The 57,671-nt window shown below is 39.4% G+C and carries 48 protein-coding genes (2 of these 48 running past the window's edge); 39 read left to right on the top strand and 9 right to left on the bottom strand.

From position 1 onward, the window contains the following. A protein-coding gene (locus IGJ45_RS13155) for a hypothetical protein (RefSeq protein WP_409531219.1) crosses the window boundary here: on the top strand, window positions 1–1,213 show its 3' portion. The gene continues 194 nt to the left of window position 1, outside the view; 1,213 of the gene's 1,407 nt are visible here — the last part of the coding sequence; its start codon lies off the left edge, out of view; it ends in the stop codon at window positions 1,211–1,213. Window positions 1,214–1,286: 73 nt separating this feature from the next. Here IGJ45_RS13155 and IGJ45_RS13150 read toward each other — a convergent pair whose 3' ends face one another. After that, a complete protein-coding gene (locus IGJ45_RS13150) occupies window positions 1,287–2,780 on the bottom strand; it encodes a helix-turn-helix domain-containing protein (RefSeq protein ID WP_409531220.1) in 1,494 nt (497 codons plus the stop codon). A 725-nt stretch (window positions 2,781–3,505) separates the two neighbouring features. Here IGJ45_RS13150 and IGJ45_RS13145 point away from each other — a divergent pair. Genes IGJ45_RS13145 through IGJ45_RS13135 form a run of 3 tightly spaced genes read left to right on the top strand, consistent with a single transcriptional unit; the run spans window position 3,506 to window position 5,805 of the window. Beyond that, window positions 3,506–4,813: a DUF3440 domain-containing protein gene (locus tag IGJ45_RS13145; RefSeq protein ID WP_113849295.1), complete on the top strand. Its 1,308-nt coding sequence runs from the start codon at window positions 3,506–3,508 to the stop codon at window positions 4,811–4,813. Between the two features lie 30 nt (window positions 4,814–4,843). Further along, window positions 4,844–5,263 (top strand): hypothetical protein, encoded by a 420-nt coding sequence (locus IGJ45_RS13140; RefSeq protein WP_103300188.1) that lies wholly within the window; start codon window positions 4,844–4,846, stop codon window positions 5,261–5,263. Further along, window positions 5,263–5,805: an IbrB-like domain-containing protein gene (locus IGJ45_RS13135; protein WP_005470480.1), complete on the top strand. Its 543-nt coding sequence runs from the start codon at window positions 5,263–5,265 to the stop codon at window positions 5,803–5,805. The genes IGJ45_RS13140 and IGJ45_RS13135 overlap by 1 nt, the downstream gene beginning before the upstream one ends. Before the next feature lie 135 nt (window positions 5,806–5,940). On the opposite strand, the gene IGJ45_RS13130 is transcribed toward IGJ45_RS13135, so the two are convergent. Continuing rightward, on the bottom strand, window positions 5,941–6,510 hold the full coding sequence (locus IGJ45_RS13130) for a recombinase family protein (RefSeq protein ID WP_279281886.1): 570 nt from the start codon (window positions 6,508–6,510) through the stop codon (window positions 5,941–5,943). Between the two features lie 463 nt (window positions 6,511–6,973). Here IGJ45_RS13130 and IGJ45_RS13125 point away from each other — a divergent pair, with 463 nt between their 5' ends. The 6 genes from IGJ45_RS13125 (at window position 6,974) to IGJ45_RS13100 (ending at window position 13,246) form a co-directional block, all read left to right on the top strand. Continuing rightward, a complete protein-coding gene (locus IGJ45_RS13125; protein ID WP_409531221.1) occupies window positions 6,974–9,973 on the top strand; it encodes a BspA family leucine-rich repeat surface protein in 3,000 nt (999 codons plus the stop codon). Between the two features lie 62 nt (window positions 9,974–10,035). Next, window positions 10,036–10,545, top strand: coding sequence for a hypothetical protein (locus IGJ45_RS13120; RefSeq protein ID WP_103300190.1), 510 nt, complete (start codon window positions 10,036–10,038; stop codon window positions 10,543–10,545). A gap of 27 nt (window positions 10,546–10,572) precedes the next feature. Next, window positions 10,573–11,127, top strand: a complete 555-nt coding sequence (locus IGJ45_RS13115) for a hypothetical protein (protein ID WP_279281884.1) — start codon at window positions 10,573–10,575, stop codon at window positions 11,125–11,127. A 43-nt stretch (window positions 11,128–11,170) separates the two neighbouring features. Next, complete coding sequence (locus tag IGJ45_RS13110) at window positions 11,171–11,521, top strand: LPXTG cell wall anchor domain-containing protein (protein ID WP_156247734.1); 351 nt, start codon at window positions 11,171–11,173, stop codon at window positions 11,519–11,521. A 187-nt stretch (window positions 11,522–11,708) separates the two neighbouring features. Continuing rightward, window positions 11,709–12,260, top strand: a complete 552-nt coding sequence (locus IGJ45_RS13105; protein ID WP_171917301.1) for a hypothetical protein — start codon at window positions 11,709–11,711, stop codon at window positions 12,258–12,260. A gap of 200 nt (window positions 12,261–12,460) precedes the next feature. Next, window positions 12,461–13,246 carry a MerR family transcriptional regulator gene (locus tag IGJ45_RS13100; RefSeq protein ID WP_279281883.1) on the top strand — a complete coding sequence of 262 codons (786 nt, stop codon included), beginning with the start codon at window positions 12,461–12,463 and terminating at the stop codon, window positions 13,244–13,246. A 333-nt stretch (window positions 13,247–13,579) separates the two neighbouring features. On the opposite strand, the gene IGJ45_RS13095 is transcribed toward IGJ45_RS13100, so the two are convergent. Then, window positions 13,580–14,305 carry a LysR family transcriptional regulator gene (locus IGJ45_RS13095; protein WP_103300193.1) on the bottom strand — a complete coding sequence of 242 codons (726 nt, stop codon included), beginning with the start codon at window positions 14,303–14,305 and terminating at the stop codon, window positions 13,580–13,582. Window positions 14,306–14,414: 109 nt separating this feature from the next. Between IGJ45_RS13095 and IGJ45_RS13090 the strand changes: the two genes are divergently transcribed. Then, window positions 14,415–14,945, top strand: coding sequence for a DUF4865 family protein (locus tag IGJ45_RS13090; RefSeq protein ID WP_081131978.1), 531 nt, complete (start codon window positions 14,415–14,417; stop codon window positions 14,943–14,945). Window positions 14,946–15,051: 106 nt separating this feature from the next. Here IGJ45_RS13090 and IGJ45_RS13085 read toward each other — a convergent pair whose 3' ends face one another. Further along, a complete protein-coding gene (locus IGJ45_RS13085) occupies window positions 15,052–15,984 on the bottom strand; it encodes a helix-turn-helix transcriptional regulator (RefSeq protein ID WP_279281882.1) in 933 nt (310 codons plus the stop codon). 100 nt (window positions 15,985–16,084) lie between these two features. Here IGJ45_RS13085 and IGJ45_RS13080 point away from each other — a divergent pair, with 100 nt between their 5' ends. The 11 genes from IGJ45_RS13080 (at window position 16,085) to IGJ45_RS13030 (ending at window position 32,021) form a co-directional block, all read left to right on the top strand. After that, the gene (locus tag IGJ45_RS13080; RefSeq protein WP_113849304.1) at window positions 16,085–16,723 is read left to right on the top strand and encodes a DJ-1/PfpI family protein; all 639 of its coding nucleotides are present in this window, start codon (window positions 16,085–16,087) and stop codon (window positions 16,721–16,723) included. Between the two features lie 279 nt (window positions 16,724–17,002). Next, window positions 17,003–17,872 carry an AraC family transcriptional regulator gene (locus tag IGJ45_RS13075; RefSeq protein WP_081131975.1) on the top strand — a complete coding sequence of 290 codons (870 nt, stop codon included), beginning with the start codon at window positions 17,003–17,005 and terminating at the stop codon, window positions 17,870–17,872. 2 nt (window positions 17,873–17,874) lie between these two features. Beyond that, window positions 17,875–18,978: a glycoside hydrolase family 88/105 protein gene (locus tag IGJ45_RS13070; RefSeq protein ID WP_409531223.1), complete on the top strand. Its 1,104-nt coding sequence runs from the start codon at window positions 17,875–17,877 to the stop codon at window positions 18,976–18,978. Continuing rightward, complete coding sequence (locus IGJ45_RS13065; protein WP_409531224.1) at window positions 18,975–19,829, top strand: GRP family sugar transporter; 855 nt, start codon at window positions 18,975–18,977, stop codon at window positions 19,827–19,829. Before IGJ45_RS13070 ends, IGJ45_RS13065 begins: the two co-directional genes overlap by 4 nt. 20 nt (window positions 19,830–19,849) lie before the next feature. Next, window positions 19,850–21,103, top strand: coding sequence for an ABC transporter substrate-binding protein (locus IGJ45_RS13060; protein WP_081131972.1), 1,254 nt, complete (start codon window positions 19,850–19,852; stop codon window positions 21,101–21,103). A gap of 67 nt (window positions 21,104–21,170) precedes the next feature. After that, window positions 21,171–23,603, top strand: coding sequence for a hypothetical protein (locus IGJ45_RS13055; protein WP_156247730.1), 2,433 nt, complete (start codon window positions 21,171–21,173; stop codon window positions 23,601–23,603). Next, a complete protein-coding gene (locus tag IGJ45_RS13050) occupies window positions 23,600–24,469 on the top strand; it encodes a carbohydrate ABC transporter permease (protein WP_103300198.1) in 870 nt (289 codons plus the stop codon). Before IGJ45_RS13055 ends, IGJ45_RS13050 begins: the two co-directional genes overlap by 4 nt. Continuing rightward, window positions 24,462–25,301 (top strand): carbohydrate ABC transporter permease, encoded by an 840-nt coding sequence (locus tag IGJ45_RS13045; protein WP_081131969.1) that lies wholly within the window; start codon window positions 24,462–24,464, stop codon window positions 25,299–25,301. The genes IGJ45_RS13050 and IGJ45_RS13045 overlap by 8 nt, the downstream gene beginning before the upstream one ends. Before the next feature lie 25 nt (window positions 25,302–25,326). Then, window positions 25,327–28,308, top strand: a complete 2,982-nt coding sequence (locus tag IGJ45_RS13040) for a glycoside hydrolase family 2 TIM barrel-domain containing protein (protein ID WP_409531225.1) — start codon at window positions 25,327–25,329, stop codon at window positions 28,306–28,308. A gap of 4 nt (window positions 28,309–28,312) precedes the next feature. Then, the gene (gene arfA / locus IGJ45_RS13035) at window positions 28,313–29,839 is read left to right on the top strand and encodes an arabinosylfuranosidase ArfA (protein WP_185079660.1); all 1,527 of its coding nucleotides are present in this window, start codon (window positions 28,313–28,315) and stop codon (window positions 29,837–29,839) included. Window positions 29,840–29,900: 61 nt separating this feature from the next. After that, window positions 29,901–32,021, top strand: a complete 2,121-nt coding sequence (locus tag IGJ45_RS13030) for a glycoside hydrolase family 95 protein (RefSeq protein WP_162787465.1) — start codon at window positions 29,901–29,903, stop codon at window positions 32,019–32,021. Window positions 32,022–32,356: 335 nt separating this feature from the next. Here the strand turns inward: IGJ45_RS13030 and IGJ45_RS13025 are convergent, their stop codons facing one another. Then, a complete protein-coding gene (locus IGJ45_RS13025) occupies window positions 32,357–34,969 on the bottom strand; it encodes an HAD-IC family P-type ATPase (RefSeq protein WP_113849309.1) in 2,613 nt (870 codons plus the stop codon). 245 nt (window positions 34,970–35,214) lie between these two features. Between IGJ45_RS13025 and IGJ45_RS13020 the strand changes: the two genes are divergently transcribed. Continuing rightward, window positions 35,215–35,862 (top strand): HAD family hydrolase, encoded by a 648-nt coding sequence (locus tag IGJ45_RS13020; RefSeq protein WP_219645132.1) that lies wholly within the window; start codon window positions 35,215–35,217, stop codon window positions 35,860–35,862. Between the two features lie 344 nt (window positions 35,863–36,206). Then, window positions 36,207–37,544 (top strand): amino acid permease, encoded by a 1,338-nt coding sequence (locus IGJ45_RS13015; protein ID WP_103300204.1) that lies wholly within the window; start codon window positions 36,207–36,209, stop codon window positions 37,542–37,544. A gap of 94 nt (window positions 37,545–37,638) precedes the next feature. On the opposite strand, the gene IGJ45_RS13010 is transcribed toward IGJ45_RS13015, so the two are convergent. Next, window positions 37,639–37,998 carry a hypothetical protein gene (locus IGJ45_RS13010; protein WP_081131963.1) on the bottom strand — a complete coding sequence of 120 codons (360 nt, stop codon included), beginning with the start codon at window positions 37,996–37,998 and terminating at the stop codon, window positions 37,639–37,641. 639 nt (window positions 37,999–38,637) lie between these two features. Further along, a complete protein-coding gene (locus tag IGJ45_RS13005; protein WP_311828140.1) occupies window positions 38,638–40,158 on the bottom strand; it encodes a helix-turn-helix domain-containing protein in 1,521 nt (506 codons plus the stop codon). A 254-nt stretch (window positions 40,159–40,412) separates the two neighbouring features. Between IGJ45_RS13005 and IGJ45_RS13000 the strand changes: the two genes are divergently transcribed. The 13 genes from IGJ45_RS13000 to IGJ45_RS12940 all read left to right on the top strand — a co-directional run bounded on the left by IGJ45_RS13000 (window position 40,413) and on the right by IGJ45_RS12940 (window position 54,427). Beyond that, window positions 40,413–42,896 carry a VWA domain-containing protein gene (locus IGJ45_RS13000; RefSeq protein WP_438768772.1) on the top strand — a complete coding sequence of 828 codons (2,484 nt, stop codon included), beginning with the start codon at window positions 40,413–40,415 and terminating at the stop codon, window positions 42,894–42,896. Between the two features lie 165 nt (window positions 42,897–43,061). Continuing rightward, window positions 43,062–43,433, top strand: a complete 372-nt coding sequence (locus IGJ45_RS12995) for a GntR family transcriptional regulator (RefSeq protein WP_003125548.1) — start codon at window positions 43,062–43,064, stop codon at window positions 43,431–43,433. A gap of 3 nt (window positions 43,434–43,436) precedes the next feature. Next, on the top strand, window positions 43,437–44,285 hold the full coding sequence (locus IGJ45_RS12990) for an ABC transporter ATP-binding protein (protein WP_003125549.1): 849 nt from the start codon (window positions 43,437–43,439) through the stop codon (window positions 44,283–44,285). Beyond that, on the top strand, window positions 44,285–44,941 hold the full coding sequence (locus tag IGJ45_RS12985; protein WP_171917291.1) for an ABC-2 transporter permease: 657 nt from the start codon (window positions 44,285–44,287) through the stop codon (window positions 44,939–44,941). Before IGJ45_RS12990 ends, IGJ45_RS12985 begins: the two co-directional genes overlap by 1 nt. A gap of 337 nt (window positions 44,942–45,278) precedes the next feature. Next, complete coding sequence (locus IGJ45_RS12980; RefSeq protein WP_003125551.1) at window positions 45,279–45,731, top strand: MarR family winged helix-turn-helix transcriptional regulator; 453 nt, start codon at window positions 45,279–45,281, stop codon at window positions 45,729–45,731. Window positions 45,732–45,915: 184 nt separating this feature from the next. Beyond that, the gene (locus IGJ45_RS12975; protein ID WP_349703659.1) at window positions 45,916–46,626 is read left to right on the top strand and encodes a B3/B4 domain-containing protein; all 711 of its coding nucleotides are present in this window, start codon (window positions 45,916–45,918) and stop codon (window positions 46,624–46,626) included. Window positions 46,627–46,983: 357 nt separating this feature from the next. Further along, window positions 46,984–49,758, top strand: a complete 2,775-nt coding sequence (locus IGJ45_RS12970) for a sigma 54-interacting transcriptional regulator (protein WP_257602125.1) — start codon at window positions 46,984–46,986, stop codon at window positions 49,756–49,758. An 83-nt stretch (window positions 49,759–49,841) separates the two neighbouring features. Then, window positions 49,842–50,261 carry a PTS sugar transporter subunit IIA gene (locus tag IGJ45_RS12965; protein WP_349703658.1) on the top strand — a complete coding sequence of 140 codons (420 nt, stop codon included), beginning with the start codon at window positions 49,842–49,844 and terminating at the stop codon, window positions 50,259–50,261. 10 nt (window positions 50,262–50,271) lie between these two features. After that, window positions 50,272–50,742, top strand: a complete 471-nt coding sequence (locus IGJ45_RS12960; protein ID WP_029486434.1) for a PTS sugar transporter subunit IIB — start codon at window positions 50,272–50,274, stop codon at window positions 50,740–50,742. A 17-nt stretch (window positions 50,743–50,759) separates the two neighbouring features. Further along, window positions 50,760–51,545 (top strand): PTS mannose/fructose/sorbose/N-acetylgalactosamine transporter subunit IIC, encoded by a 786-nt coding sequence (locus tag IGJ45_RS12955; protein ID WP_219645136.1) that lies wholly within the window; start codon window positions 50,760–50,762, stop codon window positions 51,543–51,545. Further along, window positions 51,529–52,350: a PTS system mannose/fructose/sorbose family transporter subunit IID gene (locus IGJ45_RS12950; protein WP_034706995.1), complete on the top strand. Its 822-nt coding sequence runs from the start codon at window positions 51,529–51,531 to the stop codon at window positions 52,348–52,350. The genes IGJ45_RS12955 and IGJ45_RS12950 overlap by 17 nt, the downstream gene beginning before the upstream one ends. Window positions 52,351–52,362: 12 nt before the next feature. Next, window positions 52,363–53,412: an SIS domain-containing protein gene (locus IGJ45_RS12945; RefSeq protein ID WP_349703657.1), complete on the top strand. Its 1,050-nt coding sequence runs from the start codon at window positions 52,363–52,365 to the stop codon at window positions 53,410–53,412. Window positions 53,413–53,422: 10 nt separating this feature from the next. After that, entirely contained in the window at window positions 53,423–54,427 is a 1,005-nt protein-coding gene (locus IGJ45_RS12940) for an SIS domain-containing protein (protein ID WP_060813774.1), read from the top strand. A gap of 513 nt (window positions 54,428–54,940) precedes the next feature. Here the strand turns inward: IGJ45_RS12940 and IGJ45_RS12935 are convergent. Beyond that, window positions 54,941–55,267 carry a YbjQ family protein gene (locus tag IGJ45_RS12935; RefSeq protein ID WP_029486440.1) on the bottom strand — a complete coding sequence of 109 codons (327 nt, stop codon included), beginning with the start codon at window positions 55,265–55,267 and terminating at the stop codon, window positions 54,941–54,943. 16 nt (window positions 55,268–55,283) lie between these two features. After that, on the bottom strand, window positions 55,284–56,015 hold the full coding sequence (locus tag IGJ45_RS12930; protein ID WP_349703656.1) for a MerR family transcriptional regulator: 732 nt from the start codon (window positions 56,013–56,015) through the stop codon (window positions 55,284–55,286). Window positions 56,016–56,257: 242 nt separating this feature from the next. Here IGJ45_RS12930 and IGJ45_RS12925 point away from each other — a divergent pair, with 242 nt between their 5' ends. Further along, on the top strand, window positions 56,258–57,298 hold the full coding sequence (locus IGJ45_RS12925) for a DUF1002 domain-containing protein (RefSeq protein ID WP_113849319.1): 1,041 nt from the start codon (window positions 56,258–56,260) through the stop codon (window positions 57,296–57,298). Between the two features lie 102 nt (window positions 57,299–57,400). Further along, window positions 57,401–57,671 carry the 5' portion of a YccF domain-containing protein gene (locus IGJ45_RS12920; RefSeq protein WP_003125563.1) on the top strand. The gene runs 101 nt beyond the window's last position, so 271 of the gene's 372 nt are visible here — the first part of the coding sequence; the start codon lies at window positions 57,401–57,403; its stop codon lies beyond the right edge, outside the window.

The following is a 57,671-nucleotide window of genomic DNA, read 5'->3' as shown; positions in this document are numbered from 1 at the left end:
GTTAGGATTAGATAGTTATACGCTGTTGATTGGTGCTTTACTGATGGGCGGAGTTGGGGCCTTTTCTGGGGTTCTAGGTGCTTATTATTTTCCATTTTTCTACGTATCCGGTAGTTTGCTAGGATTGAGCGCCTCATGGCTAGTGCCGACAAATCGTACGGTCAATCTCCATGAAAAGAACCTAGGATTTACCAATATGACTCGTAAAAAACTGCCTTTTGCATTGCTCTTATTACTTTTATTGTTACTCGTGATGGATTGGTCGGGCTCATCAAAGCTGATTGCTGCATTTGGCTTGTATACGATGTTTTACATCATGGCTTATCATACAGTCACCCACTATCCAAGATATAGCATCGACTTTAAACAAATGAATTCGAAACTGATTGCTTTGAAGGAATCAATCCTTTTTCTTTTATTCTTCCTGCTGCTCTTTTTGCTTCGAAATGCGCGTTTATTGGTAAATATCCAACTGCTGGATTGGGCGATTTATGGATTTTTTGCCCTTTTCTTAGGAGCAGTATTTTATCTAGGCCGGGGGAAGAAACGTTGGAAATTACCCCTGTGGTTAAATTTGCTGACACTTTTAAATGGGATGCTGGGAAATTTTGTTTTTCTTTTTGGTGCGCTTTACTTGGGTAGTCTTTATGGAGCTGCATCATTAACACGTTACTTATATCTCCCCTATCTCGCAGGAATGATCTTGTCGATGTTCCTAGGTAAAAGGGTTTTGCGGTTATTTACTCTCGATGCTATTCCTATTCTGCTTAGTGGATTGACGCTTTCATTAGTGATCCTTTTAGTTCCTCATGGTTTTATCTTTGGCTTGTTCTTACTGAGTTTTTGGCAGTCACTGACTAGTAATTGGTTGAATGGACGTTATGCAATCGAACCGTCGTTACATCCTGATCAGCGGCTGATCGCCAAATTCACTACCCAAAACAAAGGAAGCGTGTTGCATCAGTTTGTGATGATGACTTTTCTGATCGTAATGACGAAACTTCTGGATCGACCACTGAATGTTTTGCTGAACTTGGCAGGAAAAGGCCATCTTTCCAGGGCTAATATGCAAGTTTTAGATGATACAAAGTTGCTGAATTGCGGCCTCTTACTCGTAGGCATCACTGTAGTTTATTATTTATGGAAAAAATCAGAAAATGGCAATCAAGCAGTAGAGGATCGAGCAATAGAGCAGGATTCTTCTCTTGATTGAATAATTAACATCCCACTAAGCGAAAGGCTTAGTGGGATTTCGTCTGTTCTCAGCTAAGAAAGGAGGTTGACAACTAGTGACAAACAAAAAAGTCCTGAGAAATCTGAGGATTGATTGTGCGAAGCAAATGATTCCAGTCATCCATATCGGGAATCGATTGGAATAATACATAATCCATATCGATAGTAAGATAAGAGATATACTCGGCATAGTTCGTCACGAAGATCTCTATCTCACGGTCAATGAAGAAATCCTGATCCATCTGTTCGATCGTTGGGAAATAGAGCGTGTGATAACCATTTAAATAGCGTATAGCTTTTGCTTTCATACTTCTGCTGATATACGAAGAACCTTCAAACAAAAAGGCAATACGCTTTGGATTACTTACATAAGTGTCGCGAACTGCTTCAATTGTTAAGACTAAACTAGCTGCAATATCTGCTAAGTATCGCGAGTGGATGCCTATTTTCCTAGCTTTTGTTTTCAAAAATAAATGGGTCTTCTCATACCTTTCAGGATAAGTGTTTTGAGCATAACGATTCACTTCTGTTATATTCTTGTTCATGATTGGCGCTAGTTGATCGAGATACTTGATCGAAGTTAGGAAAGACTCGATCAATGTACTTGCCGGATAAGCTGGATCTGCTAAAAGAGGATCGTATTCGATCAAATAGTTCTGAGCCTCTATTTTGATTTCTGACCAAACGTTGAACTTTTGACAAAAAATTTGTTCCTTTGACGGAAAGTCGATTGTACGTTTGCAGATCGAATAAAGATAGAGGACCAACAATTCTTTATCGGGAATGTCGAAGCCATAGCGTGCAAAGATTTTTGGTTTCAAAGATAAGAAGAAGCGATAAGCAGCGTCATTTTGCCAGTCAATCTCCGATGGTACAGTGACTGGCAAGTATTTCTTATGTCGGCTTCGCTGGATCATGATATAGAATTGATAATAAAAGTCTGTTGGCAATATGTCTGTGCCAACTGATGGATGATAACGATTTGCTTTGATATGGTTGATTAACTCGCTCATTTCGATCGAAGGCTCTAGCGTGAAGGGGGCTAGGTCATCCGCCTCATAATAGAAATCTTTTAGAAATTTCCTGATGTTGACTTCTTCTCCTACAAGATCAACAGGACTATAAGAGAATGTCAAATCATATTCCTTTAACGTATTCGCTACTCGGATCAATTGCCGTTTCATGGTACTTTCTGAGAAATAAAATTCTTCTCCCCATTCTTCATAAGAACGTAAATTTCCTAACAAGATACTTTCCATGATTATAAATAGCGGCTCATGCATAACCAGCTGATTTTTGAGTGCAGTATAAGATTTGGCATCAAGGATTTTGAAATGATAACCGGTATGTGCCGCTGTAATTTCAATACTAGGAGCAAAATAGTCGCGCATATTTTTTATGTCTAAAAGAATCGTCCGATCTTTAAACCCAGACATCTCTGCCAATTCTCGAAGTGTGCTTTCCGGGTTGCCTTCGAAGTAAGCCAATATTTGCAAGAAGCGGATTGTTCGTTTATTCGATAAAAAATTTAAGTGTAGTCTCCTCATGTTTCTTCCCTTCAATTGCTGTTTTTTCTTTTTAATCGATTTAAATAATAAATGATTTGATGAAAAAAAGCTTTTGGAAAGATTGCGATTGTTTGCTTGTCTCTTCTCGTGAAGGCTTATATGACAACATGAAAGCAATATTTTCAGCAATTTATGCAGGGGCAGGTGCAATTATTGATTGTTCATAGGCGGGGCTTGAATGAGAAAGTATAGATACCGTTTCTTGTAATAAAAAGATATCGCCAGTGATGAAGAAGGCTATAAAGTTACGGAACTTGAACCGAAGGAGACGCTGGATTTCTACTACTTCCTGCATGAAACATGAGGCAGCTAGTTTGAGAGAAGACACCAACTACTTTCTTTTTAAATAGCCAATCAGTCATTTGATTTTATTAAGGAAAACTTCCTGCGTAAGTGATAATTTTCAACCAATAATCAAATAGATCAGTGGCAAAAAAGAGTCTTGATGTAAGCCGAGGAAGTTGGAAACTTTGCTTAGATTGGCGCTATTTCAATCAATACGTCTTCCTTCGGAAAGATAGACCAAATCATTGGCATCCCTCCTGCAGTGACAGCAAGTAAATAATGGAAAAATTTCCCAATGGTTTTCGACTAAAAAGATTCTGCCAATCATAGAGAAACTTGTAAGCAACCCCAATTCACTTTATAATGAAAGTGAATACATGCACAAATTCAATCAAAAATAAGTAAAAGAAGCGGGGTTTATGAAGAAATATTGCGATATCAATGTGTTGGCAGCTGCTGAGGAACGTCTGACGTATATATTCAATACCTTTTCTCATGTTTATTTCTCTTTTAGCGGTGGGAAAGACAGCGGAGCAATGGTCCAATTAGCTGACCAAATTGCCCAAAAAAGTGGAAAAAAATTTGACTTGTTGATTTTAGACATCGAAGCCAATTATCGCTCAACTCGGAACTTTATGGAATCGATCAAACGACTGAAAAGCGTTCAACAGGTCTATCATTTCTGCTTGCCATTTTATGAAGATAACACGACTAGTATTTTTCAACCTCAGTGGAAAATGTGGGATGAAGCCGAACGGGATAAGTGGGTCCAAGAAATGCCCAGGGATGCGATTTCGCTGGCAGATCTCGATGAATCAATGATGGAACTGTACCAAAGTGCGAATTTAAACCCAGATAAATTTCTGAAAAATTTTGCCTTTTGGTATGCGAATCATCATAAAGGCGAGCCGGTTGCCTGCGGCATCGGCATTCGTACTCAAGAAAGCTTGCATCGCTACCGGGCTATTTTAAATCGGAATTTCAATTATCAAGGACATTGCTGGATCAAGCATCAAACCAGTCAAGGGGAGATTCTCAACTTTTATCCGCTTTATGACTGGAAGACAGAGGACGTCTGGGGGGCGTATGCGCACTTTGATTGGGAAATGAATGGTTTTTATGACAAGCTTTACACTTATGGAGTGTCCCTCTCCCAAATGCGGATTTGTCAGCCATATGGCCTGCAGCAACGAAAAGGACTTTCTCAATATGCGTTAGTCGAACCGGATACTTGGGAGAAAGTCGTCAACCGCGTCTCGGGCGCGAATTTTGGCCGCTTGTATGCACGGACTTCCTTGTTGGCCCATTACAATACTCAAAAACCTGCCCACATGACTTGGCAGGAGTACGCTGTCTTTTTGCTGGAATCGATTGGGCTATATTCCAAAAATCTGCAAGACCATTACTACCGTAAAATATCGATTCTGATCGCTCACTATCGGGACAAGTACGGTGTTCATGTAGAGGCGATCCCCGATGAAACCAAACGCAAAGAATGGCTGAAGAATGAAGTACTTTGGCATGACTGGAAGGGGATCGCGAAAGCATTGGAAAAAAATGATTTTTCTTTGAGTACCAGACAATACGCATTGACCAAGAAAGACGAGTCTGAACTCTATGCGTTAGCTGTGGAATTTGGTGCGGCATTAGGCATCGAACACCTGCCAAAATACCAATTGAAGAAGTTAGGAAAGACCTATGAACAATTGACCAAGAATCAGCCGTAATCAGTTATTTGCTGAAAGGATGTGGAGTAGTTGAAAGAACAACTGATCGTCTTTTTTCCACCATATAAGAAAGGACATTTCTATCAATTGATGGGGCCTTTCTTTGCTGAGCGAATCTACCAAAAGCAATTTCCCTATCTCGTTAATTCTGGGGATTGCCATTGGTATGTGATCGTGGATTCGCTGAATCAGGTGATGGGCTTCTCTTACTATGAAAAAAAAACAGCTCGCATCGAGATTGGCGAATTCTATGAAAAAGAGCCTGCTTCAGGCAGAAAAACTCTTTTGTTAAGAAAAATGCTGCATGACATCCGAAAAAAACATCCGGATCAAGAAATCACAGTCACAACGAATCACCCTAACGAAGTGGCGTTGTTCCAGACAAAAGGGTTCACCGTTTTTCGCCAAACGAAGAACTATTATTTTCTCAAAAGGGAGTGTTCTGTTTAATGGAAAAAATTGCTTTTCCTGTGCTAGCTGTAAAAATGGTTCCATTGATTCAAATTCACGCCAATCACTACAATCCCAATAAAGTAGCGGAACCCGAGTTGGAACTTTTGGAGTTGTCGATTCGGGAAGACGGCTTCACACAACCATTAGTCTGTTATTTTGACAACGAAAAAGAAGGGTACTTACTGATTGACGGCTTTCACCGCTATCAAGTGGCCAAAGAACGGTTGAACCTAAAAGAAGTGCCAGTGACTGTTATCGATAAGCCATTGGAACACCGTATGGCTTCCACTGTTAGACATAATCGAGCTCGAGGCACTCATGGTATCGAGAAAATGAGCAAAATCGTTCAACAATTAGTAGCAAGCGGATGGACAGATGATCGGATTGCCAAAGAATTGGGAATGGAGGCAGAAGAAGTCTTTCGTTTCAAACAAAGCTCCGGCTTAAAGAGTGCCTTTTCGAACCATCAATTTAGCCGATCATGGACTGATTTCGAAAAAAAATATTATCAGAAACAAGAAGAACCAGAGAATATTTGATTAAACACTAGAAAATTTGCTGTGTTAAAATTAGAAAAACGACCATTGGATTACTCGTGATGAGCTTGCTCTCATCGTAAAACAATGGTCGTTTTTTGATGTGGTTCGCTGGGGTAGCGAAGGAAAGCCAAGTGATCAGCGTTGCAATGCTGATTGTTTTAAATAACGATAAAAGGTTGATTTCTTCACACCGGTCTTTTGACAAACATCAACCACTGAACAGCCCTGCTCTTGATAGAGATAAAGGGCTTTTTTGATGACCTGTGGTTCCACTTTCGGCCTCCCTCCAATATTTCCCCGGGCTCGTGCGGATAGCAGCCCTTCTTTGGTACGTTCGACAATAATATCACGTTCAAACTGACTAAATGCTTGGAAAACGGTCATCATCAATTTCCCCTGCGGTGTCTGAGTATCAAAATTTTCTTTGATACTGATTACTTTCACACCTTTTTGTTCAAAAAAATATACCAAATCAATTAAGTCTTTGGTACTGCGGCCAAGACGGGAAAAGCTTTCGATGATGATTTGATCCTGTGGCTTCACGCGCTTTTTTAATTTGATCAACTCTGGCCGATTGGCCTGCGTACCACTGATCTTTTCGGTATAAATTTTGTGACAATTATATTTCTCAAGTAAATCCAATTGACGCGAAAGATCTTGCTGTTTTGTAGAAACCCGCGCATACCCATAACTGACTCCTGACATTTGCATTCCTCCGATTGAATAATCCTTTTTTAAGAGAGAATACCTTTTTTTGCTTACGAAGTATAGACGTAAAATAACGAATTTCATTAGATGGAATGGCTGGACCTCAGTTTTCTATGATCACATTTTTTCTTTCTCATGCCTGTGGTCTGTTAACAAAATCGCTGCTTACGGAAAAGTCAATCCTTAACGATTCAATGCTTAGCAATGGAATACTTGATTTGTTATATAACCACTAAGAAATTCGTCTTTATTTATTGAAAAGAGGAACGTCACTTCAATATTTTCACTGGGTGAAGAAAATATTGGAAAGTAAATTTTTTTTTGAGATGTTATGATTGGTCTCGGGAAATTTGAATTTCTTTTGATTTTTTTGAATTTCATGATTTTTTGCTGTCTAAAAAAGAGTATTGAATGCGAAGGTTACTTAAATTCACTTTATGAAGGGAGGTAATGATGACAAATGAAAAAAAAATCGTGGCTGATCATGCTTATTTTAATTTTCTATATTTTTCAGCCAATAATGGCTCTCTCTGAAGACTATACACAGAAAGAAGAAGCGGCGCAAAAACTGCCAGAGAATGAAGAACCAGACACTCTTGATAGTCATGAATCGGTTAGTGAAGAGGAAGACTCAATGGAAGAAGCCACTTGGGATACCGAGATCGATTCCACTCCAGAGGAATCGTGGCAACAAGATGAAACTCCAGATGAATCATTCACTGATAACGATAGGCAAGAAAGTGAAGAACAAGATGAAAACCCACAGTCGGTAGACCAACGAAGTGAGATTCAAGGAAGTTGGGGAACGGTGCCTTGGACATACGATGAGGAAACGAACACCATGACTCTGTACGGGGGAGATGGCGGGACAACCCTTACTGCACCTTGGCGAGCATACCGGCCAAGATTGGAACAGATTATTGTTGCCGGGAGAGTTCGCTTACCATCAGATTCTAGCAGCTTATTTGCAAGCACTCCCAATCTACGATCTATTCAAAATGAACACAATTTTGATACCTCTCAGGTGACAAATATGACGGCTATGTTTAGTTCGACAAGCAGTTTAAAAAGGCTGGATCTAAGCACTTGGGATACGAGATCAGTGACAGACATGAGAAGTCTCGTTTATAACAGTGGAATTGAATCACTCAATGTTAGCGGGTTTGATACAAGCGCAGTTACTAATTTACGTTCGATGTTTGCAGGAGCGACTAATTTAAAAGAACTTACATTAGGGGAAAAGTCAATTTTCTATATGTCTGATGATTCTTGGAGTGTGGTCAGTCTGCCTGACGTCCCAATAACAGAGCGTTACACAGGAAGATGGGTTCTTCGGGAAAGTATCGAATGGGAAGCGGATTTGATTGCCTACGATACTTCTTATGAATTTCTGAGGAATTACGATGGCAGTTATCCTGGGACATACATATGGGAAGAAAAAGAACGAGCATTATGGGGGACTGTTCCCTGGGAATATGATGAATCTTCAAAAACGATCACCCTTTTTGGCGGTACTGCGGGGATTGTTGCCAATGCACCATGGAAAAATCTATTGAATGAGGTCGAACTTATTATCGTCACTGAAAAGGTGACGTTGCCAGAAAATTCAGGTCAATTATTTATGGGACTATCGCATTTGAGAGAAATTCAAGGTATAGATAAATTTGATACATCTTCAGTTATTTATATGAATTGGATGTTTGGCAGTAATAGCTCCTTGACGTCGCTTGACTTGAATCAATGGGATACAACGTCGGTCATCAATATGCACTCTATGTTTAGTGGCGCTAGTTCATTAACAGATCTGGCAATAGGGAATATTGATACGTCGCGAGTCATTACGATGGCAAGTATGTTTGTCGGTACAACTTCTTTAGAAACCCTCGACATTCAGAACTGGAATACTCGAATGGTAGAGAATATGAGTTCGATGTTCGCAAGAAGCGGAATCGTGCATCTGGACTTAAACAATTGGAATACTACTAGCCTAACAAATATTAATGGGATGTTTCAAAATGCTGCAAATTTAAAGACAGTGAATATGAAAGACTGGCAAACTTCAAGGATTGTTAATATGACTAGTACATTCCAGAATGCTAGTGCGATATCTGAATTAAATCTAAGTGGTTGGACGACAAATACCTTACCAGTAACTATAACCAATATGTTTGGCGGTATGACAGGATTACGGTCGCTCACTTTGGGAGAAAGATCCATCTTCAATCAATCTGTGGGCTTGCCTAGTGTTCCGGTCAATCATGAATATACTGGTCGCTGGATCCTGAATGATCCAACTGAAGACACTGATCCCATTGCATTTTCTTCATCTGCTGAATTTATGAACAATTATAATGGCAGCCATCCCGGAACTTACATCTGGGAACCGAATACCCTGAAAGAACTTTCTGCAGGGCTACATCCTGTCAGTGATCAATCTGACTCAATTACCGGCTATATGACCGAATCAGTGGATGTACTTTCGATTACTTATCAGAATACAGATGGAAGCACAGTGGTTATCGAGAAAGACTCGCCTCGAATCGAATGGGGGGACTATCAAGACCCTCAGCAACAGATCCGTTCTTTTAAAATCATTCTAGCTGAAAACGAACGTTTGGAAACAACTACAAAAGTAATACTTTTTCTCTCGAAACCTTCGGTTAACACATTGGAAGATATAACAATTGATCGAGAGGTTATCAAAGGTATCGAGTATCGAGCCAACAATATCACATTGGATCGTTTGGCTATTAATGATTTAGCATCAAATGCTGAATTACATCAGATGATTTTACGAGAAAGCCGGGCGTCAGCTAAGAACCTCTTGACTGAAGCGGATCTCTCTTCGGAAATTCGAGTGATCGAGACGGATCTCACCCTCGATACCACTATAGATGGGACCTACTATGCACGATTGGAAGTAGGAAACAAGGCGTATCAATTTTGGATTGGCATTGATGTGTCTTCTAAATTGGGACACTTAAAGGTTACGATTCCTACCAAAATGATTTTTGAATCACTCTATGATGATGCCGAAAGTAATCGCAGTTTTGAAAGCGCGGACTATGAGATTCAGAATCAATCAAGGATCCCGGTCGATACGTATGTCACACAACTTGCTATCACTGATGATGCAGGAATTACATTATTGGCTGAGGGCGAGAGTCCACTTGATTATGTAACACCAATACATCAGGATCAAGCCTCAGAATCGGGGATTCCGATTCCGCTCTTACGACTGAGCATCAAGACGGAAGAAGCCGAGGTCCAGCTTTCTGAAAGAATGGCAGAACAACATTTTGTCCGTCTATCTCAAAGAAGCCATGTTCCTGTTAAATTGTCAGGTCATTACTATGGTCCTTACCCGCGTTGGATCACAGATGACCAGATGCAGCAAGGCGGGTATTATGAAGAGTCGCTTGCTCCGAAATATCAAATTATTCTGCGTTTCGTTCCATGAGAATCTTTCGAACATTTAACGACAGCTGCTGAAGACAAGACATAGATAAGGAGGTGGGACCTATGGAGCAAACCCATGAAAGGGCACACAAAAAGCGAGGATTATTGTGGCTATTATTGTTCGCTTTAATCATCTGTGGACTGGGAGCATATTTCTATTTTCAGAAAGATCCAGTACCAATTATCAGTGCCGATCTGCTGCCAGAAGCCGGCGATGCCACGGATCAACGTCTCTCAGAACGTGCGCAGGAAATTGCGGATGCCAATTACTTTACGTTGCAGATCAACCCAGAAGCCGTCTTTGAAGATGGAAACAGTTCTGGCTCAATCGAGATTGTAAATCCTGGGACCAACGTTTATCCAATTGCGGTCGACATAACCTTATCAAATGGAGAACTTGTCTATTCATCAGGAGCAATTTATCCCAATCAGTTTGTGGAAAACGTCAATTTGATCACACCATTAGCTAAGGGAGAATACCAAGCAAAAGCAACAATCAATATCTACGACCCTGAAACGAAAGAAAAACAAGGAGTCACTGAAGCTGAATTAACGATTATCGTTAAGAACTAAAATCAAACAAAAAGTGAGGAATATAAAATGAAAAAAGCAACAGCTTTACTAAGTACAGCAACAATCGTTGGGATTTTAGCAAGTAGTATACCGGCATTTGCGGAGCAAGTAGTCGATGGACGTACAGGAGCCAATTCTGGAGACATCACTGTGAACGGAATCATCGGAGAATTTGACAATACGGTACCCGGTCCGGATCCTTACAATCCCGATCGTTGGATCAATGTTACTATCCCTACAACGGCTTTATTTTGGACAACCGAAGATTCAAATCATACGGAGATCGTTTCCCCAACTTATACAGTCACCAATAATTCTGCGGTTGGTGTAACGACGTATGTGGCGGCCGTAAATGGTGTACATGAAATGGACGTAGTCGATCGATTAGAAATCAATGGGATTGAATTAATTGAAAATGGTGTGTCATCTGTTACAGAGACAGAATTATTCACATTAGACGGGAATGACGGAGTAGTCACTTTTGATACATTCTCATTCGCTGGTACCGCCAGCCCAACCGATGCTTCATCTGAATTAAATCCAAGCTTTACTTTAGTTTTGCGTTTCGCTGCAGACGTATAATGGCTGTTCGAATCGTTCTCTTGTTACAGAAGGGAGCAATCCAATGAAACGATTATGGAAGAGTTTCTATCTGCTGCCTATGATTATCTTGCTGGGAAGTTTTGTTTCGAAGACGGTTTTAGCGGCGGAAGCACAGAATTCCTGGACCAATGTCCAGAAACAACCCTCTTATCAATTAACTGTTCGTGGACGCATCGGAGAAGAGAACTACCCGATTGATGATCCGGAAGATGAACCCGATCCAGATAATGGGCGGAAAATCATTGTGGGAGATGGTTCGAAACTAGGTAAGCTTCCTAAAACAGGAAGTGTTGGAGAGCCATTCATCTTTCTCGGATTAGCGTTACTCGTGTTGTGGGGAATACTAGTGAGGAAGAATACACTGGAACAATGATCATTCATTTGTTCGATACGTCTGTCTCATTAATAATACATCTCAAAAACTATCTGAAGACTCAAAAAAGAGCCTTCGGATAGTTTTTTGCTGTTTTAATTTGCTTATATAGTAATTAACTATCATTTTAAAGCGGTTTCATTTATACTGTTTTTAATAGATCATTCAGTGATAGGGGGAAGAAAAGATGTCAAAGTTCCTAGTAGGGATACTGTCTTTGTTAAGTGTCACCATCGTTGGGAGTTGTCATACAACTCGCGAAACAAGTTCAAATGCTGAGATTGATGAATCAAGAACACTTGCAGAGTTTGAGGCAGTTCCAGAAGTTGAAAGAAAGACTGTCAACAAGTATACCATTCACCAAAAAGCCGGTGAGCGTGTCTTTGTTTTCTCCACCAATTTAAAGACCAAAGATTCGACTCAATCTTTAAGTACCCCATTTTTTAGTACGAGCGATAGCCAAAAATTAGAGCTATCTTTTGCTGAGAAAGACCGCCAATTTGAAGCCGCTCTATCTGTCACAGGAAGTGAGGATATCCAATCTACCAACTCTTTTTCGATTGAACAAAACTATAGTGAGTTTATTCCTTACGAATCAATTCGCAGCGGAAAGCTGGGAGTGATTGTACTTACTGACGACCCTATGATCATTTCAGAGCTCAAAAAAGACCCTGCTGTTGTTGCAAAATTTTTAGGTAGTGAGGCTGAATTTTATGAACAGTCGCTCGTATCTGAATAAGTTCGTTGAGTAGATGATTTTTTAACGACTGAATGATTTTAGGAGGGCTGGAACGAAGCTATTTCTTTTGACTTAAGATTATGGGATAATCAGACTGCCCAAAGCTTCTGGGGAAGTTAGGTGTTTGTTTTGAATCCTATCAGATGCATCTTATAAGGGTTTAAAACTTATTCTAAATCGTTTAGGTGGAAGGTACCAAGATGAAAATAAAAGAAATCAGTGAAAATTATGATATCACGCCCCATACACTTAGGTATTATGAAAAAATCGGCTTACTGTCACCAAAGTATTCTGAGAATGGCTATCGTGATTATTCCTATGAAGAAATTCAACGGTTGAACACGATAAGAGATTTGCGTTTTTTTGATGTATCTTTAGAGGAAATAAAGACGTATTTAGATACCAAGAACAAAGCTTTAACCAAAGAAATCTTAAATTTTGAGCGTGAACAATTGGATGAGCGGATCAAGGAATTGAAGCAAAAACAAGCGTTGTTGCAAGAGAGAATCGATTTACTCGAGTATGCGGAAACCAAGCAAAACCATGAAATCGAAAGGCTCTACCACAAAGATCGCTATATTGTTTTGAGCCAGGAAAAAAATACATTAGGAAGAGATTTGTATTTTGAGCTCAAGCGATTGCATAAACAGTTTGAAAAAGAATTACATGCCAACAATCAAAATGTTTTCGGCACCGTCTTAACCCCCCATGGTGAGACGTTTAAACATCAAGTTTTTTATTGTTTAACCAGTGATCTTTCTGATCAGAAAGCATTTGTTCTGCCAGCTGGTAATTATGCCTCTATTTACTATACAGGGACCTATAAGGATCGTGGAGCAGCGCTTCGTCAATTAAACGATTATTTAAAGCAACACCAACTTGCAACGATTGGTGACTACTATGAATTTTATTTGATCGACTTTCATGAGACAAATCAACCAACAGAATATGTCAGTAAAATCGAGATTCTCCTTGATCAACCGTAGATAGGTTGATCAAGGAGAATCTCGTATGCTGTTTCTTGTTAAAGAAGAAGGTAAGGCTATGACGATTTTGTCGATGGTTTTCCCAGAAACTGATGATTAACAAGACATCGAAGCCGTGTCAGACTTCGATTTTATCGGGAGAGCAACGAAGGTTAACAGCAAAAGAGTTTTCTTTTTTCAGTTCAGGTGTTCAGAATGACGATAACGGGAAACTTCCCTAATAAAGCAGCAAAGACATAAAAAGTGATTTAGATGCATAATTTTGAGTAGTAGATGGTTCGTTGATTCTAGATTGATTCATTCATTAAGCTGAAAAGTGACAGTCAGAAGTTATCAGTTATGCTTATAACAATAATAATTGATTGCGAATAGATTATTATCTATAGGTAGAAAGCCTTCTTTTTCTAAATAAGTTGGCAGCAAAGCCATTGCTTGGCCTTTTGAAACGAGGTCTAAAATAGTTTCTAATGAATCTATTTCAATCAATCGCTCCGTTTCTTTTACTATTTCTAATGTTAGTTGTCTTAAAGGACAATCCAAGTCACTATTGATCAATAGTGGTACATTTGTCTTATTTCGGTCACCGCATAAAAAATTCACAAGTAATTGCTTGGTTTCTGTTAAAGTATACTCTGTCCTATTTATTTCTTGAAATGTTATGACGAAATCATAAGGCTCGCGGCAAATTTCTGAAAGAATCATTTCGGTCCGTTTGCACCTTATTTTTATCGATTCAATTGAGATTTCTTGGCATTCATTGACTAAATATTTTAGTAGCAATTCTGATGTGAGTAATTTTGGCTGCTGTTCAAAAAAATTTTTTTTAACGTTCTCAAATTTTGACAAAGTAGTAAGCGAGAAAAGATAAAATTCTTCCCCATTGGCAGTCGGAGTTACGCCATTATGGTTCCGTATGAATAAATGCGTATTACATTCATCTTCTATTGTTTGAAGACGTGCAGTGATATTCGATTGAGCATAGCCCAATCTTTTAGCAGCTTTGTTAAGCGTTCCTTCTTCATAAATCGCTTTAAAAATCATCAAATCATTAAAATTCATCAGACTAACCTCTTACTTATCATTTTTTGTGATAAGCATATCATGATTCTATATTATGCGCGATGGGGGATGTCAAGTATACTTTTGATAACGAAAGGAGAGAGCTAATATGCAAGCGATGCAATATAAAATAGTTTTTCCTGCTGATTACGACATGGAAAAGATAAGAAAAAGAGTAAAGGATAATGGGCACAAGACAGATGGCTTTAAAGATTTGCTGTTTAAGGCTTACCTGATTACTGAGAAAAGTAGCGGTGATTTAGAAAATAGTTATTGCCCTTTGTATGTTTGGAAAGCAACAGACGGTATGACACAATTTATTTTTGGCGGATTTTTTGACAATATTATTGCTTCTTTCGGCTGGAAAAACATTGAGATAGGTGTTACCTCAGAAATCCGCTTAGACCGTTCCTTCTCAGAAAGTAAGTATGTAATCGAAGAATGTCATGATATTCACGAGCAGCCTTCATTAAAAGAAGTTGGACTAAAATCGAATGATTATGACAATTCATTGGGTAAACTTACCATTTATAATCCGGATAAATGGAAGTATGTCACCTTCTCATTTTTTGAGGAGAAGCCAGTGCTCAAACCAAACTTAAAGCGTTATTCTATTTTACATTTATCATTAGAAGAATAAAGAGGAGTGTCCAGTAGATCGTCATTCTGGACACTCTTTTTCATAGTGAAAACTTTCGTTCGTATAAGCAAGGTTTCATTAAATGAACTTACTCGCTTATCTGAAGCTATTTGTCATATAGTTGGGCTAAACTGGCGATTTTCCTTTTTAATTCTGTGCGAACATGTAAAGGTTCTAGACATTCGCATTTGTCCCCTAAGCTTAAAATAATCCCGTAGTAATAGTCATTTTCTACAAAGGGGAATGTGACGATATAATGGGTCTCATCCTCTCTTACAAATTGGTTATAGTCGCAATAATCGAGTAATCGTTCCATGATAGACGCATGAATTCTTAGTTTGATCGATATCTGTCGTTTATTTAAGATTTCTGGAGTAAGCAAAGGTAGCGCTGGAGGAGATTTTGGAACAAAACTGCTCTCATCCATTTTTAAATTCGAAAGGCGAGCTACTTTGAATAATCGAAAATCCTTTCTTTCATAGCAGTATCCTTGAAAGTACCATTGACTATTTTTTAAAACCAGCTGATAAGGTTCGACTTGTCTTTTGGTCCTGTTGCCCTTGTGGTTAATGTAATCAAATGTGAGTAAATGATTTTTTTGTAAAGCCCCCTTGATAATAGTAAGATATGTTTCTAAATTTCGATCGCCCAACCATTGACTAAAGTCGATATGCATTTGCTTTGCTTGTACGTGAGCTGATTCTATTCTCTTTGGCGGGATCAGACTTCTGATTTTGGTCTGTGTATTTACAAAATCATTACTTTTCATAACACTTGGAATACTAGAGATGCCTACTAAAATCGTAATCAAGTCTTCTTCTGTAAAAGTATTTTTGTCTATTTTATACTTTTCCATAATCTCAAATCCTCCGCCCACGCCAGAAGTAGAATGGACTGGAATCCCAGCTATACTGATTGCCTCTATATCGCGGTAAATCGTACGGGGTGACACTTCAAACATTTCGGCTAGTTCCTTCGCGCTCACTCTTTTTTTATCCATTAGAAGGATTATAATACTGACCAATCTACTCACTTTCATTTAGAAACTCCTAGTAAATTATTTTGGTATTGTTGCCATAAAGTTGTCAACAATTGATAGGTATAATGATAGCAGAAAGAACGATTAATGGAGGGAAATTATGAAAACAATTTATCTTTACGTACTAGATACTCTAGCAGATTGGGAAATAGGATATGTGACAGCAGAGCTACATTCAAAACGCTTTTTTAAAGCGGATGCGCCTTTATTAAGGATAAAAACAGTTGGTCATTCGAAACAACCTATTCACACTATGGGAGGAATGAAAATAACTCCTGGTTGTTTAGTGGAGGAAATGGATTTAAATCAAGAATCTATCCTATTGTTACCTGGTGCGGATAATTGGAGTGATTCAAGACATCACGCTGTCCTTGATGCAGCGAGAGAGTTGCTTTTGCTGGGTGGAACTGTTGGAGCGATTTGCGGCGCCACGGTAGCCTTGGGAAAGGTTGGCTTATTGAATGATCGCTCACATACGAGTAACAGTCTTGAATTTCTTGAAATGTTTTGCCTGGGATACAACGGCCAAGAACTATACGTAGATCAGCGATCTGTATCGGATAATCGTCTAATCACTGCAGGATCAACGGGAGCGTTACTTTGGACGAAGCAAATCATAGAGAGCTTACATGTGTTCAAGAAAGAGACGTTAGAAGCATGGTATAACTATTTTAGTACAGGAAATGCCAGTCACTTTTTTGAACTGATGCAGACATTGCCTTCTGCTGACAATAAATGATTTTACCCGTGCCCAGAAAATATTTTCTGGGCACTCTTTTTTATGATTATAGACAGCTTTTAATGCTATTTCTCTAAAATGCACTGGACTCTGTCAGTTTATTTTCTCTTCCATTTGGTTCTCTAGTTTAAGTAATTTTTGTTGATAAATTATTTTAGCAATCAATTAAATCGTGCTGAATTTCATCTGTTCTGACGATATTGCCCGATTAATTGAATGGAAACGCATACAAATAACTTTAGAAATCGGTTACAATCATCTTGTCAGTGAGGTGAGAGCATGAGATTAGATACCGAAAACGTTGATAAGGTATTAATTGAAAATGATCTAGTGGTAATGCACAAAATAGATAGGATTCATTTTATGGATAAACCGCATTTTCATGATGGGTTTGAAATTCATTTTACATTAACGAATAGCACGACTTATCAGATTGATGAGCGAAAATTTGATGCAGATGCTGGTACGGTTGCTCTGTTTAGTTCAGAAGAGCTCCATCGAGTTTCCATTGATCGCAGCAAATTGTATGAACGCTATTTTATTTTGTTCAAGCCCAGTTTTATTGAAGAATTTACAACAAATTTTCCTTTTCTTTTGGAAATATTTTCCAAGCAACAAAAGGTTGACTGTATTGAGTTGACTTCAGATCAAAGTCTTAAAGTCACTGATCTTTATGAAGAAATGATTCGATGTGACCAAGAGCGAAAAGAGCCGTTTGAACTTTTGCATCTAAAATTGAAGTTGACGGAGTTACTTATTCTATTGAATAAAATCGTTTACTCTGATGAGAAATTACATAAACCAATATCTTATGAGCATTATCAAACAATTTCTGAGATTGTTTCTTTTCTTAAAGAGGAATACATGAATGAAATGACTCTGGATGAATTAAGTGAACGTTTTTTTATCAGTAAATCAACGATTATTCGCGCATTTAAAAATGCACTTGGTATGACACCAAATCAATATTTAATCTATATCCGAATCATGAAATCACGAGAATTGTTAGAACAAGGATATTCTGTGAAACAAGTTTCGGAAAAAATCGGGTACCGTGATGAATCTAGCTATATTAAAAAATTTAAAGAGATACAAGCCGAGTCACCAAAACAATACCAATTAAAAAACTTAAGAGCCAAGAGGAGTTAAGAATGGTAGTAGCAAATAATAAAATCTCACTTGTAAGAGAACGGCTTAAGCATTTTGATAGCTTACCGTTAAATCAGGAAGATTTTAGAGACAGTAATAATCAATTATCAGAAAGTAAAGGATTCTTTGCTAGAGACTTTGGTATGGAGCAATGGGACTGGCCTCAAGGCGTCGGAATTTATGGGCTGCATTTGGAGGGACCTATAAATGATGAATATATCAAACGATGGGCCACTGAAGAGATCAATAAAGGTCTTCCAACTAAAAATGTGAATACGATTTGTCCTTTACTAACACTTGTTGACTATCCGGAGTATGAAACCCTTGCTCTAGAATGGATGAAGTGGATCGAAAAAGAATTTCCTAGAACAGATGAAAATGGACTGCAGCATATTACATCTGGAATAGATAAATTCACAGTAAAAGAAAATCGGAACCAAATCTGGGCAGATACTCTTTTTATGACAGTTCTTTTTATGGGGAAAATGGGCGTGAAATACGATAATCAAATCTGGCGTGAGGATGCAATCGAACAAATGCTTCTTCACTGTAAGTACCTCTTAAATCGTAAGAGTGGTTTATTTTATCATGGGTGGAATTTTGAAGAACAATCAAATTACGGAGGCAATTTTTGGTGTCGAGGAAATAGCTGGATCACGGTTGGTATCCCGCTGTTTTTGGAAATAATGAACGGTTATTTAGCTAAGTCGTCAGAAAGGTACCTATTGAATCTCTACAACAATCAAGTGAAATCTTTGTTGGAAATCCGAAGTAAGGATGGCTTATGGCATACAATTTTAACGGATCCGACTTCCTATACGGAAACTTCCGGATCAGCCGGAATCATTGCTGGCATTCTCTTAGGGGTAAAGAGTGATTTCCTTACTATTCAGCTTTCTCAAGAGGTAATCAACGATTTAATCTCATCTTTAACAGCTAAAATAGCAGAAGATGGTACGGTACTTGGAGTGTCTGCAGGTACTCCGATTTCCTGCAATGCTGAGGACTATAAAGGAATTGTCCAAATGCCAATGGTGTATGGACAAGCAATGACGTTGCTTGCCTTAACCATCGCAGAATCTTTGAAAGAAAAGGCAATCACATGAGCTTACTTATCTATAGTTTGCCAGCTTTGGGATGGGGATTGATGCCGATTGTTTCCAAAAAAGCTGGAGGAACACCCGTGGAACAATTATTGGGCACAACCTTTACGGCATTTGGCATTTCTATCATTCTCAGTTTTCTAATGGGTGTTGAATACACATTGATGGGGACTATTGCAGCATTGATTTCGGGATCATTTTGGGCGGGTGGTCAATATCTCCAATTTCAAGCCCTTGCGACTGGGGCAGTGTCAAAAGTGATGCCATTATCAAACGGGACACAATTGCTGTTTACGTCACTCGCTTCTGGCATCCTTCTCCGTGAATGGCAGAATCTGAAACAGGTTCTTATTACCCTGCTGTTGCTGCTGGTTATTTTAGTTGCAATCTACCTTGTTACAATGAATCAAAATCAGAATAAGCAGCAAGAATCAATATCACTACAAACCATTCTCATGATTTGTACGTCATCACTTTGTCTGATGGGCTATGTGGTCACGACGTCACTTTTTCACGTGAAAGGGCTACAAATCTTTCTACCTCAAGCTTTTGCGATGTTTCTTTCCTCTTGCGCGATTGCGAAATTCGACCAAGAAAAGCAAGAGTTGTCAAGAATTTCTCGTAATGTACTGACAGGTATATTTTGGACAATTGCAAATATCTCCTTATTTTATATCGCAACACAGTTAGGCGTAGGTTTAAGCTATACCATTTCTCAGTTGTGCATCTTTGTATCTATTATGGGCGGGATTCTATTATTAAAGGAAAAAAAGACCAAGATAGAGATGATACACACGATAATTGGAGTATTACTGTTTTTTTCAGCAATTTTGGGTTTAAGTCATTTTAAATAGATCATTAGGAGGAAATATTGATGAAAAACAAGATTTTAAAGGCTGGTTTATGTGTGGGTTTATTAATGGGCTTGTCGGCATGCGGCAATTCTGACTCAGCTTCTTCCGACACTGTAAGATTGTTTGTTTCGGGAGATGCATCAGAAGGCGGTGCCTATAGTAAGATGGCAAAACGTTATGAAGAAGAGACTGGTATCAAAGTAGAAGTAACAGACGTACCTTATGCAGATATGGAGACGAAAATTTCTAAAGCTGTACAGTCAGATGATGCCCCCGATGTTGCACGGGTTGCAGGGGTCTTACCAGATTGGGGAGACTATTTAGTTGATTTGACAGATATTGCTAAAAAAGGCAAAACGCTAGATTCAATGACGATTAAAGACGAAGACGACAAGGTTCGCGCCTTACCAACAGATATTACTGCGGTAGGAATGTTCATCAATACAGATCTTTTTGATCAAGCAGGGGTTTCTTATCCGCAGAATGAAGGAGAAGTTTGGACATGGGATGAATTTTTAGAAGCTGTGGACACAATCCAAGAAAAAACAGATGCCAAATATGGGTTTGTAATGGACCCTTCTGATCATCGATTGAGAGCGTTCACGTACCAATTTGGTGGGCAGGATTTTGTTCTGAATGATAAAACCGGTACTTATGAAACTGATGATGCGACAAAAGCTGCGTTACAAAAGTTCATTGACCTAAATAATGATGGAACAATTCCAAAAACGGTCTGGACTTCTGGAGAAGATGCTTCTTCAATGTTTAAGAGTGGAATGATTCCAGCATATATGTCAGGAAGTTGGCAAATCAAAGATTTCACCACGAACATTAAAGATTTCAATTGGCAAGCCATTTACATGCCGTATGAAGCAACTCGTGCTACCAATATGGGCGGTAATTTTATGGTTGGTTTTGAAAACAGCAAGAATAGTGAGGGCGGACAGAAATTTATGGAGTGGTTGTACACACCAGAAAATTATACTGAGTTATGTGAATTAGCTGGTTATCTTCCAGCAGAAGAAGGAATAAAAGTGAATTACGCAGATGCACAAGCGGCTTACGATATTTACAATCAAGAAATTGAAGCGGCAGCCCAACCAATTTCTTCTAAACAAACTGCAGATCAAGTGGCGATGACAATGGCTGGATACACTGGACTAACTGGGGCATACAAGGACTCAATGATTCAAGTGTTGAATGATGAAATCAGCTTTGATCAAATGATTGAGAATATCGAAAAAGACTACGACGAGGGGTACACGAAGAAGTAAAGTAGGAAATGATGTGGACTGGTACTCATCCGGTCCACATCCATTCTATTTTGAAAGTGGGAGAAGAATGAGCGATTATATCTATTCAGTAAAACAAGGCAGTTCGATCAATTGTTGGCAACGCAGCATGCTCCAAAAGGAAAAAGTTGAAAGCAAAGCTAGTTGTATTGATGCTCCTGTAAATATGACGGAAGGGTATCAAGAAGTCGAATATCCCATTCGAGCAAATTTCTTACAAACGCTTTCTGAGGTGCCGTATCCTGGAAAGCAAGATTTTTCAGAGGTATATGATGGTTTTGAAAATCCGAGGGTAGATTTTTCTACTTTTCAAGCAACTCCGCATAAAGTAAGTACATACTTGCGGGCACAGCTGCGTTGTCAAGAGAAACAAGCGGTGGAATGTTCGTTGGTTACCTGCGGAAGAGCTATTCTTTGGATGAATGGGAAATTGCTTACTGATTTTCGGCCCTATACGCGAAACCATGGCACGAAAACCACTGTAGTTCTCCCGCTAGAACAAGGCGATAATGAACTCATTGTTTACATGGATGATCTAGCCGAGCGAGATGTAAATTTTTTTGTTGAATTAAACGTCTTGTCGAATCATCACTTTCAAGTAGTCTTGCCTTTATCGTATGACGAAACTATTCTTCAACGGGCAGAGGAGTTCTTGAATGGACTTTATTTTGAGAAAGATTTTTATTCTAAAGGAGAAGTACGTATTTGTTCGGACTACGATTATTTCGAGAAAGTCTTTGTTACTTATGAAGAGGTCACCTTTACAGAAGAAATTGGGGGAAATATTACAGATTTCCGACGAGAAAGTCAGTTTCTACCTTTAAATAATCAACGCATTTCTTTAGGGAATGTGGAAGATATCCCTACCTCAGGGCTAACGCATCTGTTTGTGGGCGTGTTACTTCCAGACCAAACCTATCTGTTTAAAAAACTTGTTTTTACAGTTTATAACGAAGAAAAGTTAAAGCGCAACTTAGGTGGAACTTTAGAAGTGAGAAAAGCGACAGCTTTGACAATCTTTTCAAACCTTGCCATTCCGGATATGAATAGTGCGTTAGCAGAAATCCACTTAACCGGGAAATTATCAGAAGAGTGCTGGAAAAAACTTCAGCCGGCTTTTCGTATGATAAAGGAACGGGGAGATTGCGCAGATTTTATGTTCGCACCGTTACTAGGTTTTTGGCTAGGAAAAAAAGGGCAGTTGCCAGAGAAACTAAGGATAAAACTCCGAGAGTTGGCGTTACATTTTCGCTATTGGATTGATGAGCCTGGAAACGATGTCATGTGGTACTTTAGTGAAAATCACTCCTTATTGTTTCATGCTTGCCAATATTTTGCTGGATGCTTGCTTCCAGAGGAAACGTTTGTCACGAGTGGAAGACAAGGAAGTCAACAATATGAATTAGGAAAACAGCGCTTGTTACAGTGGTTTGATCAATTTGAACACTATGGGTTTTCTGAATGGAATTCTACTACGTATCTGCCTATCGATTTAATAGGTTTTTTCAGCCTTTATACGAATGCGCCAGATGAAGAGATAAAAGATGCAGCGAAAAAAGCATTGGATTTCACATTCACGATCATGGCTGTAAATTCTCATGGAGGAACTCTTTCCTCCACATTTGGCAGAACATATGAGCACGATTTGAAAGCCATGCGTTTGGGAGAAATAAGCAATATTTTGGCAATTGCTTGGGATCAAGGGAACTTTAATTACGCCTTACGAGCATCGACACTTTTTTGCCTATCTGATTATGTTCCACCAAAAGAATGCATGTCTTTGATTGATTTACAGCCAAATGAGGAATTGACAGCAACTTATCTTCAGGGGATCAATCGAGTGCAGACGTATCTCTATAAATGTCGAGAATATTCAATTGCTAGTGGAATCGAGTATCACTGTTTTCAAAAGGGCCATCAACAACATATGATGAATCTTTCGTTAGGCAGTGATGGGACACAGCTTTGGATAAACAACCCAGGTGAGTTTATGCATAGTGGTGAAAATCGGCCTAGCTATTGGGCTGGAAATGGCCGGATGCCTTGTATTAAACAATTTAAAAATATTCTGCATATGAAATACGATTTATCCAAAGCATATGTACCGTTTATCCACATGTATGTGCCCTATTGGAATTTAGAGCGGGTGGATATCAATGATTCTAATTGGCTGTTTATCAAAAAAGATCAAAGCTACCTTGGCGTTTACTTCTCGCAAGGTTATGAAATGCAGCAGATCGGGGATACTCGTGGTAGAGACATCGTTTCTAAAGGAATCAATCATACCGTACTTGTGAAGTGCGGGAGCAGGAATGAGTTTTCGACTTTTGAGACTTTTATGAAATCGGTTAAAAAATCTAAAATGACCGATGACTCTTTTTATGATCCTCAATTTGGCGCATTAGTTTGGCAGGAGATTGAACATCTTGCATCGTATCAAGTCATACCAGTTTTAAAAACGAAAGAGGGGGGCAGAGCATGAAGAAACTTAAAAAAAATAAATGGCCTTTGATTTTTACGGGAGTCAATATTGTCCTGTTCATTACTTTTTTTCTCGTACCAGCAATTTTGGGCTTTTATTACTCTTTAACGGACTACAAAGGATTTGGGACTGCTAACTTTCTTGGTTTCGAAAATTATATTGCTTTATTTCAAGATGCGAGTTTTTACCGATCTTTATTCCGAACCTTTACTTATGCAATTTGCTTGGTGCCGCTGATTTACGCTGTTTCTTTAGGAATTGCCATTTTGCTGAACAGCAAGCACACAAAGGGAAAGCTCTTAGGGAAAATTGTTTTCTTCTTGCCTTGGACAATTTCGGGTATTGTTGCTGGGGTTATTTGGAAATGGTTGTTTGGAGAAAATTTTGGCTTTGTGAACTATATCATTGGGAATTTAGGCGGCGAATCTGTTCCCTGGTTTTCCAATGCAAGCGCAGCATTTTCGGTAATTCTGTTGGCAGCGCTTTGGGGTGGGACAGCATTTAACATGTTGCAATTTATGTCTGCTCTCAAAAACATACCTAGGTCATATTATGAGGCAGCCGATATTGATGGTGCCTCATCCTTCCAGAAGTTTTTGTACATTACGCTACCTTCATTGAAGCCGACTAGCTTTATGGTGATCCTATTAGCTAGTATCGGTGCTATGAAAGAATTTGCTTTGGTTCAATCCTTGACAAATGGCGGACCAGGTACAGCAAATATGTTCATTGTGCAATACATTTATACAACTGGCTTTGACAAGATGAAAGTTGGGTATGCCAGTGCAGCCTCCATGGTATTATTTGCAATCTTATTAGTTCTCGGACTCGTTCAAATGAAAATTGGAGGTGGTAAAAATGAATGACGCATCAAAGCTTCACGATAAAACGAGCACAACCATTCTCACAGCTGCCTTAGTTCTTGTGGCAATGCTGTATTTGTTCCCACTAGTTTGGTTTATACTCAGCTCTTTTAAACCAGGGTCAGAATTATTTTCCTATCCATTAAGTGTCTTGCCGGAGCATGCAACCATGCAGAATTATCTCGATGCATGGTCCAGTCTAGATTTCGTAAGATACTTTACAAATACTTTGAAGTCGTCCGTTATTACCACGATATTGACGGTTATTGCCAGTGCAACGTGTGGCTTTGCATTTGCAAAATATGATATGAAGTGGTTGAAATTCTTTTTTGTCTGCATTATTGCAACAACGATGTTACCTACCGAAGTAATCATGAATCCAGTGTTTACAGTGATTCGAGAATTAGGTTTGTATGATAGTTTAGCCGGGATCATTATTCCTTCAATCAACACTGCTACAGGAATTTTCATGTTCAGAACCTTCTTCGTCTCTATTCCAGACGACTTAATCGAATCCGCACGTATCGATGGAGCCTCGGATGGGGAAATATTTATGAAAATCATGTTACCTATTGCCAAACCAATCATTATGACGCTGAGCATCTTTTCATTCCAATGGCGTTGGAATGACTACATCTGGCCCTTGATTGTTTTGAACGACCCCAAAAAATACACTTTTCAGGTAGCTATTAGGAGTTTGGTGGGGGCAGAAAATGTCAACTGGACCGTGTTGATTGCTGCTTCAGTGCTTTCAATTATTCCCTTAGTTCTCGTGTTTATCGTGTTCCAACGTTATATCTTAGATTCTGGTGCAACAACTGGTATGAAAGACTAATTATGAATGAAAGCGAGAAAAACGAATGTTTAAGACAAACTACTTGTCAGATCCCCAGCGCATTCAAGAAAATAGACAAAGCCCGCGAAGTTATTATCTCCCCTATGCTCCAATGGATGATCATGACAATTCTTCGCGAGTTTTGTCATTGAATGGATTCTGGCGATTTCGATATTTTCCGTCTCATCTAGATGTTGAAAGGGAGCGGTTTTTTGCTGATGATTTTTGGCAAAATAGTCACCTGATTTCTGTACCAAGTAATTGGCAAATGGAAGGGTATGGACAACCGCACTATACGAATATACAATATCCATTTCCAATCAATCCGCCCTTTACGTTCTCTGAGATTCCGGTAGGGGTTTACCGATATGATTTTATTTGTGACTCTAAAAAAATGCGGCAATTTCTTAGGTTTGAAGGAGTGGATAATTGCTTTGCGTTGTATCTTAATGGTAAATATATAGGATTTAGTAAGGGCAGCCGCAATCCAGCTGAATTCGATGTAACCGCTTCTATCGAAAAGGGAGAAAATCAACTTGTCGTTGAAGTTTTTCAATGGTCCGATAGTTCATATATTGAAGATCAAGATATGTGGTGGTTGAGTGGCATCTTTCGTGATGTAGCTTTGCTGCATCGCCCCCAAGAATGTATCTGGGATTTTCACATTCAAACATCATTTGACAACAACTATGAGAATGGTATTTTGACTATTGATTTTCCAAACATTCATGGTAATCAGCTCGATTGCGAAATTTTTTTAGAAAAAGAATCACTTGTCTTTCAAAAAAAGATTGTGATAGATAAAGAAAACCATCATTTTTCTTTTCCAGTCGTTTCACCTCAAAAATGGACTGCTGAAACACCAGAATTGTATCGGTTGCGCTTTGTCACTTCAGAAGAGGAAATTTGTCAGGAAATCGGCTTCAGAGAAGTGGCTCTTTTGGAAAACAAAATTTGTATTAATGGCAAACCAATTCTATTTAAAGGAATCAATCACCATGAGTTTCATGAGACGAAGGGGCGAGCTCTGCCAAAAGGTTTCTTGGAAAAAGAGATCCAGCTGATGAAAGAAGCGCATTTTAATGCCATTCGAGCAGCTCACTATCCTCATAGTCCTGAATTTTATCAATTGTGTGATCGCTACGGATTATACGTGATGGATGAGGCGGACTTAGAGTGTCATGGAATAGGGAGTACCGGAGATAAAAATTATTTGAGCAGCAATCAAGATTGGGAGAAAGCTTATCTTGATCGCATGAAACAAATGGTCGAGCGAGACAAAAATTATCCTTCAATCATTATCTGGTCGGTAGGAAATGAGTCTGGAAACGGAACAAACCATGAAGCAATGATTCGTTGGTGCCGCGAAAAAGATCCTACTCGATTGATTCATCATGAAGGAGAGTCCCGTGATTGTATTTCAGAAACAGATGGGCGCTACTTTAAAGATGTGCAGCAAGCCGATTTTAATTCTAGAATGTATGCGACGATTCAAGAATTACAAGAGGTCGCAGACAATCCGCAAGTTATCAAACCATACATCCTTTGTGAATATGGACATGCGATGGGGAATGGCCCCGGTTCGTTGAAAGAATACTGGGAAATGTTTTATAAAGAACCGCAATTACAAGGTGGCTTTTTATGGGAATGGAAAGATCAAGGAATCAAAGCAAAGCGGGAAGGGCAACCGACCTATTTATACGGCGGCGATTTTGGTGATATTCCTAATGACTACAATTTTGTTTTGGATGGGTTAATGACCCCTGATTTACAACCATCACCCAGTTATTTCGATATTCAACGACAACAAGAACCAATCGCCATTGATTTTTCCTTGTATGAAGTCGGAAAAATAATCCTACGCAATCGCAATCAATTCAAAGACTTGTTAGATATGAAGTGTTGTTTTGAAATAAAGCGAGATCAAGAAGTGTTGGTAAGAAAGATCGTGACAGTTCATTTACCCCACGAAAAAGACGTCGAAGTGATATTACCTAGCGAACTGTTGCACACAAAAAAGGCCAATTTGCTAAAAGTGCAGATTTTCGATGAGCAAAAGACGCTTCGTGGCAAATTAGCTCGTATTGTCGCATCTATGCCAATCGAAGGAGACTCTCTACCAGAGCAAGAACCTGATATACTCCTATTTAATGAAATTCAGGATGATGCAAAAATGTTGCTGCTCCGAAATGGGACAAATTATTTGAGAGTAGATAAAACTACTGGTAAATGGCAGTTCATGAACGAGCATCAAGACATTTATCTAGCCTCTCCAGAAAGTATTTTTTGGCGGCCGACAACAAACAATGATTTTATTTCTAGTGAAATATGGCGGGAATATGGTGTCGATCGCATGATGACAAATTTAATGAGCTGCAGCATTGTCGCCAATGACTCTGATAAATTGAAACTGTCTTTAAAGGAAGCAATCGGGCCAGCAGGAAAGTTTTGGCATATTGAGCAAACAACGAATATCACTTTTTTCAAGGATGGACGAGTCACCTATGAAATATCTGGGGAGCCTAAAAACCATTATCCGCTGACAGTTCCTCGTATCGGACTTGTTTGGCAGCTGCATAAACGATTTACGAAAACTTGCTGGTCTGGAAAGGGACCTAAAGAAACCTATGCAGATACTGAAAATGGCAGTTACTTTGATGTGTTTTCTCAAGCAACAGATGAACTGAGTTTCCAATATTTATATCCACAAGAAAGTGGCAATCATTGCCAGACGAAGTGGGCGACATTCAAGTCGGACGATCAATTAGCACTCAAGTTCCAAGGAAACCATTTCTTTAATTTTAGTGTACATTCTTATTCTGCTGCGGCTATTGATTCCGCACAACATATTCATGAACTAAAAAAAGCAGACCGCTATTATTTGTACATCGATTATCAACAGCACGGGATTGGTTCCAGAAGCTGTGGTCCGGATGTACTAGACAAATACCAACTACATTTACAGGATTATCATTATCAATTTGAGATAAGAATAAAAGGAGTGTGATCAAGTGAAGGCTAGGGCACGTATTTCACAAACACAACAAATTTCGAGAATCGATCGCCGAATTTATGGTTCATTTATTGAACACATGGGAAGAGCAGTCTATGAAGGTATTTATCAACCAGATCATGAAACGAGTGACGAAAATGGCTTTCGGCAAGATGTTTTAAAACTTGTCAAAGAATTGGCAGTACCAATTGTTCGCTATCCTGGAGGAAATTTTTTGTCTGGCTATCGTTGGGAGGACGGCATTGGGCCAAGAGAAAAGCGACCTAAACGACTCGACTTAGCGTGGCAAAGTATTGAAACGAATGAAGTAGGTTTACATGAGTATATGCGTTGGGCTAAAGAATGCGATACTGAAGTGAATATGGCCGTTAATTTGGGAACGCGGGGTATCGATGCAGCGCGTCATCTAGTTGAGTATTGCAATTTTGAAGGAGGCACCTATTGGTCTGATCTTCGAAAGCAAAATGGAGACGAAAAACCCTTCGCAATTAAAACCTGGTGCTTGGGCAATGAGATGGATGGAGATTGGCAAATTGGGCATAAGACAGCAGAAGAATATGGTCGTTTAGCAGAAGAAACTGCCAAAGCGATGAAATGGGTAGATGATTCAATTGAACTAGTGGTGTGCGGCAGTTCCAACAGCTCTCGCCCGACATTCGTGGATTGGGAATTAACGGTACTTGAGCACACATACGAATATGTCGATTACTTATCACTGCATCAATATTATGACAATAAAACTGACAACCTTGCTGAATTTTTGGCCAAGTCAGAAGATATGGACCGTTTTATCAAGTCAGTAATCGCCATTTGCGACACGATGAAAGCAAAAAAACGAAGTGACAAGACCATGATGTTGTCCTTTGATGAATGGAATGTCTGGTACCATTCCAATGAAGAAACCGCGGCGCAAAAGCCATGGACGGTAGCACCTCACATTTTGGAAGACATCTACAATTTTGAAGATGCTTTACTTGTTGGCAGCATGCTCATTACATTATTAAAGAATTCTGACCGAGTGAAGATTGCTTGTCTAGCGCAATTGGTGAACGTGATCGCACCGATTATGACTGAGAAAAATGGGACAGCTTGGAAGCAGACCATCTTCTATCCGTATCAACAAGCTTCATTGTATGGACAAGGCAAAGCATTAACTACAACAGTTGATGTAGTAACTTATGATACCAACAAAATCAAGAATGTACCCTATCTTGACAGTATTGCTATTTTAAACGAAGAAAAAGATGAACTAGTTATTTTCTCTGTTAACAAGCATAGTTGTGAAGAAATTACATTCACGGTTGACTCTGATTTGAGATTGGCGTGTGTCATTGAGGCTACTGAAATGGCTGATTACGATACAAAAGCAGTTAATGGACCAAATCAAGAGTTAGTTGTCCCTTGTGATTCGAAGGAGCGGGTAGTGATTGATGGAGGAAGCGTTACAATCAGCACAAAGCCGCTTTCTTGGAATATGACTAGAATTAGGTTGAGCGAAAGAGATCACAAGACTATGACTGATTAATCAAGGAACAATACTTTTTCAAGAACAGCCATAGGACTTTTTTATGATGGAGATCCTCAAAATGAATTTTTTCTTTACAAACCCAGCGCAGGAATGGGAGGAAACGTTGCCTATTGGGAATGGTAGTCTAGGGGGAATGATCTTTGGAAGTTTTCCTGAAAAAATTGGCTTGAATGACGAATCACTTTGGTCGGGATACGAATATGACAAAAATCGACCAGAAGCTGCGAATTATTTATCAGAAATCCAACAAGCTATTTTGGAAGGCCGTTATCTAGAAGCGGGGCAACAAGTGGAAGAGTCTTTTTTAGGGAATTACACCGAGAGCTACTTGCCTTTGGGAAATCTGATTATTACACAACCACACCAACAAGGAGCGATTGATCAGTATCGCCGTTGTCTTGATTTAAGCAGAAGTAAAGTAGAAATAACATACCAAGGAACGAGAGGTGTCTATCAGCGCGAGTATTTTGCTAGTTATCCTGACCAAGCCTTGTGGGGAAGATTTATTGCTCCGGAAGCTGAATCCATTAGTATTGCTTATGAGTCACAGTTACACTCAAAAGTTGTTTACCATGCTAATGAAAGCTGTGTTGAAATACAGGTTCAATGTCCGGAACATGTCAATCCAAACTATATAAGCAATGAATGGGATTTTGTACAAGGGACTCGCGGGGAAACACATATTTATGAATTAATCATTGAGCAAACGGATGGAAATCTTGTTTTTAACAACGATCGACTTATCATTGAAAATGCCCGAAACGTATCATTTCTTTTTAGAAGAAAAGGGGCAGGAAAAGTTCCAAGCTTTGTAGAAGCTAAAAAGCGTCACAGGAAAGACTATCAAGAACTGTTCAATCGAGTAGAGATGTATTTGGGCGACCAAGTCCAGTTGCCGCTGAATGAACGTATTGCAAGGGTAAAAGAAGGGCAGTTAGATCCTGGTCTAATCGCTTTATATTTTCAATATGGACGCTACTTATTGATCAGTTCTTCTCGTCCTGGGAGTTTGCCGAGTAATTTACAAGGGATCTGGAGTTGGCAGCTGCGAGCGCCTTGGTCATGTAATTTCACAACAAATATCAATTTAGAGATGAATTACTGGTTAGCGGATACTTGTAATTTACACGAATGCTTTGTACCTTATAGTAACTTTATTGAACAACTCTCTAGCGCAGGAGAAAAGACCGCCTTCCTTCATTATGGTGTAGCAGGATCTGTGTGTCATCATAATACAGATCGCTGGTTTACAACCAATCCAGTGGGGACTCCTTATCGATCTCAGACTGGTAGAGGAGATGCTTCTTGGGCGATGTGGCAAATGGGCGGGGCTTGGCTAGCCAGTGATTTATACCGGCACTATGAGTACACGGGAGATAGGACGTACCTGAAAGAGGTGGTCTATCCAGTATTGCGAAAGTCTGTTATGTTCTTAGTCAATACATTAATAGAAAGTGACGGAATATATCACAGCTGTCCCTCGACGTCACCAGAGAACCTGTTTTTCGATGCTGCTGGCAACAAATGTTCATTGCAGCTATCAACTGCAATGGATATCTGCTTGATCAATGAAAATTTTGATTTCTTCCGGTTAACTTGTGAATCACTAAATATCCATGATGATTTGTTGGATAGAATGAAGCAAATCCAACCCTATTTAGCAACTGTAAAAATTGGGTCAAAAGGTCAAATTTTAGAATGGCAAGAAGAATTTGAAGAAGTGGAACCTGGACATCGCCACGTTTCCCATCTTTATGGCGCATACCCTGGTGAACTTTATAGAACAGAGGAGCTTTTAAATGCAGTGAGAAAGTCAATTTCTCTGCGATTAAAAAATGGTGGCGGACATACCGGATGGAGTAATGCTTGGTTAATCAATTTATTTGCTATCCTAGGAGATTCACAGCAAGCCTATCAACATATTCAGCATGCTATTTTAGAAGCTTCGTATAGTAATCTTTGGAGCAAACATCCTCCATTCCAGATTGACGGTAACTTTGGCGTGGCTGCTGGGATCGCCAATCTGTTTATCCAAGATCGCAACGGACATGTTAAATGGTTGCCGTCCTTACCAGCCGAATTGAAAGATGGTTTTGTCAAAGGGCTGAAAATCAAAGGGAATCAGACCGTTGAGATGCAGTGGAAAAACGGTGAGCTGATCAGAAAAAATATTTATTAAAAGCTTTGCAACAAGAGTTTGTAACAAAATAAAGAAGACGGGACTGTGCCATAAGTCTCCTACAAGTAACGCTATCCGAACATTAATTATTATTGCTCCTGCGGTGCAGGGGCTCCTCGTCGCAAAAGTCAGAGGAATCAAGCCTAGCAACAGACTATTATTCGGTTTAGCTTGTTGGATGATGACTTATGGCACAGTCCCACTTTTTACTCATCCTTCGAACGTAATCGTTGTTTCTTCCCTAAATGTCTAAATACTATTGAACTAGTGATACGTTCAATAGTATCAAGACTAGTAAAAGGCGCATTTATCTGAGGAAAGTTTGCTATTGCTTATTATTCGAATGAATTGAACTGTTCAGAAAAACTTTCATTCAGAATCACACGTGTAATGTGCTTTTCCGACTCTACTAATAGAAATAGTAGTAAAGCAGGAAGAATGCTTATCAGCATATTGTTCAAGCTTAATGAAGTTGTTTGGACGATTCTCTGCAGCGGCGGGAAATAAACCATCGCTAATTGTAATAGAGCCATCACTGACAACGAATAGATCAGGGCTTTGTTTTGCTTGATTTTATTACTGAAGGCAAAGCTAGTGATCTCACGACAATTGAGCATGTAAAATGCTTGACCAAAAACGATCGCATTGATGAGGACGGTCTGTCTTGTCGCTTCATCACTAAATAAATTCATGGTAAGGAAGCCAAAAAAGGTCAATAGGATACCCACGTATAGGATTCGAAACAACGTATATTTGGAAATGATTTTCTCATTCATGTCTCGAGGTGCACGGTTCATGATCATTTTGTGCGCGGGTTCAAAGCCTAGCGCATAAGAAAGTGTGATGGATGCGACAAGATTAAGCCAGAGAATTTGAACGGTGGTCAATGGCAAAGGCATGTTTCCCAGCATGGAGACGATCAGCAATAGACCTTGTGCCAAACAAGTTGGTAAATAGAAGAGGATCGTCTTTTTTAGATTGTCAAAAATTCTGCGACCTTCTCTAATAGCTTTGGCAATCGTCGCAAAATTATCATCGATCAGAATCATGTCTGCCGCTTGTTTGCTTACGTCGCTCCCTTTGATCCCCATAGCAATGCCGACATCGGCTTTTCTAAGTGCGGGTGCATCATTTACGCCATCGCCCGTCATCCCTACGATCTCACCTTGTCCTTGCAGGAAAGTCACGATTTGAAGTTTGTGTTCTGGTGTAGTCCGGGCAAAAATATTGGTGTTTTTCACAACGGTTTGCCATTCTTCTGCTGACAAACGATCCAATTCAGTACCAGTAATTGCTCGATCAGCATGATTGATTCCTAGTTGCTGGGCGATCGCTTTGGCTGTTGTAGGGTGGTCTCCGGTAATCATTACTACTCTGACACCCGCTTTTTTACAGTCTGCGACAGCCTCGATCGCGGATTCTTTCGGCGGATCAATAATACCTGCTAATCCGGTCATAACTAGATCATTTATTTCGTCATGGGTTAATAGGGTATCGTTTGCTACATCTTTGTAGGCAAAAGCGATCACTCGCTGACCTTCAGAAGCAAAAGATGAGTTGACTTGTTCCCACTGCAGGCGATCAAATTTTTGCATAGTTCCATCGATATGAGCTGCGGAAACTTTGGTCATAATGACATCCGGTGCGCCTTTGACAAAAATACGTTTCTTGCCATTTATTCTATGACTTGTAGCCATATATTTGTATTTTGAATCAAAGGGCAACGTCTCTACACTTTCTATTCGTTGGGCACCGATCCGATTCGTCCACTTTAACAAGGCTAACTCTGTGGCATTTCCTGTAACTGGACAATGAACATCCTCAAAGCTTTGCGTTTCTTGACAATTTTGCATGATCTCTGCGAGCAGTTCATTCTCCGGGTAATCTTCCTGGTTTGTCTTCAACACATCAGTTACCTGATTGTTTGTAAACAAAGTAGTTAACGTCATGTCGTTTTTTGTTAAAGTACCAGTCTTATCCGAACAAATCACTGTCATTGATCCAAGGGTTTCTACCGTAGGCAATCCTTTCACGATCGCATTTTGCTGAGACATATTTTTTACCCCAGAAGATAGAATAATCGTCAAGATTGATGGCAATCCTTCTGGGATAGAGGAAACGATCAGCGCAATGATCGCAGAGACGATATACATCATGCTCATCCCGTAAACAAAATAACTGATCAGTCCAAGTAAAAGAATGAATAGTCCAATACCTTTAAAGATTGAATGATTCATTTCATTGACCTTTTTCAATAAAGGCGTTTCTTTGACTTCGATCGATGAAAGAGATTGGTTGATTTTGCCAATCTCAGTCTCGGAACCAATTGCGACGACGATGCCTTTCCCTGTACCTGATTGGACTTGCGTTCCAGAGTAAGCCATATTGGTTCGATCGGCTAAAGCTGTCTGCTCATCTAAGCGAGTGACGGTCTTCACGACTGCATCAGGCTCCCCTGTCAAAATCGACTCATCAATCTTCAATTCATTGACTGATTCGATTCGCAGATCAGCAGGGATAATATCACCTGGTGCCAAATAGACACGGTCGCCAGGAACTAGCTCTTCTGCATCAATAGACAGTCTTCCCTCTATCGATTCGATAGTTGCTTTTGAACTGAGAAGCTTTGTGATGCTTGATAGCGATTCGTCAGCTTTTCGTTCTTGATAATAACCAATCATGGCATTGAGGATAACGACTAATAAAACGATTGCTCCTTCAACAAAACTACCTGTAATAAATTTCAAAACAGCAGCACCGATCAAGACATACATCAGAGCATCATGGAAATAAGAAAAGAATTTTTTCCATTCTGGTGTTTTTTCTGATTCAGTAAGTAAGTTTTTTCCATGCTTTGCCTGATAACTTGTACGCGTTTCCGAAGTGATAAGTTCGGTACTGGTTTCTGATTGTACTGCGTCGATTTCTAAATTATGCCAATGTTTCATTTTTTTCCCTCCATATTCTTTACACCCTTAGCATAAAGGTTAGAGTCGTTCTAAGGTCAACAGTTATTTTTGACTTTTTGAAAAAAGAGTCCATTTCCTCTTTTTTTAGAAGATATGAGCGATACGTAGAATTAGGATCTGCTTGTGATCAATAGCTTCTGACGAGGAAAAAATCAATGATTGTTTTCTATCAAAGAATAGGATACGATGAATAAAACTTTTTGATCATGAAGGGTGAGGATGGAATGAGAACTAAGGGATTGATTTTTGACTTTGATGGGACACTAGGTGACTCTAGAGAATGTGGGATATTGGCGACGCAAAAAGCATTTAGTGACATAGGTCTAATGATTCCTGATGAGAAAACAATCGATTACTACATGGGGATTCCTATTGAAAAATCATTTCTAGAGATGGCGAACAGGCAGTTATCCGAAGAGAAATTAATGGAACTTCTCACTATTTTTCGAAGCCATTATCAATTTTTTGAAGAAAAGTCGCTTAAGGTGTTCGATGGCATCCCTGAATTACTGGCAATTCTTAAAGAGCAAGGCATCAAATGTTTTGTGGTTTCCAGTAAGAAAACCGATATATTGAATCGAAATCTGAAGGGATTAGGCATTGCTGCTTTTTTTGCAGAGACGATCGGATCGGATAAAGTGACGCATTATAAGCCGCATCCTGAAGGGATAACCATAATTTTGAAAAATCATGGGTTGCAAAAAGATGAGGTGAGGATGATTGGTGATGCGACCTTTGATATCGAGATGGGGCAGGCAGCCGGTGTAGGCACTGTTGCCGTTGCTTGGGGAAGCCATACGAAAGAAGCCTTATTAGCTGTTAGGCCGGACTTTTTCATTGAGCATCCACTGGATTTGATTGAAACGCTGTAAAGCTGCTTTGGCTAATTTGGCCAAAAAGCCAGCTACTTTCCAGCCGTTGAAACACGTTTTTCTGCTTTTATTGAAGTGGAAAAACGTGTTTTGTTTGTTAACGGATTGTCACCCTTTTGATAGAATAAGAACGTTTCTTTGAAGGAACTGAAAAAGATTAAAATATGATAGAATTTTCAGAAAAAATAGATTATTTTTTCAATTTTTAGTTGCAATAGGTTATTTAACTGTGTATGATCTGGGCAAGGAGCTTAGCTCCGTTATTTTTTTGAAACCAGTTATAAGAAATGATGATTTTTTTGATTGATTTCATTTATGCCTATCGGAGAAACAAGGAGGATCTTATGAACGAAGAAAATCAATTAAAAAGACAAATGAAAACTCGCCACATTACTATGTTGGCTCTTGGCGGAGCAATTGGTGCTGGCCTCTTCAAAGGAAGCGGAGAAGCGATCGACTTGGCCGGTCCTTCGGTATTACTCGCCTTTATTTTTTGTGGTCTTATTTTATTTATGGTGATGACAGGACTTGGAAAGCTGGTTCTAGAAGATCAAAAGCAACATGGTCTTTCTGGGTTGGTCCAACCTTATCTGGGGGTGCATACGGCTGATTTTATCGATTGGCTTTACTGGTCGATGTGGATGATCAATATCATTGCCGAAGCGGTAGCAGCTGCCAGCTTTTTGCAGCTTTGGTTTCCCAATATTCCGGCGTGGGTCTTTGTTTTGATTTTGGCCCTTTTAACAACAGCCATTAATCTTTTCTCTGTACGTTTGTTTGCAGAAACAGAATACTGGCTCTCTTGGGCAAAAATCAGTGTAGTGATTGCGTTGATCATTATTGGCATCTATTTAGTCGGCACACAACTACTTGACATTGGCTTCTTGCCGACTTTTAGTCAAATCACTGACCATGGTGGTTTTGCCCCTCATGGGATTCAAGGATTTATCAACTCATTGCTAGTAGTTATTTATTCCTATGGTGGCTCAGAATTGGTGGCAATCACGATCAGTGAAGCAGAAAATCCAAAAAAAGCGATTCCTAAAGCGATCAGAGGGGTCATGACCCGTATCACAGCTTTTTATATTATTCCGCTGTTTCTATTACTGATCATCTACCCGTGGAATCAGTTAGCGGATCCGAATGTGAGTCCATTCGTGATGGTCTTTCAAAAGATCCATTTGCCTTTCGCGTCGGACATCGTGAATTTGGTAATCATTCTGGCTTTATTTTCTTCGATCAATTCAGGAATCTATGCGTCTTCGCGAATCCTGTATTTCCGACTGAGCAACAATGGCAATGCTAAGCATAAATTTATTGCTTTAAATAAAAATAGTGTCCCGCAACGAGCAATCATGTTTTGTAGTGGAACGTTATACTTAGGTGTTGTGCTTTCCTATTTTTTAGGAGACAAATTGTTTGGCTATTTAGCTGGATCTCTTTCCTACACTGTTCTTTTGATCTGGCTATTGATCAGTCTGGCCGCTTTTGTCTTAGCCATTAAGCAAAAGAATCTTTTTCGTAAAGGTTATTTAAGTTTGGCGATTGTTTCTCTCGTCTTGCTGTTTCTGGGGATTTTGATCACAAATTCGATTGCCGTCACTGGTTTTACAGCGGTGTTATATGCAATCATTTTTTTCAGCTTTTATCGTCAACATAATCGGAAAGAAAGCAATCTTTGAAATAATAAATGAAGCAACGAGCAATCAATCGTAGTTATCGTTTGATGGAAAGACGAAAATACTGCTACCTCTGTTTTTGAGAGGCAGCAGTTTTTTATTTAGCTGACTTGACAACGAGCAAACCAACTTGTTCACTACTGCGAAGATTTTTGTTATATTCTCTAAAGCCATCGCGGACGATAACTGAATAATCCGCCTTCAGTTCGATGACCGCTTTTAGCACTTTGATAAGGGCATGATCGTAGATATTTCCATTGATCACGACCTTTGCGTCCCTCTCCGAAATTTGGTCTTTTAGTTTATGACATAACTGATCAGGGGATCTTAATAATTCATGGATTGTGATGAAGTAGATGATTTCGTTAGGGGAGTGGCCTAAAAAAATATCTTTTTCCACGGTTTGCTTTGTGGATTGCTGCATTTGTTGTTTTAAATAATCATCGATTCTGGACACTCATCTGTTCTCCTTACATATAGAAATAATAAAAACGAGGGTAGCGCGTTACTGAATTTCATCAGGTTTGAATAGTTGGGAGGAGTGGCAATCATCTGTTGATTCAGGCAAAAAATGTGCGTTATCATTTTGCCTTTTCATTGACTGGCTCTATCCAAAACATTGAAGCAGTCAACAAATGGCCAAACCAACTAACTCAACAATCAACTTTCAATTATAGAAACATTTCTTAGTATCAACCTCCTTATTCTTTCTTTGCTGCTAAGTGTCACTAATAATAAGAATCGGTTGATTCTTCAAAAGATTAATCAGAAAAGTATTTATGAGAATGAAAGCAGGTTGAGAGCCGATTTTTCGAAGGTGTGAAGCTATTCAGAGAAGCACTGCTTGAAAAGAAATTGTAGTGAAATAAATACTTTGACTGTATATTATCTATCAAGACCATCCGAATACTAGTAAAAAAACAATCTGTCAGCCAATTTGGAATAGTGACAGATTGCTTATACGATTGTTTGTCAGCATCAGATAAGAGGTTATCGTCTTCCTGTAACAATCACCAACTGGAACTAACGAATGCGGTAGCAAGAAGGGGGAGCAGGATATCCTATTTTTCTCAATGACTAACTGCATGCTTAAGTTTCAATGGTGCGGACGATTTTGCTGGGTCAGCTCCTCGAGGGCTTGATGGATCGCCAACAAATCAGGTAGTGTGATCTGGGCATTGATCAGTAATACAGGGACTTTTTCAAAAGTTTCAGTCAACGGTGTGGTACTTAAGCAAAGATCATATGCCTCTTGGTCAAAGTGTTCGCGAATATCAATATTATAAAAGCCTTGGAAAGGCATTTTGATCAGTTTTTTTATTGTCAGTGAAACGGCTAAAGGTAAATCCGTTTCGAGTTTGATTCTGATTTGTTTCTGAAACGCAGCGGGTGATATCACTTGCGTCCAAGCCGTTGCGACATGCAATGCAAGTCCTTTGCGATTGAGTGGTTCATCATGATACAAGCTTGTCTGTTCTAAAAGTTTTTCTGACTGCATCCGCAATTCTGGGAAATGTTCTGCGAGAAATTGGACGGTGTCATAGCCTGCCAACGTATGATCGGTTTTTCCAAAAAGCGCAATGGAGAGAATGCCATTTAAAATGGTGTTCAACATCAGATTTTTCTGAGAGGATGGGAATGTTTTTCTCTCATGATGTGAGGCCATTGAAGCAATCACTTCTTGAATGGCAGTAGGGGGCTTCTCCGCCTCATTCGACGAAAAATAAGTCTCTAGCTGAGATTCCTTAAATGTACGGTCAAGATTGGATTGCAGCCAAAGAAAACAAAAACGGCGTTCGTTTTCTGGTAGAAAGAAGTGTTCGGATAATTCTTCTGCTAAGTGATTGAATATGGGCGTATTCTGATCAGTCAGTTGTTGAAACAATTGCAAGTCTTCATCTGCGAGAAAAGGTGCTATCTCCAATGAATCCGTTGGGATCGACTGCCCTTTGCGAAAACGTAAAATAGTGACGGCTAGAATATACGTCGTCATTCTTAATTCGATTTTATTGAAAGGAATCTGGTTATTTTGATAGAAGTCTTGAGCGATCGTTTCACATTTTTTTTGTGAGAGTCCCTTGAACGGCCAATGCAACCCAGAGAATGTCCGCCAAAAGAAGGCGACCATAAAATATCTGATACGTGCTTCGTCACCAATTAATCGAACCATGCCTTTTTGTTTTCGCAAAGAAAAGCCAATAGGAGTCAATGCGTTTTCTAATTCATAAATTCTTTTACGAACAGTCGATTCAGAGAAAAAATTGTTAGCAGCAAATTGGATCAAATTGATTTCATTTTGCAGCAGCAGGGTTTTAAGTAGTTGAAAAAAAGGATTGGATGCTAAAAGCTGACTCGTCAATCGTTTATAGTCTGTTTTGGTGCCGCTGAATTTATACCCGGATCCGTGTTTGGCAATTAGAATCTCGTTTTTTTCTGCTTGATTGTTTGCCAGCTGTTTGGTCAATGAGTCAAAGCTCTTTTGAACAGAACGACGATCGAGACCTAATGTTTGACTGATTTCTTCTATAGGGACAAAGCGTTTTTGCAAATACAAAAAGCGCAGTAACTCAACGTCTTTTTTGAGGCCACTCCCAAAAAATGTATGGAATCGTTCCATCGATTTGCCTCCGATCTAGTAATTTTTTGTATCAATTTTCTTTTATCATAGTACAAAAAAGGATGTTTTTTTGTGTTTGAAATTTGCATTTTTTTGCCTCTTTTGTTAGCCGAAACAAACTACAATTTGGATTGGCAAATTTCGTTCACAGTTAAACGATGATTCTCCCATTAAATGAGTGGACATGAAATAAAGGAGTGTAAGAATTGCAAGTTAACAAAAAAAGATCAGGTAAAACAATTGCTTTTTTACTAATGATTATTGGATCAATGGTCATTTTTATTGGTATACAGGCAAGTGCTGCTACTTATGATTTTGATTATCAAGCCAATCAATCTGGACAATATATTACTGATGGTGTCGAACAAGGGGATACCTATAATTATGACTACGGCAATGCACCAGGTGTCGATTTTGATAGTGAAAACTATGTGAACTATCATGATGAAGCTTATGTAAAGAAGAGTGTCAAAGAGGTAGCCGGGCAGCAAGGTCTCTTTGACGTTACTTTAGATGTGAAAGGGAATCAAGTAGATAATCCAGTTGATCTTGTCCTTGTGATTGATTACTCTTCCTCTATGAAAGGAGAGAAATTAACCAACGCCTTAAAAGGGCTGCAACAATTTGGTGAGGAATTAGGAGATTCCCTGTCAAACGGCTCTATTCGTATCGGAATTGTTGCCTATAACCGAACAACTTATTCTACGAATGGCTTCTCCACAGACATCGATTATCTGCAAAATTTTTTACAGCATACGGCGGAATCACACTCAGGAACATTTATGCAAAAAGGCTTGATGGAGGGACAACGTCTGCTTCTTGAACAAAGTCGACCTGAAGCTGAAAAGATGTTTATCCATATTGGCGATGATAGTGCCAATCGCAGCTATTTACCTGCTGAAAATGCAACTGTGTATCCCAATACAGGAAAGATCGATGATTATAATGGCTATCATACTAGCAGCTATACCAAAGCTTTCCAAACAGCTAATCCTCAATACCATACAACAAGTAAGACCTCATCAGATAGTTTAGCAGTTCCAGTCAGCAGTCAAGTGGTGACTGATGAAACATTAGGAACGATCGTTGACATCAAGGAATCGAACTTTAAGGTTTATTCAGTGGCAACGGCACCTTCGGCAAGGGGCGAATACATTGCCCGTAATCTTGCTACTGCACCGGCTAATTATTTGACGACGGACGAAAACCTTAGCGGTCTTGGTTCAGCATTGAAAGAAATTGCGAACCACATTGATAAAACGATTCCCAATGGAACGATCACAGACCCTATGGGGGAAGGAATCCTTTTACAAGGAGCCGGTACGTTTGATAATAGCCATTATCAATTGGTCGGGTGGTGCAAAAATGAACAAGGAGCATGGATCCAAGCTCCTGAAATTGTTGCAGCAGTTCAAGTAACGGAAGCTAATCAAACCATCTCTATCAGCAACATCGCGTTAGGTGAAAATGAAAAACTTACCCTAACTTATCAGGTTCGAATAAATACAGAATCCGCTGAGTTTCAAGGAGAAACATGGGTCTTGTGTAATGGACGTACGACATTAACAACAGGAAGTGATGGTGAATATTTAGATTTTCCTATTCCATCCATCAAGGCACCTGTCGTAGAATTGAAAATTATGAAGAAGTGGATCAATGTTCCAGATGCTGAGATTCCTGATCAGATCGAATACCAAGTCAAAAGAACAACCACCGTTAGTGCTGAAAGTTGGCAAACGTCAGATAGTTTAACCTTGAATAAAGGCGAGGGCTATCAAGGAACACGCACAAAAGTCCCAGTTGAAGGCCAAAATGTAGTATTACCAAAGTACAATAACCAAGGGGAAGATTTCTTTTACACTGTCGAAGAAGTCAATGTTCCAGATGACTTTGAAAGTGCGGTAACCAATGAGGATGGTACCATCATTATTACCAATACTAAAAAAGAAACATCAAGTACGACAGAGCCAAGTACGATGGAACCAAGCACGACAGAGCCAAGCACAACGGAACCAAGCGTAACGGAGCCAAGTGTTACCGAGCCAAGTGTCACAGAGCCAAGCACCACCGAGCCAAGTACGATGGAACCAAGTACGACAGAGCCAAGTGTCACAGAACCAAGCGTAACGGAGCCAAGTACGACAGAGCCAAGCACAACGGAACCAAGTACGACAGAGCCAAGTGTTACCGAACCAAGCGTAACGGAACCAAGTACGACAGAGCCAAGCACAGCGGAACCAAGTACGACAGAGCCAAGTACGACAGAGCCAAGTACGATGGAACCAAGCACGACAGAGCCAAGTGTCACAGAACCAAGCACGACAGAGCCAAGTGTCACAGAACCAAGCGTAACGGAGCCAAGTACGACAGAGCCAAGTACGATGGAACCAAGCACGACAGAGCCAAGTGTTACCGAACCAAGCGTAACGGAGCCAAGTACGACAGAGCCAAGTACGATGGAACCAAGCACGACAGAGCCAAGCGTAACGGAGCCAAGTGTTACCGAACCAAGCGTAACGGAACCAAGTACGACAGAACCAAACACAACTGATTCGTCCATGTTAGGGACTCAGAACAATCAATCAGAATCAAGTCACTCTGCTGCCTTAAACGCTTCAAATAAAACGAATGATAAAAAACTTCCACAGACAAATGATGAGAAGGCGAGTTGGATGCCTGTCCTCGGCATAATGATTGTGAGTGTTATAGGTGGGACAATTATCATACGCATGAAATAACTATCTATCTTTCACGATTAAATCGTGTTCTCAGCTAGGCTTTTGCCTAGCTTTTTTTGTTTATGTTCAGTAAAAACTCAAAAATTTTTTAATAAACAGTATATAACACTTGATAACAGTTGTGTACTGTTATATACTGTTTGTAACGAGAAGGGGGAAGAAAATGTGAGATTGATTATTAATACTTCCTTAATGGTGCCGATTTATGAGCAGATTGTCGATCAAATCAAAGGGCATATTCGAAATGGGGAGCTGAATGAGAATGATCCGTTGCCATCTGTCCGCACACTGTCAAAAGAATTAAAGATCAGTGCTTTAACGGTCAAAAAAGCCTATGATACGTTAGAATCTGAAGGTTTTACAGTAACGGTTCACGGGAAAGGAACTTATGTAGCTGCTACCAATACAGAGCTTTTATTGGAAGAGCAAAAAAAGGAGCTGGAACAAGACTTGGAACAAGCAATTCTAAAAGGGCGACGTTGCGGGATTAGTGATGAAGAGATAAAAAGTTTGTTTGAATTGATATTGGAGGGTTGAAACATGTTGAAAATTGAGCATCTAAAAAAGCAGTATGATAATTTTTCTCTTGATTGTTCATTAGAAGTTCAAAAAGGTACTATCACAGGGCTGATTGGTCAAAATGGAGCAGGTAAAAGTACTACGTTTAAAGCAGCTCTTGGTTTAATTCCTTTTGACAGTGGGAAGATCACACTTTTAGGCAAGGATAGTAAAGAACTCACCCCAAAAGAGAAGGAAAAGTTAGGTGTTGTTTTATCCGATTCTGGCTTCAGCGGCTATTTAAGGATTAAAGATATTGTTCCTATTTTACGGACAATGTATAGCGAATTTGACGAAGACTTTTTTACCGAACAAATTCAGCGATTCCAACTACCAGTGGATAAAAGACTCAACGATTTTTCAACAGGGATGAAAGCAAAACTAAAAGTATTAGTAGCTATATCGCATCACGCTAAATTGTTGCTTTTAGATGAGCCGACAGCTGGCTTGGATGTGATTGCCAGAGATGAATTACTTTTGATGTTGAGAGAGTTCATGGAAAAAGATGAAGAGTGTGCGATTTTGATCAGTTCCCATATCTCTAGTGATTTAGAAACACTTTGTGATGATCTTTATATGATCCATGATGGACGAATGATCTTACACGAAGAGACCGATGTCTTGTTAAGTGATTATGCACTATTGAAAGTTGATCCGGAGCAATACAAAGAACTGGATAAACAATTTATTCTCCGATACAAAGAAGAAAGCTATGGGTATAGTTGTTTAACGAATCAAAAACAATTTTATATGGAGAATTTTCCTAAAATAGTCATTGAAAAAGGATCAATTGATGAAGTGATTATGATGATGGTAAGGGGGCGTGAATAATGACAGGTTTGTTGGTAAAAGATTTTAAATTGATGGCCACACAAAAAAATTTCTTTTTGGTTATTCTTTTGATTGTAATAGGAATGATCTCGTTTACAGAGGATGTATCATTCCCACTAGGTTTCTTAACCTTTGCGCTTTCTTTATTCACATTAAGCACTATCAGCTATGATGAATTTGATAATGGGTATGCGTTTTTATTCACTTTACCTATTACTCGAGTGGGCTATGTGCTGGAAAAATATTGTCTAGGATTTCTACTGGGATTTAGTTCATGGCTTTTGGCAACTTTCTTAGGATTGATTGCAACAGTTGTTAGAGATACTACTTCTCTCACTGAGATCTGGCAGATTGCAGCAATGATTCTGCCTGTTATGATCATCATCCAATCTATTATGATTCCCTTCCAACTAAAGTTTGGCGGCGAAAAGGGCAGAATTGCCATTATTGGTGCTGTTGGACTTCTGATAGTCGCTGGTGTTGTGATTGTAAAAGGGGCAAAGCTCTTCTTTAATGTTGATCTGATTGCTCAATTGAACACATTGCCCATCGTCAGCATGGGGATGCTCTTTCTTATTGCATTAGTAATTGCTATGCTACTTTTTGCACTCTCTGTGAGGATCAGTATTTCGATTATGAAAAAGAAACAATTCTAAAGAGTTCTTTTTTGAATAAAAGAGAATACGTGTCAGAAAAGCAGACAAAACGAACTGAGGGAAAAAATCAGCTAGTCTTTAGATAGAGGATACCTCTGACGGGTTCTAGTGAATGATCAATGGTTTAGCTCTCTTCCTCCAAGCAATGAGCAAATGAAACAATCTTTGTTGTTAGTCATGTGGTTGGCGAAATATGATCAACTAGCAACAGAACGTATAAGTGATAAAAATATTTTTTAAAAGAGTGAAACATTGGTTTCGCTCTTTTCTATTCCGAAAAAATGTTGCATTTGCAACAATAAAAAGGTAGGATAATGATAGAAGAGGAGAAAGAAGAATGAATGACATTTTACGAGAAATTGGTTCGATTAGCCGAATGCTTGATGCCATTGCCAATATTGAATTTAAAGAGTTAAAGCTGAACAAAGGGCAGTATATTTATTTGGTTCGTATTTTTGAGAATGAGGGGATTATCCCTGAACGATTAGCAGAGGTGATTAAAGTCGATCGGACAACGCTGTCAAGAGCTGTCCGAAAGTTGGAAGAGAATGGATTCATTTTAAAAGAATCCGATCCGTTCAATAAAAAAATCAAACATTTATACACAACTGAAAAAGGAAAGCATGTTGTGCAGTTTATCTTAAGAGAAAACGAATACTCGAACAAAATCGCTACCACTCAACTATCCGCATCAGAAATAGAAACGGTGTCAAATTTACTTTCAAAGATCAGAGAATCTATTGAATCGGATTGGGCGATTGTAAAGAATGGTGGAAAAAGAGACTACTAATTAGATAGAGCAGGAGAAATCGGCACTGTAGGATAGAAAATCGTTTTCTTTTTCAAAAATGTGATCAACCTTCCCTAGTTTAAAAGGACAGGTTTAAATAATGATCAACTTTTGGAATCAATTGGCGGAACTAGCAAATATTGTTTTGCCGCTTTTTTATTAATACATTTGGAGTGTGAAAGTAATGAAGAAAATAGTGATTGATCAAGCATTCTGGGAAATCTTTCCCCAAGCACAAATTAGTTGTCTCGTTGTGAAAGGGATCGACAATTCAATAGATCCTGCAAAAGAAAGTTATTTTACGGAATTGCTGGAAAACGGTAAGCGCGAAGCTAAGCGATTCTTAACGAATGCAACCTTCAGTGAAAATCCAGTTGTCCAAGAATGGCGGGAAGCTTTCCAAAAATTTAAAACAAAAAAAGGTGCCCGTTCTTCCATAGAAGCATTGTTGAAGCGTGTCAATCAAGATCGAACTTTTTTTCCAATCAATCCATTAGTAGATCTCTACAATAGTGTCTCTATGAAGTATGGGATGCCTTTAGGTGGAGAAGATTTGGCTGCAATCGCAGGTGATTTACACCTTGGACTAGCCAAGGGTGGGGAGTCATTTTTCCCATTAGGCGCCGAGGCGGATGCGCCAGCTCTAGCAGGAGAATTGATTTACTATGACGAGCAAGGAGCCATCTGCCGCTGTTTAAATTGGCGAGAAGCGCAACGCACGATGTTAAAAGAAGAGACCGTCAACGCAGTATTGTTCGTTGAATCAATCAATGAAGAACAACATTTGCGGGCTGATGCCGCAATGGCTGAGTTGAAAAAATTAGTCGAAGACTACTTCAAAGTCGAAACCAGCCTATATACCTTGAGCCGGGATCATACGGAAGCAACGATTTAAGAAAGGAATAGAATGCAATAAGTAGAGAGTATTGTAAAGGAATAAAAAGGGAGGACTTGTTGCGGAACCGTCAGCTTTGATGATTTACTTTAGATTGCAAGAAATAGAAGTATCTATGAAAATGAAAAGAGTCTCTAGCGGAAGGGCAAGATCTGTGAACGGTCTAAAAAAATGTGACTGCCTTGAGTGATTTTTATTGGATCATAAATTTTATGCTAAGGACTCTTTTCAAGATGACCTATAGTCGAGGGAAATATCCTCGAAATTATTCATTCTAAGCAACTTCCTCTGTCACCTCTTGGCTTTTTAAGAATCGTAAGCTATGATAAACGGAGAAAGAGGACAAGGAGAACAGCGATGAAAGAACAATTACTTGCTTACTTGCAAAACCAGACGGCTTTTTTCTCTGCAGAAAATGTAAGCGATGTCTTTACAGCGAAAGATATTGCCGAGAAGTTTTCAGTCAAGAGAAACACGATCAGTCACTATTTGAATCAGCTAACGGAAGAAGGTCGTTTAGTGAAAATTGCGACCCGACCCGTTTATTTTTTTCATAAGCAGGCATTTGAGAGCCAAAACTACCCCTTAACACAAAACGTATACGAGAGTCTGGCTGCTGTTGCGGCGGAAAAACCTTTTTTTGATCAAAAAGAAGATTTCTTTTCCAGTGTGATCGGCAGCAAAGGCAGTCTGGCAGAAGTCATTGAACAGATCAAGATGGCCGCCTTCTATCCAAATGGTGGGCTTCCCTTCTTACTGACGGGGGAAAGTGGGACGGGGAAGAGTTTTCTGGTAAAAATGTTCCATCACTATTGTGTGGCCAATGAATTATTGGAAGTCGATGCGCCTTTGATCACCATCAATTGCGCACAGTACGCCAACAACCAAGAGCTATTGACTAGTAATTTATTTGGACATGTCAAAGGGGCTTTTACCGGCGCAGAGGAAGATCGTGCTGGTGCTTTTGAAGCAGCAGATGGCGGTGTCTTGTTTCTCGATGAAGTTCATCGGTTGAATGCTGAAGGACAGGAAAAATTATTCACTTTTCTGGATCAAGGTGTCATCTATCGAATGGGGGATACAAGACGACCAGTCACGGTGGATTGTCGGTTGGTGTTTGCAACGACAGAAGATTTGAAACAAACTTTTCTAACAACTTTTTTGCGGCGAATCCCGATCCAAGCGACATTGCCTGCTTTGGAAGAACGAACGATTTCTGAACGGAAGCAACTGATCTTGCAAGCATTTTTTGAAGAGCAAAAGCGCATCGGTTTGCCGTTAGAACTCTCACCTCAAGTGATCGAAATGTTAACGACGAGTCATTTTTCTGGGAATGTCGGTGAATTGAAAAGTACGATCAAGATTATTACTGCCAAAAGCTATACTGCTAGTCTAAAGCGGAAAGCCAAAAAAATAGCAGTCACGGTCTATCATTTACCAGAACATTTACTGCAATTGACAGATGAACCCAATGAGTCAGCGACGACGCAATCGATTCTTATCGATGGGCAAACGCAAATCCAGCAGCTGACTGCCGAAAGTGAGCCAGAACAACAAAAGATCATTCAAACATATGAACAGATCCTGCTCAATTATGTCCAGGCAGGACAGGATTTTACAGCTGCAGCTGATCCTATTTCTAAAGTGATTGAAAGACTATTCGAAAATTTATTGTTTGATCATAAGCAAGAACAAAAGCAGCGGACGATGATTTTTGTGACCGAGCATGTCCAGCGAATGATGGAACAGATTGAACATTCCTTCCAAATCAGCTTTAACGGCAGCATGGTTTATACGATCAGTTATTATTTATGGCTGCGGCGAAATGTGGAGTGGCTGCCGGATGATCAAGACAAACTTTTATTGACAGAGAACCTACTGAAGAGCGTTAAAAAGCATTATTCGACAAGTGATCGCTACACCGAAAATCTGTTAGGGCTAGTACAAAAAGCATTGGATATCGAGCTAACCAGTATGGACCGCATTATCTTTACACTCTATATCAACGATATGGGGTATACCAAAGATTCATTGCTTCCGAGAAGTATCATCGTGGCTCATGGCTACGCAACTGCCAGCAGCATTGCGAATGTAGCGAATCGTTTGTTGAATGAATCGGTTTTTCAGTCTTTCGATATGCCATTAGATGTCACGCCCAAGCAAATTGCAGAAAGGGTCACTGCATATATTCAAAAAAATGATGTATCTAATGGACTAGTGGTCTTGTTCGACATGGGTTCGTTGAAAGAAATCTATCAGTATATTCCAGAATTGACGGTTCCAATCGTCATGATGAACAATGTAACGACAAGTGTAGCCATCGCTGTGGGGGAATGTATCCAGCAAAATGTTTCGCTGAGGGAAATTCCAGAACGGGTAAATGCCTACAGTCAAAATGAATGGGAGATTATTCTTCCGCAAACGAAAAAAGAGAAAGTTGTCATCACAACGTGTTCAACAGGGATTGGAACTGCGGTTCAAATCTCAAATTTATTAGAAAAGAGCATTCCAGATCATTTACAGATTCGAATTCTCCCTTATGAGTTCAATCAGTTGGAAAATAGGGAACATGTCAAACAGGCTTTGACATCGTATGACATTGTTGGTGTTGTAGGAACCAACAAACCTCGTCAAGAGCTGGCTCCTTTTATTTCTTTAGAAGAACTGATTTCTGGCGCAGGTACAGCAGTGCTATTAAGTTGGCTGAAAGAAGAATTGGATGAAGAGATGATTGCTTATGTGAACAATCAATTAGTAAGAAACTTTTCGCTGGATCGAGTGATTCAATCTGTGACGATTCTAGATACAGAGAAAGTGATTTCTCAAATGGAATTCTTTGTGGGGAATCTGGAACGTATATGGCAGCAAAGAATCACTAATGACCGCAAGCTTGCGTTGTTTGTCCATACAAGTTGTTTGATCGAACGACTGATTCGAAATGAAGCCATTGAGAATTATCATGCCAGCGACACACTGCTTCAGTGTCATGAAAAACAGCTGAAAGAGATCAAAAAGGCGTTTAGTGTCATTGAAAAGGTTTACAGTGTCGCGATACCAGAATCTGAAGTTTGCTATATCTATGATGTTTTATTTGGAAACACGGATTCTTCAATGGTTGAAGCGGATTTTTAATCGATAAGGAAAGCGTGCCACTTTTTTTGGCACGCTTTTTGCGTTTAATAAAGTGTAACTTGGCGCAAAGAGAGGTGAAAGCAGTGGAGCAAATCATTATTTTAGCATCACACGGTAGATTTGCATCAGGAATCTTGCATTCTTTAGAACTTATTTGTGGAAAAAAACAATCAGTCATTGCCATTGATTGTTATGTTCAAGAAGCATTCGATCTAACAGCAACTATAGATACACTGATGGAAACCTATAAACAGCACGAAATGATCGTTATCACAGATATTTTCGGTGGCAGTGTGAACAATGAATTTTTACGTTATATCCAACAACCGAATTTCTACTTGATCGCAGGATTGAATTTGCCATTGTTGATTGAATTGACAACACAACTTCAAGGAGGAGGTGCCATCTCAGAAACGATCCACCAAACGTTGGCTAATTCGAAAGATATGATCCAGTTCTGCAATGAGAGTGTAGTAAAAGAAATCGAAGAAGAAGAATTTTAGGAGGAACGACATGATTATTTTGACACGAGTCGATCACCGACTCTTACATGGACAAGTTGCATTTTCTTGGACGCAAAGTTTAGGGGCAGATTGTATCTTGATCGCCAATGATGATGTGCCGACAAATGACATTCGTAAGACAACGATCAAACTAGCTAAACCACAAGGCGTTAAGCTAGTAATCAAAACAATCGAAGATTCTATTCATGCGTTGAAAAGCGGTGTGACCGATAAATACAAGTTGTTCATCGTGGTGGAATCCATTGAAGATGCCTATAAGTTAGCGGAAAACTATCCAGAGATCACTAAAATCAATTTGGGCGGGATCAAAGCCAAAGAAGGCACCAAGAATATTGGCAAAGCAGTCAATGTTTTACCGTTTGAAGAAGAACTTCTGAAAAAAATGGTTGCTAAAGGAATCGCTGTCGATATCCGGCAAGTACCTTCAGATAAAAAAGTCGCTGTCGAAGATGTTTTATAAAGAAAGGAGTAACAGAGATGCTGCAAGCAATATTACTTGGAATTGTTGCATTTATCGCGCAATCTGAATATGCATTAGGAACGTCATTACTGTCGCGTCCTATTGTTACTGGATTGTTTACAGGAATCGTATTAGGGGATGTCAGCACCGGAATCATTATGGGTGCAACACTGGAACTAGCGTTTATCGGCTCTTTTTCTGTTGGTGCGTCTATTCCGCCCGATGTCGTAACTGGTGGGATTCTTGGTACAGCCTTTGCAATTACAGCAGGAGCGGGAACGGAGACGGCTTTATTGTTAGGACTCCCGATCGCAACATTGACACTTATCTTGAAAAATGTTTACTTGGGACTGCTCATTCCTATGATGAACCAAAAAGCCGATTTGTACGCGGCAGATGGTAACTACAAAGGTGTGGAAAGAATGCACTTATTGGCAGGTTTTGGCTTATCACTGATGTTGGCCCTTGTAGTTACGATTTCCTTCATGGTAGGCAGTAATACGATTAGTAAATTGTTGGATATGATTCCGGCCTTTGTTCAGAACGGTTTATCAGTCGCAACTGGCTTGATCCCAGCTCTTGGATTTGCCATGTTGGCTAGGTTACTGATCAATAAACAAGTTGCTCCTTATTTCTTTTTAGGGTTTGCATTAGCAGCTTATTTAGAGCTGCCTGTTACAGGAATTGCAATCTTTGGTGCGATAACAGCCGTTGTAGTTGTGAATCTAAGAAACATACGCGGACAAGGGCAATCTATTCAAACGACTTCAGGGGAGGTACTAGATGATGATGAAGACTTCTAATGAGAAAGCCGAAATTACCAAAAAAGAATTGAATCGTGTCTTCTGGCGTTCGTTTCAAATGGAGTTCTCATGGAACTATGAGCGGCAAATGAACCTGGCTTATGTCTATGCGATGATTCCGATTTTAAAGAAACTTTACAAAACAAAAGAATCGATGGCCGATGCATTGAAACGTCATCTGGAATTTTTCAACACGACCCCTCATATCGTGACACTTATTTTAGGAATCAATGCAGCGATGGAAGAAGAAAATGTGAATGATCCAAATTTTGATTCCTCAGCGATCGATAACATCAAGACATCCTTGATGGGACCTTTAGCTGGGATTGGGGATTCCTTCTTTTGGGGAACGTTACGGCTGATCGCCACTGGAGTAGGAACTTCATTGGCTTTACAAGGAAACATATTGGGACCGATTCTCTTTCTGCTGATTTTCAATATTCCTCATTTACTGTTTCGTTATTTTGCTACTGGTTGGGGATATAAGCTTGGAACAGGATTTTTAAAGAAAATCCAGGAAAACGGCATGATGGAAAGCTTAACATACGGCGCCGCGATCATTGGATTGATGGTCGTGGGAGGAATGACAGCTACGATGATCGATATCAATATCCCATTACAGATCGGTTCGGGTGAAAATGCTGTTACAGTACAAAGTATCTTTGATGATATCGTCCCGAAAATTTTATCATTAGGTGCGTTTGGGGCTGTCTTTTATCTGCTGAAAAAAGAAGTCAAGCCGTTGATTATTCTGCTTGGATTAGCAGTAGTTGGTATTTTGGGATCCTTGATTGGACTTTTTTAAGGAGGAATTGTTGTGGCAACGATGATGGATTATATTCAGGAAGAGCAAGAAACATTGGCTGAGATATTGCAGGGATTTGTTCCTAAAAAAGAAGAAAGAAGATCAGCGATTGAACATTTAATGATTTTGGCAACAGGCTCTTCTGCCAATGCCTGTTTAGCAGCAAAGTACGCACTGGAGAAGTTGGCGCAGATCACTGTCACGATCGAGGAACCATACCACTTTAATCATTATGGTCATCTTTCAAAAGAAATTGAGACAGTTCTGGCGGTTTCTCAAAGTGGAAAAAGTGCCTCGACAATAGATGCCGTGGCGCATTTGTCAGAGCAAGGTCTTTACACCATCGGTTTGAGCAGTGATCTCGAAAGCCCCCTTGTGCAAAAAGTAAACGAAAGAATTGATCTAGGAACCGGGATCGAGACCGTTGGATTCGTGACGAAGGGATATGTCGCAACGGTATTGCAACTCTATCTGTTAGGCGTATCGATTGGCTACAGCAAAGGCTTATTGTCCGATGACCAAGTGTCGATTATCAAAAGCCAGTTAGAGAAGATGATTGAGGCCGTTCCTCAAGTCATTGATAAAACGATAGCTTTTTTTGAGAAAAACGTCAGTACTTTTAAACTAGCCAATCGGTTTGTGACAATTGGTTACGGTCCAAACTGGGGAACCGCAAAAGAATTTGAAACGAAATTTACCGAAACTGTTCGAGTACCTTCTCAAGGCGTGGAATTAGAAGCGTATATGCACGGTCCTTATCTTGAAGCAAACCATGAACATGTGCTTTTCTTTATTGAAGCGCCAAGCTCGAATCAAACAAGATCTCAGTTATTGCGTGATTATATGACTTCTCATGTGGGGAAAGCTTATACAATCACTGTAGCAGCAGCGGCTGACTCCGATACACTTGGGCTGGATGTTGCATGTGAGGAACTTTTTTCTCCGTTGCTCTTAGTTATTCCGTTTCAAATTTTCTCCTATCTTGGGGCAGCTGCTAAAGGAATCGATTTAAGTAAACGTATTTTTGACGATTTTGATCAAGTGTTAAAAAGTAAAATTTAGAGGTGGAAAAATGCTTAAATTTAATGAACAACAACAAATTGACGATATCCAAGGAATGTTAGACTTGCGCCCAGAAATTGAAAAGTTGGTCGACACCCTTGACGAAAAAGGCTTTGATGCGATCTATTATCTAGGAATTGGCGGCACGTATGCTTCTGCTATGCAAGCAGTTACTTATATCAATGGAAAAAGTGATCTGCCTGTTTATGTCCAACATGCGGCGGAATACTATACAACAGGGAACCGTCGCTTGACAAAAGACTCATTAGTTATCTTGTCATCTGTCACTGGTACGACACAAGAAGTGGTAAAGGCTGTCGCAGAAATCAAAAAAGTAGGAGCGACATTACTAGGATTTATTGATACAAAAGGCAGTGTCTTGGCAGAACAGTGTGACCATGTCATCACGTATCCTGCACCAGGAACAGAACAAATCAAATTCTTTATGGTTGCGGATCGTTTAATGAAAAATCATGGGGATTTTCCTGATTACGAAGAGTATTATCAAGAATTGGATCAGCATCTAGCAAAAGGATTAGTAGAAGCAGAGAAACAAGCGGATGAATTTGGCCGATCGTTTGCGGAAAAACATCGTCATGATGCGATGCACTATTTCATCGGTGCGGGAAATCAATGGGGTGCTGTTTATTCTTACGCTATGTGTTACTGGGAAGAACAAAGCTGGTTGCGTTCTAAATCAATCCACGCCGCTGAATTTCTTCACGGGACGTTGGAAATCGTTGATGAAACAACCCCTGTGACCGTCTTTTTAGGCGAAGATGAACAGCGGCCATTATCAGAAAGAGTAGCTAAATTATTGCCAAGAATTTGTGGCGACTATACATTGATCGACACGAAAGACTATCCTGTTTCAGGAATCAGTGAGAAATATCGTGGCCGTGTACTGTCTCATTTATTGATGCATTGCGTGACACAACGTATTGATGCCTATGTCGAGCAAATGAATTGCCACCCAATGGAGATACGACGCTACTATCGCCAGTTTGAGTATTGATAGCATACAGACCTTAGATAACTCTTATAAGTTTCAAAGAAACGAGGCATATAACGCTTACTTCATAATGAAGAAGCAGGAATAGATTCAATTATGAACAAGCGGCCTACTGGTCAATCTACTCAGGATTGATCGATAGGCCGTACTTTTTTGACTTGTTAAGAGGTCTATGTGTTTAGCGATTGAAGATATATTAATAGACAAATAGAAGCGAAGGCTTTTTTCTTTTTTCTAATAAATTTTCTATTTAAATCACTTTGTCACAGGTGATTTTTGTTTTTAATTGTGCATAGTGTAAATGATAGACGTTTCTTCCTATACTTGTTGCTGGGAAAAAATAGTGCCGCTTGATTGGAGTTGTGAGTTATTAAAAGGGTCTTATACCTAGACTCTCAAAAAAACATACTTTTTTCTCAGGCGAAAAATTAATGTGGAAAGAATGAGCTATCACGGCATAATGCTGCCTTACATTGTTTAGTAAGCTGATTTTTTATAGATGAAAGCCTAGTGCATCTATTCTTCAACAACAACTGCTGTTCCGCTAGCTGTTACAACGATGAGCATGATATCAGAATTTACAAATTGATTATAACTAACACGGGTATTGATTATCGCGTTTGCAGATAGACTACGAGCTTGTGATTCTAATTCTAAAAGAGCCAATTTCCTTCCGCTTGAATATTCATTAGAATAAGTAGTAGATTTTCCGCCAAATATCCCTTTAATACCACTGATTGTATCTTTCACAATGTTAATTGAAATGACTTGTTCATTAAAGATAGCTCCTTTTACTTCACGAATTCTTTTATCCGCAATTGTTTCCGTTGTTACTGTAAACATATCCAATCCTCTTTTCTTATAATTTAATCTCAACAGTAAAAATGGTGGCATTATTATAGGCTAATGAACAATAGATATTTTCAAAAACTAAGAAATGATGTGGTGAAGTATCCTTTATAGCCAGTAATTTATCAGCTAAAAAAAGATCAATATTTTTTTTAATGCAGTCTTCCGTATTAACGATAAAGCTCATACTGGCATAAGTCCCTTTAGCAAAGAAAAGGTCATCCTCTTTATTTTTGCTTTGAAAGCAAGGAATCACTTCATTTTCATTATGAACATAGAATACTTGATCGAGGGACGAGAAGTTCATTTTTGTTGCTTTGATCAAATCAATCTCGGAATTATCAATAACCGATTCCGGAAAAGGATGGAAGTAGCGATCCGTTCTTTCAAAGAAAGTTATTTCATTTAGCTTGTAGCGTTCTTGAGCCTGGATGATGTTCTGCACGGTATTTTTTATAGCAAGTAATTCGTCGATTTTTTTTTGAAGATTTTGTTCAGCTTCCAAAAAATAGTGGGCTACATCCTCTTCAGTTAAAACCGTTTTAATTGTTTTAAGAGAGTAGCCAATGTTCCTAAGAACGATAATTTGATATAATCTATAAACATTTTCTTCATCGAAAAAGAAATAACCATTGTCTCTCCTTTCCTTAGGTGTCAGCAAATCAATATCAATATAGTGCCGGATTGTGTGTTTTGAAATAGAAAATAAGGTTGCTAGTTCACTTGTTGTCAGTAATTTCATCGTTCGCCTCCTAATAATCAGTATATAGTGTCGGGTAACCACACAGTCAATAACAAATGTAATAAAGATAATAAATACGTTTGTAGTCAGTATCCTCAATATTGCGATAAAAAAACATTTTATTTTTTTCTTTAAACAAGTAGATCATAAATTTTCCTTCAAATCCGACCCTAGCCGTAGGTCGAAACGTATCTCTTATAGTACAATAATAGAAACAGGAAAATAGTTAGATGGAGGATACTATGAAAAAAAATATCAGAAAAAAACAAATGATTTTAGCCACTCTCTTGGTTTCTAGCCAAGTTTTAGTTGCCGCACCATTAGCATTTGCTGAAGAATCAACTTCAAGTGAAGGGAGCTCAGCAATCTCACAAACGATCGAAACCTCGTCTTCGGCAGCTTCAGAGACAGCAAGCTCAGAAACTGCGACTTCTACGACGGATAGTAAAGAAAAATTGCAGATCAATGCGGTAGCCATCGGTAATGCATTAACAAAAGAGCAAGAAAACTATACCCTGGATCAACTGGGGATCAAAGGAGAAACACCGATCTATACGACTTCAGGTTCCGATTTAATGAAATATATCCCTGATGGTGGCTTTACTAAAGATTGGGCGGTGTATAGTTCTGTCCGCATGCAGACCCTTGATAGTGGCGAAGGAATCACGGTGGATATTGCGACACCTAAAAATATCACCCGCATCACTGCCGCACAATACCAAAATGCCGCACTGACTGCTGGGATCACAGATGCTAAGCTAACAGTAGCTTCTGCTGTACCGATTGACGGTTCTGGGGCATTGGCAGGAGTCTACAAAATCGTTGAAGAATCCGGCGGCATCATCAATCAAGATCGTGTCAGTGTTGCGCAAGATGAAATGGATGTCTTATCAACCATTACAGAAGAAAACAAAGACAAAGAAGGCTATTCTGATGAAGCTCTGAATGCTGCACAAGAACAAGCGAAAACAGAGCTAGCTGCTCAAACAGCTGATGGCTCAGAGTTGACTCAATCCGATATTCAAGCAACTGTTGAAAAAGCATTGAAAGACAATGGTTTAGAGGGAATCGTGACTTCGGATCAAGTTACTGAATTGACAACATTGATGAGCAACATGAAAGACAAAAATATTTTTGAAGATTTTGTCAAAGAGTTGGATCTTTCAGAAGCCCGCAAACAAATTGAAGAAAAATCCAAAGGTCTCTGGGAAAATGTTAAAAACTTCTTCAGTGGACTTTGGTCTTCGATCACGGGTGTATTTGGCGGAAATTCTAACGAATAAGCAGTTGGCTAAATGAATGTAATCAAAAACGAACGAAGGATAATGCAAGGCGGTCGTCATCTATGATGGCCGCTTTTTTCAAAGGAAAGGAATGTGATGAGTATGAGTTGTTTAGGAAACCTGATTTGGATGATTTTTGGTGGATTGCTTGGTGCAATTTCGTGGTTTTTGGCCGGTTGTCTGTGGTGTGTGACGATCATCGGTATCCCGATTGGTTTGCAGTGTTTTAAATTCGCTTCTTTATCATTGGCCCCTTTTGGAAAAGAAGTTGTCTATAGTGGTTCAGGAGTTTCTTTGCTATTGAATATCCTGTGGCTGATTTTTTCAGGAATACCTTTGGCAATCGCTCATCTGATGAGTGCCATTCTCTTAA

It is taken from the genome of Enterococcus sp. DIV0574 (genome assembly GCF_051711125.1).
GTDB lineage: Bacteria > Bacillota > Bacilli > Lactobacillales > Enterococcaceae > Enterococcus_D > Enterococcus_D gallinarum.
This window is presented reverse-complemented; position numbering and strand designations above follow the sequence as displayed.

Coding starts and splice junctions, on each gene's coding strand:
- IGJ45_RS13150 (WP_409531220.1), bottom strand. CDS start 2,780: ATGAGGAGACTACACTTAAATTTTTTATCGAATAAACGAACAATCCGC.
- IGJ45_RS13145 (WP_113849295.1), top strand. CDS start 3,506: ATGAAGAAATATTGCGATATCAATGTGTTGGCAGCTGCTGAGGAACGT.
- IGJ45_RS13135 (WP_005470480.1), top strand. CDS start 5,263: ATGGAAAAAATTGCTTTTCCTGTGCTAGCTGTAAAAATGGTTCCATTG.
- IGJ45_RS13130 (WP_279281886.1), bottom strand. CDS start 6,510: ATGTCAGGAGTCAGTTATGGGTATGCGCGGGTTTCTACAAAACAGCAA.
- IGJ45_RS13125 (WP_409531221.1), top strand. CDS start 6,974: ATGAAAAAAAAATCGTGGCTGATCATGCTTATTTTAATTTTCTATATT.
- IGJ45_RS13120 (WP_103300190.1), top strand. CDS start 10,036: ATGGAGCAAACCCATGAAAGGGCACACAAAAAGCGAGGATTATTGTGG.
- IGJ45_RS13115 (WP_279281884.1), top strand. CDS start 10,573: ATGAAAAAAGCAACAGCTTTACTAAGTACAGCAACAATCGTTGGGATT.
- IGJ45_RS13110 (WP_156247734.1), top strand. CDS start 11,171: ATGAAACGATTATGGAAGAGTTTCTATCTGCTGCCTATGATTATCTTG.
- IGJ45_RS13105 (WP_171917301.1), top strand. CDS start 11,709: ATGTCAAAGTTCCTAGTAGGGATACTGTCTTTGTTAAGTGTCACCATC.
- IGJ45_RS13100 (WP_279281883.1), top strand. CDS start 12,461: ATGAAAATAAAAGAAATCAGTGAAAATTATGATATCACGCCCCATACA.
- IGJ45_RS13095 (WP_103300193.1), bottom strand. CDS start 14,305: ATGAATTTTAATGATTTGATGATTTTTAAAGCGATTTATGAAGAAGGA.
- IGJ45_RS13090 (WP_081131978.1), top strand. CDS start 14,415: ATGCAAGCGATGCAATATAAAATAGTTTTTCCTGCTGATTACGACATG.
- IGJ45_RS13085 (WP_279281882.1), bottom strand. CDS start 15,984: ATGAAAGTGAGTAGATTGGTCAGTATTATAATCCTTCTAATGGATAAA.
- IGJ45_RS13080 (WP_113849304.1), top strand. CDS start 16,085: ATGAAAACAATTTATCTTTACGTACTAGATACTCTAGCAGATTGGGAA.
- IGJ45_RS13075 (WP_081131975.1), top strand. CDS start 17,003: ATGAGATTAGATACCGAAAACGTTGATAAGGTATTAATTGAAAATGAT.
- IGJ45_RS13070 (WP_409531223.1), top strand. CDS start 17,875: ATGGTAGTAGCAAATAATAAAATCTCACTTGTAAGAGAACGGCTTAAG.
- IGJ45_RS13065 (WP_409531224.1), top strand. CDS start 18,975: ATGAGCTTACTTATCTATAGTTTGCCAGCTTTGGGATGGGGATTGATG.
- IGJ45_RS13060 (WP_081131972.1), top strand. CDS start 19,850: ATGAAAAACAAGATTTTAAAGGCTGGTTTATGTGTGGGTTTATTAATG.
- IGJ45_RS13055 (WP_156247730.1), top strand. CDS start 21,171: ATGAGCGATTATATCTATTCAGTAAAACAAGGCAGTTCGATCAATTGT.
- IGJ45_RS13050 (WP_103300198.1), top strand. CDS start 23,600: ATGAAGAAACTTAAAAAAAATAAATGGCCTTTGATTTTTACGGGAGTC.
- IGJ45_RS13045 (WP_081131969.1), top strand. CDS start 24,462: ATGAATGACGCATCAAAGCTTCACGATAAAACGAGCACAACCATTCTC.
- IGJ45_RS13040 (WP_409531225.1), top strand. CDS start 25,327: ATGTTTAAGACAAACTACTTGTCAGATCCCCAGCGCATTCAAGAAAAT.
- IGJ45_RS13030 (WP_162787465.1), top strand. CDS start 29,901: ATGAATTTTTTCTTTACAAACCCAGCGCAGGAATGGGAGGAAACGTTG.
- IGJ45_RS13025 (WP_113849309.1), bottom strand. CDS start 34,969: ATGAAACATTGGCATAATTTAGAAATCGACGCAGTACAATCAGAAACC.
- IGJ45_RS13020 (WP_219645132.1), top strand. CDS start 35,215: ATGAGAACTAAGGGATTGATTTTTGACTTTGATGGGACACTAGGTGAC.
- IGJ45_RS13015 (WP_103300204.1), top strand. CDS start 36,207: ATGAACGAAGAAAATCAATTAAAAAGACAAATGAAAACTCGCCACATT.
- IGJ45_RS13005 (WP_311828140.1), bottom strand. CDS start 40,158: ATGGAACGATTCCATACATTTTTTGGGAGTGGCCTCAAAAAAGACGTT.
- IGJ45_RS13000 (WP_438768772.1), top strand. CDS start 40,413: ATGATTATTGGATCAATGGTCATTTTTATTGGTATACAGGCAAGTGCT.
- IGJ45_RS12990 (WP_003125549.1), top strand. CDS start 43,437: ATGTTGAAAATTGAGCATCTAAAAAAGCAGTATGATAATTTTTCTCTT.
- IGJ45_RS12985 (WP_171917291.1), top strand. CDS start 44,285: ATGACAGGTTTGTTGGTAAAAGATTTTAAATTGATGGCCACACAAAAA.
- IGJ45_RS12980 (WP_003125551.1), top strand. CDS start 45,279: ATGAATGACATTTTACGAGAAATTGGTTCGATTAGCCGAATGCTTGAT.
- IGJ45_RS12975 (WP_349703659.1), top strand. CDS start 45,916: ATGAAGAAAATAGTGATTGATCAAGCATTCTGGGAAATCTTTCCCCAA.
- IGJ45_RS12970 (WP_257602125.1), top strand. CDS start 46,984: ATGAAAGAACAATTACTTGCTTACTTGCAAAACCAGACGGCTTTTTTC.
- IGJ45_RS12960 (WP_029486434.1), top strand. CDS start 50,272: ATGATTATTTTGACACGAGTCGATCACCGACTCTTACATGGACAAGTT.
- IGJ45_RS12955 (WP_219645136.1), top strand. CDS start 50,760: ATGCTGCAAGCAATATTACTTGGAATTGTTGCATTTATCGCGCAATCT.
- IGJ45_RS12950 (WP_034706995.1), top strand. CDS start 51,529: ATGATGAAGACTTCTAATGAGAAAGCCGAAATTACCAAAAAAGAATTG.
- IGJ45_RS12940 (WP_060813774.1), top strand. CDS start 53,423: ATGCTTAAATTTAATGAACAACAACAAATTGACGATATCCAAGGAATG.
- IGJ45_RS12935 (WP_029486440.1), bottom strand. CDS start 55,267: ATGTTTACAGTAACAACGGAAACAATTGCGGATAAAAGAATTCGTGAA.
- IGJ45_RS12930 (WP_349703656.1), bottom strand. CDS start 56,015: ATGAAATTACTGACAACAAGTGAACTAGCAACCTTATTTTCTATTTCA.
- IGJ45_RS12925 (WP_113849319.1), top strand. CDS start 56,258: ATGAAAAAAAATATCAGAAAAAAACAAATGATTTTAGCCACTCTCTTG.